The organism is Johannesbaptistia floridana (genome assembly GCF_057440575.1).
On record NZ_JALKVM010000411.1, the window covers coordinates 1 to 41,664 of the forward strand.

The following is a 41,664-nucleotide window of genomic DNA, read 5'->3' on the forward strand; positions in this document are numbered from 1 at the left end:
CTACTATTCTAATTCCTCAACCCAATCTACAAGGAGTGCGATCGCCTGGTTCCCCCCTTGGTAAGGGGGGTTAGGGGGGATCTAATTCCTCAACCCAATCTACCGGGAGTGCGATCGCCTGGTTCCCCCCTTGGTAAGCTATCCCTTATAAGCAACTCACCAAACCCTTGTATAGCAGGGAGCACCGGAGCACCGGAGCACGGGAGCAGGGAGAGGGGTTTTAAGTAAAATTACTTAAGTTTTGGATAAAATGTATATTACTATACATTATTTTCTTAAACAGAATCTAACAAAGCACTTACCCACAAGTTGGTGTTTTTGTCAAGTTTTATGTTAAGAAAGATGTTTATAAAGCATAGCTTGGTAAGGGGGGTTAGGGGGGATCTAATTCCTCAACTCATATCTTCCACCAGAACTTATGTACTAATTTTTAAGGAAAAATGTTCTTTATGGTTAATTCTCTATAATCTTTGTATCCTAGAGGTTTAACATCAATTCTCTTACTCATTACTCATTACTTCAAAACTCATTACTCAACCACAACCAGTAACTTTTGATAAAGATGCAAGATCTGAGTCAACCCAATCTACCGGGAGTGCGATCGCCTGGTTCCCCCCTTGGTAAGGGGGGTTAGGGGGGATCTAATCCCTCAACCCAACCTACAGGCTACTACCTTCTTACTTCAAAACTCATTACTCATTACTTCAAAACTCATTACTCATCTAGGTGCGTTACGGGCGAAGCCCTAACACACCCTACTCATACTGGCAATTTTGAGCAGGTTTTCTCTCGGGGGCTTTTGATGATAACTGTAAACATCTATTTGCGAGCTTGCTATACTTTCTGGCGACGAAGTTTTCTCATAGCACCCATTGAAGCTAAAGCAAACCCTTTTCCCAGGATAGTTAAAGGTTCTGGAACTGCCTGTAGTTGTCCCCGTATAGCTCCCGCCGGATCTCCTACTGTATGCAAGTTAAAATATAAATCTACATCTTCTCCAGGATTTGCTGCCAACAAGCTAGGAATAAAGTTATCTAAATCGCCAGTGGTAGGATTACCATCTCCAGGTGCTCCATCATCTGGTCCCCAACTTCCTGTGATTGTAGCCGAACCATCCTGATTAACTACAATATTTACATCATTATCAAAGTCATGGTCAGGATTATAAATCCCAAAAACTACTGGACCATTGACACCGCGTGCCCCATTGTGTATGTGAAAAAGAGTGACTAAATTGTCACTACTATCGGGGGGAATCTGGTCAGCAGGAGTTCCTGCTTCAAAGGCGCTAAAATCAAAGCCTGGACCAATATTAACCACAAATTCTAAAAAAGAACCATTTTACTCTAATTGAGCGCTTCCGGTTATAGGAGAATTAGTTACTCCTGCGGGGGATACTTCTTGAGCACTATTTAGTACAGAAGTAAACATTGTAGCACTGTGAGCTGGTAGAGAGTTAACTACAGGTACAGAGGCTAATACTAAGGTGGCTAGAGTTGATTTGACTAGCATTTTTTGGGAATTCATAAATAATCTCTAATTTAATTTATCGGTATAGATAATTTTCAATGCTAATAATTAGCTATTATCTATTTTTATCTAGACGTTAACACATATTTATCGAAATTCCCTGAGACTTGAGAATTTCTCAAACCATAAGAGTATTCCATCAGCTAAACTCTCACTTAATTCCTGTTGAGATTGAGGATCTACAATCCACTCAAATTCAGTAGGATTAATCATAAATCCTAACTCTAGTAAAACTGTAGGGGCATAGTGAGGGCGAGTTAAAGCTAAATTATTCCAGTAGACCCCATAACTAGGACGATTTAAATCTTCAACTAAATGGTTATGAAGAAATACAGCTAAATCATGGGCTTGAGGATGATACCAAAAAGTACTAATACCAGAAGTATTAATGGCATCGCCAGCATCAGGTAAAGCATTATAGTGAATAGAAAGAGCGATCGCCGGTTGAACTTCAGCAATCATTTCTACTCTCTCCTCTAGAGACATATAAACATCAGTTTCTCTAGTTAAAACCACCTTAGCGCCGAGTTGTTCTAATTCTTTAGCTAATAATTGGGAAATAATCAGGTTAATATCTTTTTCGGGATAACCTGTAGGACCTCTAGCGCCTAATTCACTACCGCCATGACCGGGATCTAAGAGAATAGTAATATCCTGTAGGGGGAAAAGACTTCTAGGGCTAATGGCGGGAGGGTGTTGGATAGTTAGAATTAAATTACGATGATCATAGCCCAAGTCATAACCCCATTGTTGTGGAGATTTAAAATGAATAGTATATTCTACTTGAGTGGGGGTAACTTGTTGCCAATCGAGACGTTTTAGCCAGGGATGATCATCAAAGCGAATCGTGTCAGTTTGGGCGATGGCGTTGTAGAGAGTGAGAGTTAAAGTAGTATCGGTTTGTCTAATTTTAACTGGTACGGGTACCTGTAGAGGAAAAATAACTTCAGTTTGATGATAACCTGCCCTAGTATTGACAAAACTAATAAAGGTTTGGGGGGGGATTTGACCAGGAATGAGTTGAGTCTCCTCCGCCTTAATCCAGGCGCCATAATCTAGGCGTAACCATTCTCCCTGCTTACCAGTTACTGCGGCCCTCGTGCCTTCAGGTAAGGGGGTAAGACGAGAATAGGTGGTACTAGGTCCAGTACGAGCTACACCCTGATTACTAGTAACTGCTACCACATCTAAATTATCAGGAGGGATAATAGTCACAGTAGCATCACTTTCAGTAACTACAGGTCGGCGATCGCCTAAATCTAGTTTAAATCGAGGATTACCAAGAAAACCCGTTTGAGTGAAACTAGTACAACCTTGATAATAATTAATTGTTGCTTGAGAAGTTGTGGCGTTGGGGGTATAAATAGCGGTATTGGGAGGAAGTTGTTGCCAATTCTCCTGAGGAAACAGAGAAATAGTTTGATTTGCTATTTTCACAGTTACTTGAGCTTCACTAGGTGCTACAGCCCCAAAACAGACCAATTCTTGCTGTAGCCTAGTAATATCTTCTCTTGGGGTGAAAGAATCGGGAGCAAAATCATCATCTGAGGTTAATTCTGGTTGAGTAGATACCCGTGTAATAACTCTTTCGATAACTTGGTCTTGATAACGGAGTGTGAACTTATTTTCTCCCATCTTCAGGGGTAAACTAGGGGCAAAATGTCCCGCTTCGCTTCTCTCAATTACCTGGTCATTGATTAATACTTCTCCTGGTATGGGGGCAGTGCCGATAAAGAATATAGAAGCAGCAGTAGTAGTATGTTTAGCTGGGGGATAAGCTAAATAAAGAGAAGTAGAAGCATAACTAATAGTAGAATAGCCAGTAGTTAAAATTAAAGTTGCTAAAAAGAATTTATAGCCTTGCACCCTCCAATACTGCGTAGGTTTGGATTTTGACCGCGTCAGGCGGTCATCCGCAAGCCCCGGATTTAAAATCCGGGGCACGGATGACTTTTCTTTGAGGCAAGCAGAGGAGCAGGGAGACCGGAGCTGGGAGAGGGATTTTCGGCTTTCTCCCCTGCCCCCTGCTCCCCGCTCCCTTGCAGTCTCAACAGGGGATTTAGGCTTAACCGAGCAGTATTGTTGCACCCTCGGCAAAAGACAAGAGGCAAAAGGCAACAATGATTGAAAGGTTTTGTTAATAAAATGTCTTTTCATTTGTGCCAAAAATAAAAGTTATATCATGTGCGTTTAATTAGTTATGATCAAGTTCTACCTTCATACCTTCTTCTTTTCTTTCTGCCTCGGTGCCTCTCTTGCCTCCTGTCTCACCTCATTTTTATCGTAAGTATTCACCCGAACTTGATATTAGTTATTGATAAATCGTATCTTCAAAAGCGCGGTCAAAAATAAAACCTCTCTCTTTAACCACATCATCTCCTAGGGTTTTACGTACAACATTCATAGTTCTTGCCAGAAGGTAGTTAGATTGTCTACTCGTTGCTACAGGTATAGTATTAAAACCCATATTTAAGACTCTATCTAGCAAACCAATAACTCCTTGAACTAATGATTTATTTTCTGCAAAAAACCTGACTGTCCAATCAACAAATATAGGTTGCCAAACAATTTCATGCTCAACAGAAGAATCAGCGTACAATTTAATTAAAGTTGCTAAATGTGCTCGATGTTTTTCTATCGCCTCAATCGCTGTTTCTGGATTTTCAAGAGCAAAATATCTATTTAATACAGTTTCCGTAAACACAGACGCTTGATCTCTTCTAGAAAAGGTGGAAAAATAAATAAATGAGTTATCTAATTTAGCAGCATAACCAGAACCAAGAACTAGGGTAGCAGCACCTCCAATATTACTATCTACCCAACCTCCTGCAACTCCTAGATAAGCACTATAAAAATCATCACCTCTTTGAATCATTCTCGTGGGTCTCATTAGTTCAAATTGTGGTTCAGCTTGCCAGTTTTGTTCAGCGATTGGTTGATAAAATCGATTAACACCAGTGTTAAAATTACCAGAAATTTCCGGCACAAACGGAGACAATTTCTCAACTAATACTGGACTTAAATCCGGTTCCCGCAGGCCATAATTTAACATAGTTAAATAATTATCAACTACGGCAATCACGTATTTATCCATATAAGGATCTTTTCCCTTAACTAACTGTTGATAAAAAGAGGAATTAATAATTATTTCTGCTGTTTCTTGGTTAACAAACACAAAAGGCACTAAATCAGTATATTGAGGAGGTTGTTGACGTTGATTTCGATAATCAACTATGGATTTAGCATCGGCTAATTCTCCATAAGTTAAAGATATAATTCCCGTAGGTGGTTTTTTAGCTAAGGCTTGACGTACAGGATGTTCTGGGTTGGTGCGAAAATCCTCTAAATCAGCCCCTCTTTGATTGCGAGAAAAGTTAGCATTTTGATATAATTCTCTGAGGATTGCTTGAGATTGTTCCCAAATATCAAAAGTAACTTGACGATATTGATTACGAATTTCTCGATTATTGGCTACTTCTCTCAATTCTTCTAGAGAGTGATAATTCATAAATTGATTTAACCGCTTAACTTCTGCTACATCATCAAGGGTAATATTTTGAGCTAACATTACTCTTGTGCCAAAATCTAGCATAATTCTTTCATGGCTAAATTGGGAGCTCCACCAGGGAGGATTGGGATTTGAATCACCATCCAATGTTATATAAAATCTTGTTTCTTCTCGGTTGAAATCCGTAGCTAGAGCCATATATAGTAATGAGTCAGCGAGAATTAATACTTCTGCTTGGGTGGCAGATTGGGGGCTAAAATCAGTTCTGGGAAAAAGTTGTTTATTTTGTAATAATGAACCATAAGCAGCAACAAAAGCGCTACCTGAACTAGCTCCTGAAACACAAGCCACATTAAAATATGCAGATGTGGGTGATTCTAAAGCAGCATTTCTGAGTATTTCTGATGCCCAGGTAAAGATACTTGACCAATTATAACCATTTCCAGAAGTGGAAAGACAAACAATAGGATTATCAATATTTTTTAACTCATTAGTTTGATTGGAATCATCAAGATTGTTAGCCCATACTAATTGGTAATTGGTGATTAAAATAACTAAACTAAATCCTAAAATGAACTTTTGAAAAGTTTTACTAATTAAATTAATTTTTTTGCTCATAGATAATTAAATTATTACTTATTATTAACTACTTATTACTGATTATCAAGGAAATAGAACTTTAATCAGTTTATACCATAAACTCAGCTCTTTTACTAGAACTTATGTACTAAAACACCTGAGGTCACCTGAATTCGGAATTCAGGTGACCATTGTAAGTACGTCTATAGTAAAAAATAAAGTTTTCGCTTCCCTTAACCTCTATAACGTAAACCCTCTCTTGCCTCCTGCCTCGGTGCCTCCTGCCTCACCTCATTTTTATGGTAAGTATTCACCCGAACTTGATATGATAAGTATTTTTTATAGAATGCTTTGGATAATCTGAGACAATCTTTCTCAACAGAAGGTAGTGGATTTGCCACTCTTTAGCATAAACTAAAGTATATGGTTAAAGATAAAACCATAGATTCTTGTCTTGAATTGTCAAACCAGAAAACTTTAGGAGGTAACCCAAATGACCCAGCAAGCCAACAAGCTAGTTATCGTCACAGAAAATTTGCTATTAAAAAAGATCGCCAAAATTATCGACAAAGCCGGGGCTACCGGTTATACGGTGGTAGCCGCCGGGGGTAAAGGCAGTCGCAATTTGCGATCGTCAGGACAACCCACAGTTTCCGACACCTACTCAAATGTCAAGATTGAGGTGCTCACTCCCAATCGGGATATAGCTCTGAAGATTGCGGATGAGGTGGCATCGCAGTTTTTCGACGATTATTCAGGCATCGCCTATATTTGTCAGGCAGAAGTACTACACGCCCACATATTCTGACCGCGAGAGAAAACCTGCTCAAAATTGCCAGCCTTTACCAGTTAATGGTTTGGGGTCACAAATAACTTATGAAGTGGCGGAGAGCGCCTCCCAATAACTCAAGATTATTGACCAAAAAACAGCCTCTAAGGCGCTCTCCGCTTTCGCTGGCAATTTTGAGTAAGTTTATTGCACCCGCGCTTATGGGGTTATCCCCGAGCTCCTGATTGAGATAAAGGACATGGAGGAGGGAATCGTCAAACAAACATAAGATAAACTTATGATTTGAATTTGAGATTGCGTTTCAAATTCCTATTAAGGAACTAGAAAATCTGTCCATTTTAGTATAGACTTAAATATATGAAGATTTTGGTTTTGATAGGTAAAGCTCTATGGAAAGTGGTGCAGTATAACTATCCCCTTTTCACCGAGTTCTAAGAGCGACCAGAACTGAAAACCATTTCGACAGGTTCTCATGGAACAAATATCTTGTAAGGGTGAAGCCCTTCACCCTTAACTTTAAAAGCTCATTTATCAAAATAATCACTCCTAATAAGAGGAGACACAAGGAGGTATTTTATTTATGGAATTCTTATCAGATTTTTTTACGCGCTTCCTAGCGCAGTTGCAGTCACCGACACTCGGCTTTCTAATTGGTGGTGGAATAGCTGCCGCAGTTAATAGCCGACTGCAAGTTCCAGATTCGATATATAAGTTCATCGTCTTTATGTTGCTCATCAAAGTTGGCCTCAAGGGGGGCATTGCAATCCGCGAGTCTAATCTGACAGAGATGCTATTGCCCGCAGTTTTCGCCGTCTTAATCGGAATAATTGTTGTATTTCTAGGGCAATACACGTTGGGCAAGCTGCCGAAGGTTAAAACTGTAGATGCCCTAGCGACAGCAGGCTTATTCGGTGCCGTAAGTGGCTCTACCCTCGCCGCCGGTATAACGGTACTGGAAGAAGCAAATATGCCATACGAAGCCTGGTCCGCAGCACTCTATCCCTTCATGGACATTCCCGCCCTGGTGACGGCGATTGTTTTAGCCAGTGTTTATACCAGCAAGCAGAAGTTGGCCGCAGGCTTGTATACCAGCGAGGAGCCCGTTACCGCAGGGGGGTATCCTAGCAAGAAGGAGGTTACCGCAGGTGGGCATTCCAGTAAACAACGCATTATCGCCAGTGGTTATCCCAAAGATGAGCAAGTTACTCCAAGCCAGAAGGTTAAGATCTGGCCCATCGTTAAGGAAAGCCTCCAAGGCTCTGCCCTATCAGCACTACTCCTCGGCCTTGCTCTAGGTCTGTTAACCCGGCCAGAAAGTGTTTATGAAGGCTTCTATGAGCCCCCCTTCCGCGGCCTACTTTCGATACTGATGTTAGTAATGGGTATGGAGGCCACAGCAAGAATTAACGAGCTGCGCAAGGTAGCCCAGTGGTACGCCATATACGGCCTAGTTGCGCCCCTGGTTCATGGGTTTATAGCCTTCGGTTTCGGCATGATTGCCCACTATCTCACCGGATTCAGCCTTGGCGGAGTCGTTCTCCTCGCCGTCATCGCCAGCTCCAGCTCCGACATCTCAGGCCCCCCCACTTTACGCGCTGGTATCCCTTCAGCCAATCCCTCCGCCTACATCGGCTCCTCCACCGCAGTTGGTACCCCAGTGGCGATCGCCTTGGGAATACCTCTCTACCTCGGGCTTGCTCAGGCGCTTATGGGCAACTGATTCCATACTGGTCGAAGTCTGCCGGAGCTTCCCATGCCCGGCGCCTTCACCTCTCTGTAACTCAGACCGCTTCTAAAAATCTACTCAAATTTACTCAAACAGCAAAATAAGACAGAAAGATGAATTTTTTGAGCTGCATTACTTGCCCTGTCTCAGTCGTATCTATTTAAACCTTGTTTTTAGCATAATTGAGTCTGTAGAACCGGCATATAAATCAGCTATTGAGTTATATAACTGTGATTCATTCATCTTTATCAATGATAAAAATCTTTAATATGAGTAAACCATTCTTTTCTACTACTATCCCAAGTGTAGAACATGTGACCGCCTTTGTAATTATTCAGAGTCAAATTATCCCGAATTTCTGGGGCTAACTTCATTAAACCCACTAAATGCTGAGAAGCAAAATAAGTGGTTACTAAATCAAAAACACCGTGGTCAATTCTTACCCGTAAATGGGGATTGAGATTCATGCCTATACGTAAATCATCCACAGCCCCTAAATAACCCTGTTTAAACTCACTCTCTAGTTTAAATTGCCATTGTTTAAACACATCAAAATTAAGTAAATAGTAACTTAAATCCGTATCAACCTGGAGGTCTACCCGGAGATGATGATTAATTCCTGCGGTAAATATTCTTTCAAAGCCACTGAGGGTAGGATCGCTCCCTTCGTAGTTACTGCGGTCTGGAAAAGGGTCAAAGGCTGTGATGGAACCGTCATAGAGACCTAGAATTTTACCCTTGTCTTCCAGTAATTTTCTGGCAAACACTTCCCTGTCAATCCTGCCACCATATTTACTAATTACTTCAAATGGTAAACCAATTAAATCACTAAGGGTTTGATATACTTTCGCTGCTTCTGCGGCAGAATTATCTTCTCCCTTAGCTAAAAAGGGAATGAGAGTCTCTCGACTAAAAATTTCTGCTTGTTTAATACGGCTATAGACATCTCCCGCTTCTCCCATCCATTTAGATAAGCCATGATGAACAGCGACACCAGCAAAACAAGGTACCAAACTAGCCCAATAACTCAAATTATAGTCTGTACCTTCAAGTAAACTAAACTCTAAGGCAGGAGAAATTAAAATCGCCCCAGATAAACCTACTCCAAAACTTTCTTGTAATAAACGAGCTAATTTCGCCACCCGAAAACCGCCATAACTTTCCCCCGCTATATATACTGGCGATAGCCATCTGTGTTTTTTTGAGAGAAATCTTTGAATAAATTCGCCTATGGCTTTTAAATCTTGTTTGACTTCCCAAAATTGCGCCGAAGGAGAGGGCTTATTGCCTTCTGGGGTTTGCTCTTTTGGTTTTTCGCTCTTTTCTTCCTCTTCTGGTAAAGCGCGGCTAAAACCAGTACCAATGGGGTCTATAAATACTAAATCAGTAAATTCTAACCAGCTTTCTTGATTATCTACTAGTTTAACTGGTGGTTTAGGCAGATTACCATCAGTGTCAAAAGCCACTCTCCTAGGACCAATCGCCCCCAAATGTAAATAAGCAGATGACGCTCCTGGACCACCATTAAATACAAATGTAATCGGTCTAGAGGTCACCGAGTCAATGTCAGCTATATAAGCCACAAAAAACAGTTCGGCGATCGCCTTTTCTTCCTTGTAGAGAAGTTGCCATTCAGCCGTGGCAGTGTAGTTAATTACTTTATTTGAGTAAACTAATTTATGATTAGTGGTAAAACCGGGACGAGGTTGTTTAGGAGAATGAGAATTTGTAGCTTTATCGTTCATATTATCTTAAACAGTTAAAAATTCTTGAATATAGTTATTTACTAGTTGTGGTTGTTCGTTTTGTACCCAATGACTGCAATTAGGGATATATTTAATCGTAAAATCATTTACATACTCTTGAGTACCATAGGTAAGTTCTTTGCCTAAAGCTTGGTCATTTTCTCCCCAAATCATTAAAGTAGGTACAGTCAACACAGATGAGTAGGTATTGGGACTAAATAGATTTGACTGAGCAAAGTGACGATAATAATTAAGCATAGCAGTTAAAGCACCAGGTTGGGAGATCGCTTGAACATAAGCTTCTATATCAGTGTCGCTGAAGCAGCCTTGACTTCTAAACAAATCAGCCACTAATTTATAGTTATCCCAAGCAATCATAGTTTCTGGTAACCAAGGAAGTTGAAAAAAGAAGATATACCAACTTTTCATCAATTGTTCTGGATTAGTTATACCCGTTTTAAACTTAGCGGGATGGGGTATATTAAGCACAATTAGTTTATGCAGCATCTCTGGATAGGTATATGCGAAACTCCAAGCAATTGCGCCTCCCCAATCATGTCCAACTAAAATACATTTTTCAAAGCCTAAAGCTAAAATTAGTTCTCTTACATCTTTTACTAATTCTTTGATACTATAGGCATCTAATTCCTCTGGCTTATCAGTGAGATTGTAACCTCTTAAATCTGGAGCAACTACCTGATAATTTTGAGCTAATTCTGCAATTTGATGGCGCCAAGAATAGCAAAACTCAGGAAATCCGTGCAACATTAAAATTAACTCTCCTTCCCCTTGGGTAATATAATGGAATCTAAGACCATTAGCTTGGATAAAATTACTAGAATACAAACCAACACTGTTCATTATGAATACCTATGTTTAAAATCTACCGTTATTGCCTAATTTTTGCCATTATTGTGATGGTAACAGTTAACCTCTTTAGTTTACCAGCTCAAGCTGTTGATTATAATAAACAGACTCTCATCGGAGCTGATTTTTCTGGTCAAGATTTAACTGATGCTAGTTTTGATTTAGCTAGTTTGAGAGAAAGCAACTTTAGTAATGCAGATTTGAGGGGGGTACGTTTTTTTTCCGCTAACTTAGAAGCAGTTAATTTTGAAGGTGCGAACTTAAGCTATGCTACCCTAGACTCAGCTCGCTTAAACAATGCCAATCTCAAAAACGCTATTTTAGAGGGTGCTTTTTTAAGCAATGTTAAAATCAAAGGCATTAAAATTGAAGGAGCGGATTTCACCGATGCTTTACTTTTGCCCTACGAACAGAAACAACTCTGTGAGATAGCTACAGGTACTAATCCAGTCACAGGCAGAGATACTAGAGATACTCTTTTGTGCTATTAATTAATATATAGCATTTCAAAGGACTCATGAGGTTGTACCTAACTCTCGGAGCCTCAAAAGGATAACCTTTGTACCTCACCAGCCTTAAAAAGGCTATAAAAAAACCCAACTAGTATAAGTTGGGCTTAATTTTAACTAAGAAGATATTTTAGGAAGCGTCGGCTAAATTTTTAGCAACAAAATCCCAGTTAACTAACTTAGAGATGTAAGTATCAATATAATCAGGGCGCTTGTTTTGATAATCAAGATAGTAAGCGTGTTCCCATACATCCATAGTTAATAAAGGTACTTGTCCTTTGGTTAGAGGGTTATCAGCATTAAGAGATTTAGTAACTTTTAGAGTACCGTTGTCTAATACTAACCAAGCCCAACCACTACCAAATTGAGTAGCACCTGCTTGTTTAAACTCTTCTACGAATTTATCAAAGCTACCAAAATCAGCATTAATTTTATCGGCTAAAGCACCAGTAGGAGTACCACCACCATTGGGGGACATACAATTCCAATAAAAAGTGTGGTTCCAAGCTTGAGCCGCATTGTTAAATACACCAGTTTTAGAATCATCACCAGCGATCGCTTTAATTACCTCTTCAATGGGCTTATTGTCCCATTCTGTGCCTTCTACAGCAGCATTGTACTTATTTACATAAGCTGCATGATGTTTATCGTGGTGAAACTCTAAAGTTTCTTTAGAAACGTGGGGAGCTAAAGCCGTATATTCGTATGGTAGTTCTGGAAGTTTGTATGGCATAGTGTTTTTTCCTACTTAAGTCTTACAAAGATAATTTTAACTCAATCTAACTAATTAGTTTGAGTTTTTAATTTAAGTGTTATCCTAATTATTTGGTTGTGATTATGATTTTTTCTGAGAATTTATTCAGGATATCTGAAGAAAAATCAACCATAGAGCTAACACTGTTAATATTTTTTAACATTTACATCTTAGCTTAAAAAGGTACTTTCTGCATCCATCTTTTTATGTAATAGTAAATTTCCCATATATTACTTAGCGAAGCTTGAAAAGCTCCATGTTGATGACAATTTCCCAATGTCCAATCTTAAAGCCTAAATATGAGTTTGACAAGTTTGTAAACTGTTAAGTAAAAGAATAATCTCATCAATCGCCTCTTGTAAAACTTTACCCGATGCGGGAGACTGATTGACAATAATGCTAAAAACCAAAGGGGAATAATCGGGAGGCTGTAAATATCCTGATAAAGAGGCTACTCCTGTGAGATAGCCTGTTTTCCCTTGTAAATCTACTGATTCTAATCTTCCTGTAAGGGTTGTTTGACTAGCATCAGGAGTAGCTAAAGATTGTCGATAAGTTTCTCCTAGAGAGGATTTAGCCATCAAAGTTAGAGTTTCTACTAAAGCCTGGGGAGAAACTAGATTGTGACGGGATAAACCAGAAGCATCAGCTAGTTGATAACTATCTTTAGTCACTCCTAATTCTGTTAAAATTTCACTTATACTTAGACCAGATTCTTCCCTGAGAATTTTACCTAAAGCTTCAGCGTAGAGGTTATTACTTTCTTGATTAATCTTAGTTATGATTTCTACCAGAGGTGGTGAAGTTAAGTTAGTTAACTCTATGGCAAATTCTCCATTAGTAACTGAATCATAGACAATTGCTGTTGTTTCTATTTCTATACCCTCTAAGATAAGAAAACGATGGAGAGATTTTAAAAAATAATCTGTGGGATTAGGAATCGCTAACCCAAAAACTTCTTCATCTTCCTGTGTGGCTAATTCTCCCTGTATATTTAAGTAAGAAGTAGCAAATCTTCCCCTAAAGTTAATACCTCCATTTTCTCTATTTTCCACAGTTATAACTCGATTATCAATCTGCCATTGTCCTAAGGCTAAATAGTCTGACCAATCAATCCTGATTAATTCTAGTGGTTTTTGGGGGTGAACTGTCAACAGTACCGCATTTTCATTTAAAATTAAGCTATTAGCAGCAGCGCCATAGTAAAAATAAAGATCTGACCATTCCCAAGTAGGATTAACTCCCAAATCATCAAAGTAACTATCCTCCACCACTAGTTTTTCTATAGACTCTATTCCTTGGTTGCGTAAATTTCTCGCTAATTGTCTGAGTAGATTGCTGGTGATTGTGGGATCTCCTCTTCCTTCTATTCTTAATTCTTTTAAATGAGGAGCTGTCCCTATGGTATATATAGGGGTGTTAATCTCAAATTCTGGACCTAATTCTTCTAAGGCTGCCGCTGTTGTTAATAATTTTAAACTAGAAGCGGGCAAAAAGTAATTTTCTCCATCTAATTCGTAGATAATCTCTTCACTATCTTCAGTTTTTACCAGAATACCCCAACGCGATCGCCTAAATTCTGGTCGCGTCACTATTTGATTTATTTTCTCTTCTAACTGCTGTACACAGATGCTTTCTGATTCTGCTTTTGCTATACTAGTTGATACTAAGCTAATCAGTACGCTTCCTAACACTATCGCTCTTTTCATCTATTTCTATCAGTAGTTTGGCAAACTTCTCTAGTTTTTCTAAACCTTCTTCAATTATTTTTCTCCTCGAATCTTGGGTCGCTGCATTTTTTGCTGCTTTGAGAAAGATTAAATCGTTTTTGAGTAATCTTAACATTCGATGAGATTCTGTAACTAATGATTGCCACTGAGATACTAAACTTTTGGGTATTTTTTCGGGACTTATCTTCAGTAATTGTACGTATACTGCTTCGATTTCTCCTAGGGAATCTTGAGTATTCTCTTGTTTTTTCCTTAAATCTTTCTTTAATTTGGTTACAAGTTCGTACAATTTCTGATATACTATTTTATATGACTGAGCAGACATTTCTCTCTAGTTACGTTACAATTGTTTTAATATAGACTGTTTATTAGCAATTTTTTATCATCAAGATCAAAAAGAGGTAGCTGAAGTAGCTGCTAAATTTGGGATATGATTTAATAAAAAGTCTCATCCCCAAGTTTAAAGATTGAGAAGAAGATCACTAAACTTTAATAAATATAACTTTATTTTTGCATAATAGCTAAATCGATTAGTAAACTTATGAATATACCTACAATAAATAAATCCAACAATAATGACTTTGTCCCTCCTAAATGGTTACAAGAATGCCTAATAGTTAACCAATCAGAGAAAGACCAAGACAAGAATAATGGCCAAGATAATCAGGGCCAATACAATCAGGGCCAAGATAATCAGGGCCAAGATAATCAGGGCCAAGATAATCAGGGCCAATATAATAATGACGAAAATAAACTGATTTGTCAAGCTTTTGAGTTTGCCTACAAGCTACACGAAAATCAAAAACGTAAGTCAGGAGAACCATATATAATTCATCCAGTGGCAGTAGCAGGATTACTGAAAGACTTAGGGGGGGATAGTGCGATGATCGCCGCTGGGTTTTTACATGACGTGGTAGAAGACACAGATGTAACCTTAGAAGAAATAGAAGGGCGCTTTGGAGAAGAAGTAAGACGGTTAGTAGAAGGAGTAACCAAACTATCAAAACTAGAGTTTTCTAGCAAAACGGAAAGACAAGCAGAAAACTTTAGACGGATGTTTCTAGCGATGGCCAAAGATATTAGGGTGATAGTAGTAAAATTGGCAGATCGTTTACACAATATGCGAACTCTACAACATTTAAGTAGCAGCAAACAAAAAGCGATCTCCCTAGAAACAAGAGAAATTTTTGCTCCCCTAGCGAATCGTTTGGGGATAGGGAGATTTAAATGGGAACTAGAAGATATATCATTTAAATATTTAGAACCAGAAGCCTATAAACTGATACAAAATCACATATCAGAAAAAAGAGGAGATCGCGAAGCGAGAATCGAAAAAGTAAGTGAGATACTCAAAGAGAAACTAGAAAAAATCGGCATCAATATCAAAGAAATCAAAGGAAGACCGAAACATCTCTACGGTATTTATCAAAAAATGGAACGGCAGCAAAAAGAATTTCACGAAATCTACGATATTGCCGGATTAAGAATGATCGTTGAAAATAAAGATGAATGCTATCGTGCTCTAGCGGTAGTTCACGATACTTTTAGACCAATACCAGGGCGCTTTAAAGACTATATAGGGTTGCCTAAACCCAACCGATATCAATCCCTACACACAGCAGTAGTAGGATTAAATGGAAAACCTCTAGAAGTGCAAATCAGAACGATGGAAATGCACCAAATTGCTGAATACGGAATAGCAGCCCACTGGAAATACAAAGAAAGTGGCAGCAGTCAAGCTCAAATGAGTTCAGAGGACGAAAAATTTACCTGGCTGCGACAACTATTAGAATGGCAACAGGATCTCAAAGACGCTCAAGAATACATAGATAGTCTCAAAGATAATCTATTTGAAGATGACGTATACGTATTCACACCCCAAGGAGATGTGGTTGTACTAGCGAAAGATGCTACGCCTGTAGACTTCGCCTATAGGATTCATACAGAAATAGGTAACCATATCAAAGGAGTTAAAGTAAATGGTAGATGGTCAGTATTAGAGTGTTGTCTCGAAAATGGGGATATAGTAGAAATAATCACCAGCAAAAATAGCCATCCTAGTCTCGATTGGCTAAACTTTGTGGTGACACCAACAGCGCGTCATCGCATTAGACAGTGGTATAAACGCTCCCACAGAGAAGAAAACATAGCACGTGGTAGAGAATTACTAGATAAAGAATTAGGAAAAGCAGGGTTAGATGCTTTGTTGAAATCTGAATCTATGCAAAATGTAGCTCAAAAGTGCAATTACCAAAAAGTAGATGACTTACTCGCCGCCTTAGGTTACGGTGAAGTTACCCTGAATCAAGTAGTAAATCGTCTTCAAGAAATAATTAAAGATAGAGAAACAACTAACCAAGAGGGAGAGATAAAAACACTGGAAGAATCAGTGTGTAACTACGAAATCAAGCAAAAAGTTTCACCGAACAAAATAACCGATAAATCTCCAATTATCGGTATAGAAGGAATGCTTCATTATCTAGCAGGATGCTGTAAACCAGTACCAGGAGAAGCAATTAGCGGTATAGTAACCAGAAACGCTAGGGGAATAGCTATCCATCGCCAAGGTTGTCCTAATTTAGAAGGGATAGACGGCGATCGCCTAATTTCTGTAAGCTGGAACCCCCTCAATGATAATAGTAGGGGTGCTACTTATACAGTGGATATTTCTATAGAAGTACTAGATCGCGTAGGAGTGTTAAAAGATATCTTACTACGTCTTAGCGATCAAAATATCAATGTTTGTAATGCGGGAGTGAAAACCTACACTGGTAAACCTGCCCTAATTAAATTAAGTATTGATGTTTTCAATCATCAACAATTAGAAAATATTATCAAGCAGATCCAAAATATGAGCGACGTCTTAAATATTCGTAGAATAAGCGAAATAGAAGGGTAACATTTCTCTCATAGATTCTAGTAAGAAGGGGTACTTTTTATTTTTATGTTAATATTAGGAACTAACAAAATCGTGAGATAAAACTAAGATGAGTAAGTTTTATGTAGAAAATCCATATTTTTTAAATGGTGCGCCTAGATCTGGTACAAGCCTTCTCAGGCTAATACTTGCTTCACATCCTCAAATAGCTTGGTGTTCTGAATTTACCTATGTGGTTAGATTTGTTCAAGATGATGGAACTTTACCAGATATTCAAGAATATAGAGACTGGTTAGAAAGCAACTGGATGTTTCTGCGACAAAATCACACTCTTGATTACTCTCTAGATTATCTAGATTTAGTTAATAGTTTTCTAGAACAAGAAAGAGGTGATAAGCAGATAGTTGGTGGTACAGTACACGAATTTTTTAACCGATTAGTTTTATTATGGCCCAATGCCCGCTTTATTCACATAATTCGCGATCCTAGAGATGTTGCCCCTTCTTCTATTCAAATGGGATGGGGTGGTAATGTTTGGACAGCTTTAGATAAATGGATAGAAGCTGAAGTTTTATGGGATAAATTTAAAACTACCATCACCCCAGAAAAATACATAGAAGTTAAATATGAAGATTTAATTGAAAATTCAGTAGCAACTCTTACGGAAATATGCAATTTTCTAGGAGTTGAATTTACTGACAAAATGTTTGACTATACAAAACACTCTACCTACACTCGACCTGATCCCAAATTAATTAATCAATGGCGTAAGAAACTTTCTGAACGTGAAATTCAGCTTATTGAATCTCGCCTCGGAAATTATTTAACAGAGAAAAACTACGAACCTTCAGGATTACCTTTGATTGAATTATCTCCTCTAGAAAAAATCCAACTAAAAACTCAAGATTGGTTCTATAAGAAAAATCGTAATATCAAAATGTATGGATTTTGGTTACTGCTTTCTTCCTCAATTACTAAAAGGCTTAATAACAAAACTTGGCAAAAAAAAGTTAGTTTAAAAATGAAGGAAATCAACGATGAATACATAAAAAAATAAAATAAAGTAAAATTCTATTTTTTAAAAAACCTCATCTTCTATACCAAGCCACCATTCTCCCAAATTCATTAAATCTTGATGCAATGCTGTAAGATTGGCCATATATTCACTATCAGATAGTTGATGCCGTCTCTCTTGCAGTTTTTTTATTCTTAATTGAATTAATAACCAAGGTTTACTAATGCCATCAGTAGCTTCAATATATTTAGCTAATTCTTCACTATTCATCGGTAATTTCTCCTATTATTTCTCTTCAATACTAAAAGTTTACTGTTTTTTTAACTATTTATCATCACTCCAATACATAATATATTTTTATAAAAATATAGAATACTAATAAATTAATTTAGAAAAAGATATAATACTAAATAAATATTTTTTAGGAGAATTTTTTGAGTGGATTCCTATATTCCCCATGGACATTGTTACCTTTGGCAAACTAAATTAGTATTTCTTCATGTATTTTCTGATGCTTTAATAGCTATAGCTTATTATTCCATACCTATAATTTTAGTTTATTTTATCAGCCATAGGGATGATATTCCTTTTAAAAAAATTTTTATACTTTTTTGTCTGTTTATCATCTCCTGCGGGACTACTCATTTATTAGCAATTTGGACACTTTGGCATCCTGATTACTGGATAGAGGGTACTATTAAAGCTATCACAGGTTTAATATCTGTGTATACAGCTTTTCAACTAATTCCAGTTATTCCCAAAGCTTTAAATCTTCCTTCTCAAGGGCAACTTGAAACCTTAAATCAAAATTTAATTCAACAAATTACCGAAAAAGAAACAGCACAAGCAGCTATTTATAAACTTAATCAAGAATTAGAAAACATAATAAAACAGAGAACAGAAGAACTAGAAAAAAGTAATTATTTTGTAGAAAAAGTTATTAATTTAATACCAAATTTAGTTTATATATATGATTTAACTAGTCATCAAATTATTTATTGCAATAAATTTTTTCAAAATATCTTGGGTTGGTCAAAACAAGATAATAACAATTTAAGTTTAGATTTTATGCGCAGTATTTGCCATCAAGATGATTTAACTATCTTCAATGAATATTGGTTAAAATTGAGCGAAAAAGTTTGGATAAACAATTATGAATTTGATTATAGAGTTGGTGATGTTTTAGGTAAATGGCATTGGTTAGATAGTAAAAGCTATGTTTTTTCTCAAGATAAAAACAATGAAGTACAACAAATAATCACTATTGCTTCTGATATTACTAAAAGAAAAACCATTGAATCTTTGCAAATAGAACTTAATCACAAGATGCAAAAACAGATAAATCAATTAAAAATAAGAAATCAAGAAATGATTCAATTGGGAAACATTAATGATTTTTTGCAAGTTTGTAAGGATTTTTTAGAAGTTAAACAGGCATTAAATAGTTTGTTACAACCTTTGTTTGATAAAAAGCAAGGTGCTATATTTATTCTAAATGATAAAACCCAAAAAATGGAGATGGTTTCTAGCTGGGGAGAAAACTTAAACACGTCATGTAGCTTTCCTGTGGAGCAATGCTGGGCTTTGCGTCGAGGTAATTATTATTATCTTGCTGATTATCTCTACCCCAATTTAGCCTGTAAACATATTCAATTTGATAACGATATTAGTAGCAGTTTATGTTCTCCGATGATCGCCCAAGGAAAAATAATCGGCCTATTGTATTTAAGTAGCAAAAACGATGATAATTTAACAGAAACTGATGTTAGCTTAGCACAAACTGTGGCTAAGCAAATTGCTCTAACTATTGCTAATTTGAAATTACAAGAAACTCTCAAAGAGCAGAGTTATCGAGATGCGTTGACTGGTTTATATAATCGTCGTTATTTGCGAATTGCTCTCCCGAAATTACTTGATGATTTACATAAACAAAATCAAGAATTAGGGATTATTATCTTAGATATTGATCATTTTAAAAAGTTTAACGATAATTATGGACATCAAGCTGGAGATTTAGTTTTAGAACAAATATCTAATTATCTCAGATATAACTTACGTTCAGAAGATCTTATTTGTCGCTATGGCGGTGAAGAATTATTAATTGCCATTCCTAATATTTCCCTGAGGAAATTAGTGTTACGGGCTAGAGAGTTGCGATTAGGAATCAGTAATTTAGTGTTAATCTACCAAGAACAACATCTACCAACTGTTACAGCATCTTTTGGTCTAGCGATTTTCCCTCACCATACTCAAGATATCAATCAATTATTAAGTTTAGCCGATAGTGCCCTTTATAAAGCTAAAGCTAAAGGACGTAATCGAGTGATTTGTGCCAAAACTCCCCCTACTCAAATCTTCCACCTTTAGCAAAAGCTACTGGTGGATGAATAATGAGTTTTGAAGTTTTGAAGTTTTGAAGTAATGAGTTAAAGAATTAATGCTAAACGCTTAAAAATTGGTTGACCAAAAAGGCGTATTCAGTATTTTAGCAATAGGGATAGAAAAGCAAGAGAATTGCCAAAGCATTGCATCTGTAAAATCAACTCAGCTCAAAAAATAAATGAGATAGAGCAATAGATTGGGCTTGGGGCATTTGCCCATAGGAAAATACCCAAGGGATATCTAAGGGGAGTTGAGGCTGAAACCATTCTAAAATGTAGGGACTTCCATAAATCACTACCCCTCGAATTGAATGGTTTTTTAATAATTGTTGGAAAATGTTTTGGGTTAAAGAAGAAAATCCCGCACTCCCTCGAAAAGGATTACCACGGACAAAAATCTGCAACAAATAACTTTTATTTTGATGGATAATCAAAGGGAGAGTGTTTTCATCTACTACCTGGAGTTGATAGCCTTGGTTTTTAGGTATGGTAACTGCTGGATTATGAAAACTAACTATATTGTTATTGAGAACATTATCTAGAATAATGAGATTAGTATCTCTAGACATTGAACCATGATTTAGAGGTAATTTTCCACCAGAAACTAGAGATTTGTGCAGTATTTGTTCAATAGTTTTTTTACCTTCAGCAGTAGATAGTTGAGAAGGAAAATTAATAGGTTGTGAATCAATCATCCTGATTTTTGCTTTTGCTTCCCAGATACGAGCATTAGCTTCTTCAATTCTGGTGCGGTTTAATTCACCTCTATCTATGGCTTTGAGAATAGCATTGATTACTATATATGGATCTTCTGGCATTAATAAAATATCTGCGCCTGCGGCGATCGCCTTCACTGCGATAGTTTCTAAGGGAGCATAGTTAGTAATTCCCCCCATAATTAAAGAGTCGGTAACTATTAACCCAGAAAAGCCTAAATTGTTTCTTAGTTGGTCTGTAATAATAGTTCGAGATAGGGTAGCGGGATATTTTGGATCCCAATCGGGGATTAATAGATGAGCAATCATCACACTATCTACACCTGCGGCGATCGCCTCTTGAAATGGTGGCAATTCCACGCTTTTGAGTCTTTGATTGGTATGTTTTAATACTGGTAATTCTAGATGAGAATCCGTGGCAGTATCTCCATGTCCGGGAAAATGTTTAGCTGTAGTTAATACTGAATATTTTTGCGCTCCTTTAATAAAAGATGTAGCTAGTTTACCTACTAAGTTTGGTGTTTCGGCAAATGCCCTGACGTTGATTACTGGATTTAGGGGATTATTGTTAACATCTACTACTGGGGCTAGTAACCAATTAATTCCGATACTCAAGGCTTCTTTTGCGGTAATTTCTCCCATCGCTTCTGCATATTTTTCTGCCTTTTCTGGAGATTCCTGGGCAATTTTTCCCAATGCTAAAGGTGGGGGAAACCAACTAGCGCCCGAGAAACGTTGTCCTACTCCTTCTTCGATATCTGCGGCTATGAATAGAGGAGTTTTAGCCCAATTTTGCAATATCTCAGTTTTTTTAGCTATTTCTGCCGCTGAGCCTCCTAATAAGATTACCCCACCTAAGTTTAACTTTGATAACCAAGTCAATAATTGTTGGTTAGAAGCTTCCCAGATAGGGTAAGGTCTTTGGTGATTAAATAAGTAGCCAGATGTCCGCACAACTAACATCTGGGCGATTTGCTCAGCTAGGGGCAGATTAGTCCAACTTGGTAATTGCTGCATCAACTATTTACTTGATTTTTGTCTTCGCGATCGCGACTTAGTTGATCTAAGAGGTTAATCATGCGATCTCCTCTTTCTAAAGAATCATCTTCTTTAAAGATAACCTCAGGGACTCTTCTGAGTCGCATTCTTTGGCCTAGTTTTTGTCTCACAAAAGCAGTAGATGCTGCTAAGCCTTCCATAGTTTCTGCCTTGGCTTCTGGTGTTCCATAGACACTCACAAATATTTTAGCGTGTTGTAAGTCGTTTGATACTTTTACATCAGTTATACTTACCATTCCTGCGCCTACACGATCATCTTTAATCTCGTTTAGTAGCAGTTGACTTACTTCCCGTCGGATTTGTGCCGATACTCTAGAAACACGACGATTATCAGCCATAATTATGTTCTTCCTCCTAGTTAACTTGCTTGTTTTCTGCTTCCCTCTCAGGCTTTATCCAAATTGGTTTTTTTACCTTTCTCCTCTACTTTTTTACTCTCTCCTGAGGAGCTTTTCGTATGTGCAGTATTTTATAATCGAATCTGGTATCATAGAATGATAGCGCTGAAGAAAGGGAAAAACCTTTGAATACTTTAATTAGTGAAGAAGTTTAAGACAAATCCTCACCATCTTCAAGCGCAATGCTTGATCCACTGCTTTATTTTATCAAAATAATTATATTTCTGCTAAAACTAATTATATAATCCTTCTTCTGCTTATTTTCTCAATTTTTTTCTCTGGCAGTCGCAATTACTATTAAGATAAATTGTTTAACTTTTACCCTTTTCCTTCTCTTGTGTTTTGCCTACAACAATAACTGATATGTCTTAAGAAATCTGTCTATGGCTATAGTTTCAATAGTCAGCTAAAGAAATAGTGAAGCAACTACTGTGAAACAATTGTGATAACTTAGAAATAATAGTGCAAAATAATTTAGTATTATATGAAATTATTAAAAATATTGCCTCTTGCCTTATTAGTGATGAGTGTCTTGCTGATTTTACAACAAAATCAACAAACTGTTTCATTAAAGTTATTTGGATTTTATCGTACTCCTGATTTAACTTTAGGACTTTGGATTATCTGGTTTAGTTTTCTAGGAATAGTTACAGGTTTATTTTGGCAGTTTGTGATATATCTGCAAACTAGTAAAACTAAAGATAAAGATAAAACTAAAAAATTTAATAGTGATTCAAAAGCACAAGGTAATAGTAAAAAGCCAAAATTTCCAGAAGTAGAGGCTAAAAATCAAGGTTGGGAAAATCAACAACCGCCTCAAGAAGATTGGTATACACCTCCTCCCCAACCAGAGATTAATCCCAAAAAAGTTTCATCAGAAGAGACTCCTAAAAATCAAGATTGGGAAACCAAACAAACACATCAAGAAGATTGGGGTGTCACTTCGCCACCAGAGATTAATCAAAAAATCAATGAAAAAGTTACAGATAAAAGAGATTCAGTATCTGAGGCATCACCAGAAGAATCACAATCACAGCAAAAAAATACAACCTATTCTTACAGTTATCGTCAAGCTACGCCAAAACAAAGAAAAAATAAAACCGATCAAGTTTATGATGCCAATTACCGGGTAATTACTCCTCCCTATCGCCAATCACAAGACTCACCACCACCATCACTTGATGATGATGATGATGATGAGTGGATATAAGGGCATTAACCAGCTATCTTACGAGATTGTTGAGTAACTTGACCTCTAATTACGGCTTGTTGTAACCTCATAAACGCTTCTAAATCTTCTCGACTGTGTTCTCCCTTCAGTTGTAGTCTTAATTCTTTTTCATTATTTACTGTTAATTTACCTGTTGCTATTGCTTTTTGAGCAATTTCTTGAATTAAAGCCATTTTTAACTCTTTCACTCCTCACTGAAAAATTTCGTTAAACTCAAGCATTCTACTAATCTTAATTTTTATATTAAGATAACAAATTATATGCTGTTTTCATAGCTATATTGAGGAAAGTTAATGCTTGAGTAAAATATTTGATAAATTTTATACAAAAAAACTATGGGTGACTAGAACTGTTAAAAGGCGATCGCTATTTCGACACAAACCAATAAATACTAAAGTAGTATAGTATATTTATATACCATCTCAATCACTAATATCATTTCCCTAAAAAAATGCGATAAATGCAAGGACAGGGAACAGCGGTGGTATCCCGCGCTTCCGGCGCACTTAGAACGCCCACCAAGACAGGGAACAGTAGACATAGCAATACTTTTGATATTTATATTATACTTAAATTATTTTAAAGCTATTTTTAGCATTTATTTTTCTATTTCATATAAGATATATTAAAAAAAGACGGTTGAACTTCGTGTTTTTGTCTGCCTCATAAATTTTGATTACAATAATACTTAATGACAACTAGTAAAGAAATTATTTTCCTGAAGAGATGAAGTATTATGTTGATAACTCTAGACAATCTCCAAGACTGGTTAAATACGCCTGTTGAAATAGAGAAGTTGGAATTCAAAGAAGCTAAAAATCAATATGATACTACGAAACTGCTTAAATATTGTGCCGCGATCTCTAACGAAGGAGGAGGACATTTTATTTTAGGAGTTACCAATAAACGGCCACGTCAAGTAGTAGGCACTAAAGCTTTTTTGACCATAGAAGCTCTTAATAAAATAAAATCTCAAATTCTAGAAAAGCTCAAATTAAGAGTTGAAGTAATTGAATTAATACATCCTAATGGAAGAGTACTGGTTTTTGAAATTCCCACTCGTCCTACAGGGCAACCCATAGCATTTGACGGAGCTTATTTAATGAGAGTTGGAGAAGAACTAGTTGCTATGACTCCAGATCGACTCAAGAGTATTTTTGCTGAAGATCAAGAAGATTGGTTTTGTTTACCAGCTGCATCTGATATCAGTTCTGAAGAAGTAATTAATCTTCTTGATACACAAACCTATTTTAAATTACTTAAACTTCCTTATCCTAGCAATCCTGATGCTGTATTGGAAAAGCTGCAAAGTAACCAATTGTTAAATAGAACCTCAAAAGGTTGGACAGTAACAAACTTATCAGCTATTCTTCTTGCTAAAAGATTAGATAGCTTTTCACCTAAACTAGCTCGTAAAGCACCTAGAGTTATTATTTATGACGGTATAAATAAACTTAAAACTCGTACAGAAAAAATAGGACAAAAAGGTTATGCTGTAGGTTTTCGTGGTTTGGTCAATTTTATTTATTCATCGGCTCCTCAAAATCAGTATATAGAAGAAGTAATACGAGAAGAGGTTGGAATGTTTCCTAAACAAGCTTTAAGAGAACTCACAGCTAATGCATTAATTCATCAAGATTTTTCAGCTACAGGCACATCTGTAACAATAGAAATGTATAGTGATCGTATCGAGTTTTCTAATCCAGGCATTCCTCCAATTAAAGTAGAACGTTTTATTGATGAATATCGCTCTCGTAACGAACAACTAGCTGATTTAATGCGTCGCTTTGGTATTTGCGAAGAGAAGGGTAGCGGTATTGATAAAGTGGTACACGCCGCGGAAGTTTATCAGCTTCCAGCACCAGATTTTAGAGCGGGAGATACTCGTACAACAACAGTATTATTGTGTTATCAAAATTTTGATGATATGAGTCAATCAGATCGAATGAGAGCTTGTTATCAACATTGTTGTCTTCTATATATTAGTAATCAGCTTATGTCTAATCAAAGTTTACGTGAGAGATTTAAATTACCTGATTCCAAAAATGGTACTGTGTCTAATATAATTAAAGCTACAAAAGAAGAAGGGCTAATTAAACAAGATAGATCTCAATCAAATTCCCTACGCTATGCTCGTTATTTGCCCTTCTGGGCATAATATCAATATAGTGCTTCAGAGCAAATCTCTTTTTTCTAGCATAAATGGCTGAAACCTATAGATTTGAATAAAAAAAGTGCTTTAGTGCAAATTTTTAACTATACAAGTAATAATGTGTATTGAATAGAGCAGATTTAATATCGATAACAAAAGTAATAATCAACTAAGACGATCAATAGTACGATATTGAATCGCTTCAGCGACGTGATGAGATTGAATTTTAGCATCGCCAGCTAAATCAGCAATAGTACGAGAGACTTTGATAATGCGATCAGTTGCCCTTGCTGATAATCCTAAGCGATTAATTGCTGTTTCGAGTAAGTTACGAATATTCTCATCTAGGGTACAAAAACGACGTAAATGAGCAGAACTCATCTCAGCATTACAGCTAATTTTATCTTGGTCTTGGAAACGCTCTCTAGCTATTTGTCGTGCTCTAATTACTCGCTGACGCACGGTACTTGATTCTTCTCCAGTAGTTTGGGAGGTGATTTCACTGGGTTTTAAACGACTAACTATCACTTGTAAGTCAATACGATCCATCAAAGGACCAGATAATTTAGCCCAATACTGTTCTCTTTGACGAGGAGAACAGGTACAGGATTGAAGGGGATCGCCAAAGTAACCACAGGGACAAGGATTAGTACTAGCAATTAGGGTAAATTGTGCAGGAAATACAACTGATTGACGAGTTCGAGAGATAGTAACATAGCCATCTTCTAGGGGTTGACGTAAAAACTCCAACACATTGCGCTTAAATTCAGTTAACTCATCGAGAAAAAGTACGCCTCTATGTGCCAATGATATTTCTCCAGGACGAGGAAAACTCCCTCCACCTACTAAAGAAGGACCAGAAGCGGAATGGTGAGGATTGCGAAAAGGTCTTTTAGTAATTAGTTGACCTCGATTTTTGAGAAAACCTGCCACAGAATGTATCTGGGACACCTCCAAAGCTTCATTAAAATTTAGAGGAGGTAAGATACCGGGTAAACGTTTAGCCAGCATAGTTTTACCAGATCCTGGGGGACCAATGAATAAACAGTTATGTCCTCCTGAAGCGGCTATTTCTAAAGCGCGACGGGCGTGTATTTGTCCCTTAACATCTTTTAAATCACTGCCAAAAGAGCTGGTTTCTTGAAAAGTTTCTTCTATATTAGAAACAATTGGTTGATATTTTTCTGGTTGGTTGAGAAAGTCAGCAACTTCGGTAAGAGTGGCAAAGGCATAAACATCTATATCTTGGGCGATCGCTGCTTCTTGGGCATTATCCATGGGTACAATTATAGCTTTGATGCCTAATTCTGCCGCAGCAGCCGCGATGGGTAAAACTCCAGCGATACCTCTTAAACTCCCGTCTAGAGAAACTTCTCCTAGAAACAGGTAATCTCCCAACATAGTCGCATCCACTTGTTCTGAAGCGGCTAAAATCCCGATACTAATAGGTAAATCAAAAATAGGTCCTTCTTTGCGTAAATCGGCTGGAGTGAGATTAATTACAATTTTGCGTACAGGAAAAGCAAAGCCAGCATTTTTTAAAGCAGCTTTCACTCTTTCTCGTGATTCTTGTACAGCTAAATCCGGTAAGCCAACTATTACAACCTTCGGTAGTCCTCCGGCCACATCTACTTCTACTCCTACTTTGACGGCGTTAATACCAATAATCGCCGCACTCCATACCCTTGCTAACATAATCTTGTTTTTTGCTGTTTCTAACTACTTAGTGTAGCAGTTGATCTTGAGATTTAGGGAGAATATACAATCATCAATTTCGATAATTGGCGATTTAGAACCACATACTACCAAGTTTACAGATAAAATAACAATGGAAGAAGCTTTATAGAGTCTACAATTTTGTAATTAGAAGCACCAAATTTAAAACCAGTACTTAGATTAATGACTAGGAAATCATTTCCTAAATATTTACACACTTTAGCTAGAAAACATAATATCTGTGACGCTTTTGGTAATCTGTGGCGTTTTCAAACGCATCAATTTAGACACACTGTAGGTACTCGAATGATTAACAATGGAGTGCATCAACCTATAGTTCAAAAGTATTTATGTAAAAGTTCTAATTCTGAAAAAGTAGTTTCATTTACAAAGTGTGAACAAAAATCTGATAGTATTAGTAAAAATGTTAAAATAGCGTTAGAACAAGCTGGAATTATACTAAATTCCACTTTAACCAAAACAATTAAATCGGCTCCCGATGAAATAATACTAAAGGCCATTGAAGCCTATAGAGAAGCCATTCTAACCGGAAATATAGAACGTCCTGGAGGATGGCTAAAAAAAGCTATATGAGGAAAAATGGACGCCCAATTAATGTGTTCAAGTTAAATCTGAACAAGAGTTATTTCAAGAGTGGTTTTCCTTAGCCAAAAAGCGAGGGTTAGTACAAGCTAGTCAAAATAGAGAAAATGGGATTGAAGTACTTACATCTGAAGGAGAATGGATATTGTTTACTGGAATAAAAATACTAATTGACCATAACAAAAAATATGAGGATGAAAAAATGGTAGGCTTAAAAAATAATATTAACACTAAACAAAAAACAGATTTAGTAAAAATTGAGCTTAAAGATGGAAGCCTATCTAATTTAGAAATAAATGATGCTGTTGATTATATTATAAAAAACATAGAACTCAACAATTTTAGTTCTAAAAAATTTAAACCAAAGAAAAAATTAAATACTAAAAATAAATAACAACAGATACATTTTCTATTTTTCCATCATAATAACCATTTTCTAATTCTTTAAAACTTTTAGCTACATAAACAGTTGAGGAACAAAAAAACAGATATTTAGTATGTTTATCACATCTGTAAGTTTCTTTATATGGTTTTTCTGTGCCTAAATCTGCGTATGTAGGTGCTTTCATACCACCACTTCCAAGTATATAGCCATATAAGCATTTATCTACACTAGCTTGTTCAAATTGTTCTTGATTATAAGCTTTAATTCTAACTATATCTTTTGACATATTTAATTCTTAAATTTATTCAACTAATAAAATAAAAATATAATCTTTAGTTAAGTTAATAGTAATAATTTAAAAACAGTTTATTACTATTAACCAAATTAGAAGATTAGGTCAAGGCTTTTTTAACTTTACTCCCAGATTTATCACAACTATCTAAACAGTCTTGATATCCATAGAGATTGTTTTGCTCAATATCTTCTTCTGCTAAAGCTTCAGCTAGACCTAATGCTGCTAAATTAACTTTAGATAAGTTATCTCTTAAATTTTGGGATTTTTTAATACCTAAATTTTCTCTAATTTCTTTTGCTGTTCCTCCTAAAACTTGTTTATTGATAGCGTCAGTACAGCCAGCATATTGAAAACTCTTAGATACCCCGTGTTTAGCTAACGTACTGGTGAATTGGTGGCGAGTTTGTTTTGTGTCTAATCTCGTTTGTATCCACGACTCAGTTTTACCTTGACGTTTCCAGTTTTCGATAGCCCGATTAACGCCTTTTTCTGGGTCTACTTCTTCTTCAACAAAACGTCTTGCCCATTCATTAACTTGAATATGAAGGTGAGGGTCTAGGTATTTAGCATAAGCTAGTGCAATTTGCCAATGTGCCCAGATTCCACCACCTCTGCCTCTTCTAGTTTTTAAAATACCGTTTAAATCGGTATTTAATTTTTGCTCTAATGCGTAAATAAAATGCGCTGATTGATCCAGTTTCAACCATCTGCTTGGTTCTTTGCCTTGAGGACTACCAATAGCTTTCCAAAGTAAATTAAGCTTAATCATATTGTTGGCATAATCCAAAACAATAGAGACTTCATTGTATTTCAGGGATTGGCGTTTTTTGTTGCTCATAACTTATAATTCAAATGAAATTATATTTTTACGGGGCAAACGGTTTGTTAACTCCAAATTTGCCCTTTAATAGATATACCACACTAATTTTTGAACAAAGATGCACAAAAAAATGGCAACTTTTAATAGTCGCGCACTTAGTTAAATAAAAAATTTTCAATAAAAAAGATAAGTACGTACTGATGGGGTGGAAGTACGTACTTATCTTTTTTATATCTGTTTATCGCAGCGCAAAAACTGCATTGTAGCAATATAGTGCTTAAGTTTTGAAACTTAAGCTTAAAATTTTGTCGTCTACCTTTAATCGGATACACTTTAAGGTAGCCCTATTCTAAATTAACGCAATTTAAATTTAATTGTCAAGATAATTAAATTAATTTCAAGTGTATTTTACATGCAGAATAAACTATATATTTAATTAGTTATAAAGCATTTATTGCATTAAAATAGATAAAACCGCTTATTTATGAGAAAATCAGCAACTTCGTTAAGAGTGGCAAAGGCATAAACATCTATATCTTGGGCGATCGCCACTTCTTGGGCATTATTCATCGATACAATTATACCTTTAATGCCTAATTCTGCGGCAGCAGCGGCGATAGGTAAAACTCCCGCGATACCTCTTCAAGTATCACTATATAGCTATTAAGTTTATTTAAAATAATAGACCTTGAGGAAAAATAATAAAATTATTGAGAATCAAAATTTGAATCCTGAGTTCTGACACTTTCATCCTAATGCCCAACATTTAGAAGAAGCGATCGCAGAATACAAAGCGGGGAAGACGCAAGAACATAAGTTAATCTATGCGTAAATTAGCTTGGGGGGATCATGTATTTAATTTGGGAACACTACAACGTTCCCTGCTATATCTTCTGTCACTTGGGGGAAATGGCGATCGCGCATTATCACTGTTTTAAAAGTCAATTAAAGCAGAATCAAATGGACTAAAGTCCAACTACGAACCTCAGTTTATCTTGAGATTTAGTAAGAATATAAACTCCGCCATCTCCACCTCTACCGATGCGCATAAATTCATCTAAGTAGGTAATTTCAAAAGTCGGCATTCTACCCCGAGGGTTACGCGCTTCTACCTCTTTAAAGGGAGTTAATTGAGGAGTTTTGATATTTCCTAATTTAGAAATAGCTAAATAGCGTTTTTGAAATTGGATATTGAGAGTTTTATCTGGTATGGGTAAATCTTGTTTGGCTGGTTCAAAAACTGCGGTAACTAGCACAAAACCGGAAACTAAACCAAGTTTATGACTAACTAATGCCTGATTAAAAAATGATTTACTATCTAAATCAATAACTTGATAGATTTTACCCACTTGAAAACCCAATTTTAACTTAGTTAAACTTCTAATTTCTCTGGAGGTTGAGTAATGCAGTAGCCAAACTCCATCGAGTAATTCGGGTTTATGTAGTAATGGGTAGCGATAGGGGTTTTTAGTTTCTATGGTTGTGACTAGGGAGTTAATTTCTTGTTGATGGCCTTCATTTAGTTGTAAATCAGTTAAAGGTGAACCTAGTTTTGCTTGAGTAGGGGTTTTGAGTTGTTCTAATTTTTTTAGGAGAGTTTCACATTCAGTTGATTGCATAGTTATCAAGTATCAAATATTTTTTTATAAATTTAACGTTATTAGCTAGAGAATTCTAGTTAAAATCCCTGGTTTTTGGCTTATATTCAGAGCTTGCCCTTTAATATTTTATTTATAAAGAGTTAATTTTGGAAGATTATAATTTTGTCTATCATAAGAACAATAGTACTATTAAATAAAATTATGGTCACTCAACCCAGAAGAGAAACCGCTTTTCTTATTCCTCCTATCTCTAAAATTTTACCAGATCATAGCCAATTACCCGATTCTGATGATAACTTTGTGAAAGCATCGGGTTTATATACCCCAGTTAAAAACGAGGTTCGTAGTTGGACTTTAGTCCAAAAGATCTCATCAACCCAACCTACAAAATCTTGAAAATGTTATGGTAGGATAATAAAGTTACGGTGCGTTACACGCAGGTTAACGCACCCTACTAACTTTTAAGTGGGGATGAACGCGCTGAACAAGAAAAACAACGTGCTGATAAATTAGCAGCTAAATTAAAAGAATTGGGAATTGATGTTGAGGAAATATAAATTTTTGCTCATTAAGTGTGACACAAAAGTAGCCAGTAAATTGTTGGGTTTCGTCCCTCAACCCAACCTACAATATCTTGAAAGGGCTATGGTAGGATAATGCAGTTATGGTGCGTTACACGCAGGTTAACGCACCCTACTAAAAGCATCGGGTTTATATACCCCAGTTAAAAACGAGGTTCGTAGTTGGACTTTAGTCCAAAAGATGTTACGGTATAACCCACCCAGGTTAACGCACCCTACTACTTAAGGGCTACTTAAGGGCGATCGCCTGACTTAAAAGTGCTAAATTGCACCTAATTCTAGGTCAATGCAGGCTGTTGTTCTTTACTAACTGGTGTTGCTGATTGCTCACGTATTGCTTCAATAGCCATGAGAGTAGCTTCAGGAGTAACAGGAGAAACAAGAGGTATATAATTATTCTCCCCAAAGGCACAGATGGCTTCTCGAATCGCTTCCCGTACAGATACACCCAGTATAAAAGGAGGTTCTCCAACAGCTTTAGATCCGTAAATTACCCCAGGTTGAGCGGCATCCTCTAGTAATTGGACGTTAAATTTCTCAGGTACTTCAGTAATTGTGGGTATTTTATAAGTACTTGGGGCAAAAGTCATCAGTTTTCCTTGTTTATTCCACACTAACTCTTCCATAGTCAGCCATCCCATACCTTGAACAAAACCGCCTTCGATTTGACCTATGTCTACGTGAGGATTAAGAGATTCTCCAGCATCATAAACAATATCTACCTGTTTGAGTTTAAAAGTACCTGTGAAGCCATCTACTTCCACTTCACTGATAGCAGTAGCAAAGACATAGTAGTTAAAAGGACTACCCTTTTTAGTAGAAAAGTCAAAAGTCAGATTAGGGGTACGATAAAATCCCGTGGCACTAAGACTAACTCTATCTGTATACGCTTGTTGAATCACCTCATCAAAACTAAGACGATGTTGGGGAGACTCAGAGGAATAAATGGTATCATCGGCAAAAACAATATTTTCTGAATTGTCGATTTCAAGCATTTTAGCTGCAACGGCAGCAAGTCTATCTTTAATGATGTCACAAGCATTTTTTACCGCTTGTCCATTTAAATCGGAACTACTAGAAGCTGCTGTAGCAGAAGTATTAGGTACTTTGTCTGTACTTGTGGGCATGAGACGAAAGCGCTCAAATTTTACCCCCAAGGTTCGAGCGGCCACTTGTTGCATTTTGGTATGTAAACCTTGACCCATTTCTGTGCCACCGTGACTGAGTTGAATACTGCCATCAAAATAAATCAGAATCAAAGCTCCAGCTTGGTTACATTCTTTTTTAGTAAAAGCAATACCAAATTTTAAAGGCGTAATCCCTATGCCTCGTTTCCGGGATTTATGTTGCTGGTTAAAGGTTTCAATTGCTTCTTTTCTTACTGTCAAGTTAGAATCTTTGATCGCTTTTTCCCAAACTCTAGCAAGACTGCTATATTTAATTTCCTGTCCGTAATGGGTGGTGTTGGTTTCTCCGCTACCATGATAAAAGTTAAGTTCACGAACTGTTTCAGGAGGTAAATGCAGATGTCGTGCTACGCGATCAATAATTTCTTCAATTATAGCTATGCCTTGGGCACCGCCAAAACCTCTAAAAGCAGTATTAGAAACAGTATTAGTTTTAGCAATATGACCACGGGCTTCTAAATTAGGAATATAGTAAACATTATCAATGTTAAAAATGGCACGAGTCATTACTGGAGTAGATAAATCTAAACTCCATCCGCCACGGGAGTAGATATCTATATCTAGAGCGTTAATTTTACCAGTATTGCTAAAACCAATGCTATAGTCTGCCAAGAAGTCATGACGTTTACCTGTCATAAGCATATCTTCATGTCTTTTGAGTCTCACCCGCACTGATTTACCAGTTTTTTGGGCAGCTAAAGCAGCGGCGCAGGCGCTGGGATTAGCTTGAGTTTCTTTGCCACCAAAACCCCCTCCCATGCGGAGACAGGTAACCACTACTTGATTACTGGGAATTCCTAAAACATGGGCTACCATGGCTTGGGTTTCTGTAGGATGTTGGGTAGAAGCGTATACTTGGTAATGTCCTTCACCATCAGGAATTACCCAACTAGTTTGAGTTTCTAAGTAAAAGTGGTCTTGTCCACCCAATTCTAGTTCACCTTTGATGAGGTTTTCGGAGTTTTCTAAAGCTAGTGTCGGGTTGCCACGTTTAGCTATTTGAGTTTCTCCTTGGAAACTTTGGTGTTTGATGGCGTCTTTAATAGTTAAAATTGGTTCTAATGGTTCGTATTCAATTTTTACCTGTTTGGCAGCTTCTCTGGCAATTTCTTCAGTTTCAGCCACTACCCAAACCACTGCTTGACCGTAGTAACTTACTGTGTCAATAGGTAATAAAACTTCGTCATCAATAATTGTGCCTGTATTGTTTTTACCAGTGATATCATCTACAGTTATGACTGTAACGACTCCTTCGATTTCATAGATTGCGCTAACATCTATGTTTTTGATTTTGGCATGGGCATAGGTAGATAATACAGGACAAATGGACAGCATACTTTTAGGCATTTCTTGATCGTCTGTGTATACTGCTGTTCCTGATACATGATATACGGCGCTTTCGTGATTTTTTGATTTACTCATGATGCTTTTTGGAAATAATTCTATCTAGAGGATTTAACAAGGAATAGCCAACTTTTTAAAAATCGAGCATCTCCTTATTTAGTGATTACCTATTCAGTGTGAGAGGTTCTATGTTTTCTAGTAAATGCAAACAGAATTACTGATACTTTCTTTAATTAAGAACTCACTCTATTTCTTCTGTTTACGTATCACACCAACTAATCCTAAAACTGCCAATGAACTTAACAATGTAGTAGGCTCTGGAATTGTCTGGGATGGTTGTAAATTAGAAAAGAGTTCTTGACTACTATAGGGTAAATTATCAAAGCTTTGATCAAAAGAAACTAGAGCGTTAGCAGGTAAACCATCAATAGGTTCTGTTCTTCCCTGAGTACCACCTGGATCTGCTGATACATCAATTTGAATATGTAATGGTACTTCATTGGAAAAATCTGGCTCAGCTAAATTAATAAATGCTTGCAAATCCCAGAAAGACGTAGGATTAACATCATTAGAAACCACACTAATAGTAAAGTCTAAAAAATTAGCAGCATTAATACTTGCAGGAGTACCTGTATCTCGCCATGCCTGTTCGTCATTGCGATCAAATTCTAGCTGGTCTGTACCGTCTAAAGGTGCTAGTTGAATAGGAATACCAGAGCGAAAAACCTCATCTGCTGCGATAGGATCAGACCAAATATTGAATTCTGCTACTGTATTGGTAGAATAGGGAGGAAAGTCAGTTATACCTAAGTTGCCTTCTACAAAAACTGCACCACCCATAATTTGGATCACAGAAATATTATCAGCAATAGAAGGATCATCTCTTAAAGCTTGAGCAATATTAGTGAAGGCTCCCGTTGCCAATATAGCTACAGGTTCAGGAGAATTATTAATTGTTTCAATCAGTAGCGGTACAGCATCTTGAAAAGTAATATCTGGAACTTCATCTGAGGGAAAACTTACAAAAGGAGCAAAAAAGTTATCCGCATCGTTACGCACAAAATCAGGAAAAGCATTTACTCCACCGTCAAGAGGTACAGGACTACCAATACCCACAGGAAGATCCGTCGCCTCTAAGTACCCTAACATTTTTTTAAGTCCTTCCTGAAAACCTTCATTTTCAGGACGAGCAACACCATGAGTTACAGTGAAAGCTTTTAGATCAAAATCAGGATTGTCCAGTAAATATCCCAAACCTCCTAAAGCGTCTTGGCTACCATCATCATCTAATATTAGAGGTATAGGATTAGATAATGCAGAACTTGCCCAAAAAGGAAGAGTTATAATTCCGGTACTTAATAGAGATATATTGAAAAGTCTTGAAAATAGATTACGCATTTTTTATTTACCAATCAAATCTGTCATTTTTTCGATTTATTACAGCCAAACATATTGACAATTTAAAACACTTTTTTGTAAATTGTTGGATCTACGCGACAATTTACATATTTTCTTTTCATCAGTCATCGGTTAATGCCTGCTGTTAAGAAAGTCTAGAAATATAATTTTTCTCCTAAAATTTACAAGCAATACTGAGATGATATTGTATTTTTAAATACATTTTTTTGAGTAAATCATCAAAATTAATTGTTAAATTTTAAGTAAATTGTAAATTTAAATACTTTATTCTTGAATTTGTCTACTTAGAGACTGTTTGTAAAGTTTTCTTAAGTATATATTTATCTTGTTTAATTTTTCCACTCCGTGCTTTTGCTATTTTTAAGCTAAATTTCTATGCCATATTTTTAGTTGCCCGTCTGTACTCCCTGTTACTAAATCTCTTTTTCCAGGGTTATAAATTGTGATTATTTGGGATTTATGTTCTGTAATGATTTGATTTTCTCTTTTAGTATAAATATTCCAGACTCTAATACTATGATCCCAACTCCCACTAATTAATTCACTATTATCATAGTCAAAATATAGACAAGAAATAATATTTGAATGTCCCGTGAAAGTACCTTGATTATCCCCTGTTGCTACCTCCCAAAGTCGAATTTTACCATCAATACCTCCTGTGGCTAATAGTTTACCATCTTGACTAAAAGCAAGGGCTGAAATCTGGGAAGGATGCTGAATTGAATTTAATAATTTACCTGTTTCTAAACTGTGAAATCTTAATTTATTTTCTAATCCCCCAGAAACAAAAATATCTCCTTGAGGATTAATAGCTAAAGCTAAAATTGTTCCCTCATAACCAGAAAGGGTGTATGGTTCATAGGAAGAACATAGATTCCATATTTTGATGGTTTTATCGGCACTTCCACTAATTAATATATTTTGTTCTGCATTGAAAGCTAATGCAGATATAGAATCAGTATGTCTATCTTTCCAAGTTCCTATAATTTTACTATTTTTATTTTCTAAATCCCATAAGATAATTGTTCTATCATCACTTGCACTTACTAGTAATTTGCCATCACTACTTAAAAGCATACTGCTAATTGGCCTGGTATGTCCTGATAAAGTGGTTACCAAGGTATCTTGGTCAAAACTCCATAGTTTCATTAGAGGGGAATTACTACTAATAAAAATTCGCTTTTTCAAATTAACAACTAATTGATTAGTTTTAGTTTCATAGCTAATTGTTTTAGTTAATTTCCAGGTCCTCTCTTGAGTAAAATCATGGTTATATTCCACAGAAGAATAAGAGCGAGAAGATGGTTTTGAACTAATCACTTGTTTTAATTGATCTGCTTTTTGAAAGTCTGCATTAGCTCGATGTTCGTAGCCTAATTTAGCTAAAATAAAACCTCTATATTGATAAGCTTTGAGAAAATTAGGATCTAAATTAATAGCTAGGGTAAATTCACTAATAGCCAATTCATAGTCTTCTTTTTCAGCATAATCAACACCATTTTGGTAATGAAGGGAGGGATGATCAGATTCTACTTTAATTTTGGTAACAGATATATCTATATCTGGTGAAGGGGGATGAGATTTAGGAATATTTTCTGGACTGATATCTTTGAGAAATTCATAGGCAGCTACAATTTCTTTGAATTTTTGCTCAGCTTCTCTTAATTTTTCTGGATTATTGCAAAAGCGGTCAGGATGCCAGAATTTAACTAGTTTTCGGTAAGCTTGTTTAACCTCTTCTTTTGATGCTTCAGTGGTTAATCCCAAAATTTCATAATAATGTTTCGCAGAAGACATGAGATTGATCAAGATAATGGGTTCTCTATATCTACTATAATGCACTATATATAGCCTTTTTATATAGGCGTGAGTACAGAAGTTATTCCTGATTTTAGATGTACCTCATTAGCAAAAGAAAACTCTATAGCTTTTATATTTGATTTAATTCAATGACACAAAACTGGATTCCCCAAGGAAAAGAAAGAGAAATAAAAAAACTCTCAGGCGCTAGTATAGATGGAACACCAACAGCATATATAGTGGTACTAGCAGCAGTAGTAACAACTTTATCCTTTATACCCTTCTCGATTGTTCTCTCTACAGGGGGAAGTATGCCTCTGTCTCAAGCAGTTTTTCCCCTACTAGGGTGGTTATTAGGTGCAGCGGGAGGCGCAGTAGGTGCAGGAATTGGAGCAATGATTGGGGTGTTTTTAGCACCCTATACAGCAGGAATACCTCTACTATCTATAGGGGGAGGGATGAGTGCCAGTTTTATAGCAGGATTAACCGGGAATAATCCAGACAAATTATTATGGAGACTAGTGGCGATCGCCATTGCTATTGCTAGTTTGATTCTCTATACTCGTCATGCAATAGTTACCAATGGGGTATCCACAAAAATAGTTATTTTGGGGACCTTTATCAATTGGTCAGCATTATTAATATTTATACTCCCAACTCGTAATCTGATTGCCCGTTGGATTAATTCTAAAAATACAGGATTACTAGCCTTAGGTTTATTTTGTGGAACTTGGATGGCCTCTGGTATTTCCCATTTGTACAATGCTACAATAGCTTACTATATATTTAACAGGCCTGAAGAAGTATGGATTGCTCTGATTCCGATTATGCCGATTGAAAATTTACTGCGCTGTGGGGGGGGAACGGTAATTGGTGTAGGAGTAATTTCAGGATTGCGGGCAATTAGAATTGTAAAACCTCAAGAAGCTATTTACTAACTAAAGAAATATTATGGATGCGATCGCACTTTTAGACAAAGTCTCTTACTGTTATCCCAATACTCAAAATTTTGCTCTCAAAGATATCTCCCTAGAGATTCATCGTGGTGAATTTTTGGGAATTATCGGCGCAACGGGTGCGGGAAAAACCACTCTCTCTCTACTCCTCAATGGTATTGTCCCTCAATTTTACGGTGGTCGTTTCTTCGGATATGCCACAGTTGCTGGTATGGATACCCTAGAGACTCCCGTTAATCAACTAGCTAGTAAAGTAGGCATAGTATTTGAAGACCCCACAGTACAATTAACCGCCACATCAGTAGAAAATGAGATTGCCTTTGCTTTAGAAAATCTCTGTACACCTCCACAAGAAATTAAAAAGAGAATACCGAGGGTACTAGAAGCTGTACGTTTACAAGGATACGAAAAAAAATCTCCAGAAGAACTATCAGGAGGACAAAAACAAAGATTGGCTATAGCTTCAGCTTTAGCCTTACAACCAGAGTTATTAATCCTCGACGAACCAACCTCCCAATTAGACCCAGTTGGTACTCAAGAAGTATTTGCCACAGCTAACGAACTCAACAAAAACCTAGGAGTAACAGTAGTGGTTATTTCCCATGCTGCTGAAGAAATGGCTATTTATGCTGATAGAATTGCCGTACTGTCTCAGGGAAACTTAGTTAAACTAGATACCCCAGAAGCAGTTTATAGTGACTTAGATTGTTTACATAGGTATAATCTACGTCCTCCTCAAGTAGCAGAAGCCTTTGGTCAAATTTCTCAAGTAAAGACCATTATTCCTACTTCTCCTCCAGTTACCTTAGATAAGGGTATTGACCTACTTCCCAAACTAGTAAAAGAAAAAACTCCTATATTTCTCCCTGAAATACCATTATTTTCCCCACAGAATTTTTCACCCATACTTTCTGTAAAAAACCTTGACCACACCTATCCTGATGGAACTAAAGCGCTGCAAAATATATCTCTAGATATTTATCAGGGAGAATATATACTGTTACTGGGTCAAAATGGCGCAGGCAAAAGTACCCTAGTCAAACATTTTCTTAACTTACTCCAACCAACTCAAGGTGATGTTTTCTTCCGTCAACGTTCTATTAAGGAATTTTCCGTAGGTAAATTAGCTCAATTTATCGGCTATGTTGCCCAAAATCCCGATAATCAAATATTTAACACAACTGTATTAAAAGAAGTTTCTTTTGCTCTGCGTCACTTCAACCACTCATCAGAAGAAATTAACCAAAAAGTAGAAACAAGTTTAAAAGGCATGAAACTTTGGCAACATCGTGATTCTCACCCTCTATCTCTTCCCAAAGGAGAACGCGCTAGAATCATTATTGCCGCTATTTTAGCAATGGATACTGATGTGGTTATTCTAGACGAACCGACCACAGGTCAAGATTTTGCTGGGTCTCGTGCTATTTTAGACATTAGTAGAGAACTACATCAGATGGGTAAAACAGTAATTGTCATTACTCACCATTTATATTTAATGCCTGATTATGCTGAAAGAGTAATTATCATGGGTAAAGGTAGCATTCTACTAGATGCACCAATTCGACAAGCATATCATGAGATAGAAATATTAGAATCTACCTATTTATCTCCTCCTCAAGTCATCTGGTTATCCGAGTCTCTAAGTAAGTTAACTAGAAAGAATTATCCTCTGTTAACGTCTGCTGAATTTGCTAACTGCTTTAATCCCACTACCAAAAGGAGTTTAAATCTTGACTACTATTAAATTTCAAACTGTAGAGCGCAACTCTATATTAACTAGTCTAGACTTTCGTACCAAATTAGTGATGATGCTAGTAATTACAGCGATCGCTTTTTTATGGGAAAGTCCGATTACTGGCGGGGTTTTAACCCTAGTTGTGGCTACTGCCTGTTTACTAGCGGGAGTAAGATTAGGTTATTTAGCCACTATTTTAAAATTGACTCTACCATTTTACTTATTGTTATTAATAATTATGGGTCTTTTTAATGTAGACCAAGTAAAATTATTAACAAACAAAGAAGAGTTAACACCTTTGATATCAATTCCTGAGTATTGGCCATTTTTAGGAGGTTTAATTCTTTCGGAGGAAGGGACTCTTTACGGAGTTAATATTATCTTAAAAACCTTAACTATGATTTTGGTTTTACCCCTCGGAATATTCACTAGTGATATAAATCAAATTGTTATTGGTTTAGTACGTTTAAGAGTTCCCTATAAAATTGTTTTTATTATTTCTTCTACCCTTAGCTTTTTTCCTCAATTATTTGCTAATGTTCAAGCAATTATTGAAGCCCAACGTTTAAGGGGTTTAGATTTAGAAAAAATGAATTTGTTTTCTCGTTTGCAGGTTTATGCTACTGTAGCTGTACCTTTGATTTTAAATGCTATGAATCAATCTCAAATGTTAGAGGTTGTTTTACAATCTAAGGCTTTTTCTGGAAGTTCAAGACGTACTTATATTCAAGATACAAGATTATCTAATTTAGATAAAATAATAATGATCGCATTTGGTGTGTTATTAGTAGCTGTAATTATTCTTTATTTTCGTTTTGGTATTGGTCGTTTCCCTTGGTTAATTTATGATTAGAATAAATTAAATGGTAACTTTGGAAATTAAACAAATTTATGTTCCTCCAGGTCAAAGGATATTGGTTAATAACATAACTTGGTCTGAATTTGAAAATATTTTAATTGAATTAGGAGAAAATAGATCTTCTCGCTTAATCTATGATAATGGTATTTTAGAAATTATGACCCCTTTACCGGAGCATGAGGATAATAAAGAGATTATTGGAGATTTAATTAAAGTTATTTTAGAAGAACTTGATCTTGAATTTAGAGCTTTAGGGTCAACAACCTTTAAGAGTTTAACCCAGCAAAAAGCGATTGAACCAGATCAATGTTTTTATATTACCCACGAAGCTCAAATTAGAGGAAAAAAAAGAATTGATTTAAGTATAGATCCTCCTCCAGATTTAGCTATTGAAATTGATATTACTTCTCAAACTAATATATCTACCTATGTTGCCATAGCTGTACCCGAGGTGTGGCGTTTTGATGGTAATAATTTACAAATTTATTGCTTAGTAAACAACGACTATATTTTAGTCAATCATAGTAGAATATTAGCAAATTTTCCTAGAGAAGTTTTAGTCGAATATCTTGAAGAAAGTAAAATAAGAGGTAGAAACAAAGCTATCAAAGCTTTTCGCCAGTGGGTAAGCTCAGATCTTGCACCAAAGCCCAAAAGTTGCTGGTGTAAGGGTAATGTAGAATGCGCGAATTAAGAATGTAGAATGATTTTTTTAGTAAGAAGGTAGCCTGTACGTAGCCAGTAGTAGTAGGGTGCGTTAGGCCGAAGATTTCTCTTGGTCAATCACAAGTAAGA

The 41,664-nt window shown here is 36.4% G+C and carries 35 protein-coding genes; 15 read left to right on the forward strand and 20 right to left on the reverse strand.

Going from position 1 to position 41,664, the window contains the following annotated elements:
• Positions 1–834 precede the first annotated feature (834 nt).
• The 4 genes from MW688_RS23365 to MW688_RS23380 all read right to left on the reverse strand — a co-directional run bounded on the left by MW688_RS23365 (position 835) and on the right by MW688_RS23380 (position 5,656).
• The gene (locus MW688_RS23365; protein ID WP_486738415.1) at positions 835–1,320 is read right to left on the reverse strand and encodes a PEP-CTERM sorting domain-containing protein; all 486 of its coding nucleotides are present in this window, start codon (positions 1,318–1,320) and stop codon (positions 835–837) included.
• 21 nt (positions 1,321–1,341) lie between these two features.
• Entirely contained in the window at positions 1,342–1,527 is a 186-nt protein-coding gene (locus tag MW688_RS23370; RefSeq protein ID WP_486738416.1) for a hypothetical protein, read from the reverse strand.
• 90 nt (positions 1,528–1,617) lie between these two features.
• On the reverse strand, positions 1,618–3,396 hold the full coding sequence (locus MW688_RS23375) for an N-acetylmuramoyl-L-alanine amidase (RefSeq protein WP_486738417.1): 1,779 nt from the start codon (positions 3,394–3,396) through the stop codon (positions 1,618–1,620).
• A gap of 445 nt (positions 3,397–3,841) precedes the next feature.
• Positions 3,842–5,656 carry a hypothetical protein gene (locus tag MW688_RS23380; RefSeq protein WP_486738418.1) on the reverse strand — a complete coding sequence of 605 codons (1,815 nt, stop codon included), beginning with the start codon at positions 5,654–5,656 and terminating at the stop codon, positions 3,842–3,844.
• 454 nt (positions 5,657–6,110) lie between these two features.
• Between MW688_RS23380 and MW688_RS23385 the strand changes: the two genes are divergently transcribed.
• Together MW688_RS23385 and MW688_RS23390 are read left to right on the forward strand one after the other, a co-directional pair.
• Positions 6,111–6,425 (forward strand): P-II family nitrogen regulator, encoded by a 315-nt coding sequence (locus MW688_RS23385; RefSeq protein ID WP_486738419.1) that lies wholly within the window; start codon positions 6,111–6,113, stop codon positions 6,423–6,425.
• Between the two features lie 562 nt (positions 6,426–6,987).
• Entirely contained in the window at positions 6,988–8,127 is a 1,140-nt protein-coding gene (locus MW688_RS23390) for a sodium-dependent bicarbonate transport family permease (RefSeq protein ID WP_486738420.1), read from the forward strand.
• Between the two features lie 254 nt (positions 8,128–8,381).
• On the opposite strand, the gene MW688_RS23395 is transcribed toward MW688_RS23390, so the two are convergent.
• Positions 8,382–9,878 carry a S10 family peptidase gene (locus tag MW688_RS23395; RefSeq protein ID WP_486738421.1) on the reverse strand — a complete coding sequence of 499 codons (1,497 nt, stop codon included), beginning with the start codon at positions 9,876–9,878 and terminating at the stop codon, positions 8,382–8,384.
• A 6-nt stretch (positions 9,879–9,884) separates the two neighbouring features.
• Positions 9,885–10,739 carry an alpha/beta fold hydrolase gene (locus MW688_RS23400; RefSeq protein WP_486738422.1) on the reverse strand — a complete coding sequence of 285 codons (855 nt, stop codon included), beginning with the start codon at positions 10,737–10,739 and terminating at the stop codon, positions 9,885–9,887.
• A 56-nt stretch (positions 10,740–10,795) separates the two neighbouring features.
• Between MW688_RS23400 and MW688_RS23405 the strand changes: the two genes are divergently transcribed.
• Entirely contained in the window at positions 10,796–11,236 is a 441-nt protein-coding gene (locus MW688_RS23405; RefSeq protein WP_486738449.1) for a pentapeptide repeat-containing protein, read from the forward strand.
• Positions 11,237–11,384: 148 nt separating this feature from the next.
• Here the strand turns inward: MW688_RS23405 and MW688_RS23410 are convergent, their stop codons facing one another.
• The 3 genes from MW688_RS23410 to patD all read right to left on the reverse strand — a co-directional run bounded on the left by MW688_RS23410 (position 11,385) and on the right by patD (position 14,063).
• On the reverse strand, positions 11,385–11,987 hold the full coding sequence (locus MW688_RS23410; RefSeq protein ID WP_486738423.1) for a superoxide dismutase: 603 nt from the start codon (positions 11,985–11,987) through the stop codon (positions 11,385–11,387).
• Positions 11,988–12,301: 314 nt separating this feature from the next.
• Positions 12,302–13,717: a D-alanyl-D-alanine carboxypeptidase/D-alanyl-D-alanine endopeptidase gene (gene dacB, locus MW688_RS23415; RefSeq protein WP_486738424.1), complete on the reverse strand. Its 1,416-nt coding sequence runs from the start codon at positions 13,715–13,717 to the stop codon at positions 12,302–12,304.
• Entirely contained in the window at positions 13,680–14,063 is a 384-nt protein-coding gene (gene patD, locus MW688_RS23420) for a heterocyst frequency control protein PatD (protein ID WP_486738425.1), read from the reverse strand. Before patD ends, dacB begins: the two co-directional genes overlap by 38 nt.
• A 216-nt stretch (positions 14,064–14,279) precedes the next feature.
• On the opposite strand from patD, the gene MW688_RS23425 reads away from it, so the two are divergent.
• Together MW688_RS23425 and MW688_RS23430 are read left to right on the forward strand one after the other, a co-directional pair.
• Positions 14,280–16,637, forward strand: a complete 2,358-nt coding sequence (locus MW688_RS23425) for a RelA/SpoT family protein (RefSeq protein WP_486738426.1) — start codon at positions 14,280–14,282, stop codon at positions 16,635–16,637.
• An 88-nt stretch (positions 16,638–16,725) separates the two neighbouring features.
• A complete protein-coding gene (locus tag MW688_RS23430; protein WP_486738427.1) occupies positions 16,726–17,673 on the forward strand; it encodes a sulfotransferase family protein in 948 nt (315 codons plus the stop codon).
• A gap of 21 nt (positions 17,674–17,694) precedes the next feature.
• Here MW688_RS23430 and MW688_RS23435 read toward each other — a convergent pair whose 3' ends face one another.
• Entirely contained in the window at positions 17,695–17,901 is a 207-nt protein-coding gene (locus MW688_RS23435; protein ID WP_486738428.1) for a hypothetical protein, read from the reverse strand.
• 168 nt (positions 17,902–18,069) lie between these two features.
• Here MW688_RS23435 and MW688_RS23440 point away from each other — a divergent pair, with 168 nt between their 5' ends.
• A complete protein-coding gene (locus tag MW688_RS23440; protein ID WP_486738429.1) occupies positions 18,070–19,998 on the forward strand; it encodes a sensor domain-containing diguanylate cyclase in 1,929 nt (642 codons plus the stop codon).
• A gap of 172 nt (positions 19,999–20,170) precedes the next feature.
• On the opposite strand, the gene MW688_RS23445 is transcribed toward MW688_RS23440, so the two are convergent.
• Positions 20,171–21,745 (reverse strand): glycoside hydrolase family 3 N-terminal domain-containing protein, encoded by a 1,575-nt coding sequence (locus MW688_RS23445; RefSeq protein WP_486738430.1) that lies wholly within the window; start codon positions 21,743–21,745, stop codon positions 20,171–20,173.
• A complete protein-coding gene (gene rbfA / locus MW688_RS23450; RefSeq protein WP_486738431.1) occupies positions 21,745–22,125 on the reverse strand; it encodes a 30S ribosome-binding factor RbfA in 381 nt (126 codons plus the stop codon). Before rbfA ends, MW688_RS23445 begins: the two co-directional genes overlap by 1 nt.
• 544 nt (positions 22,126–22,669) lie before the next feature.
• Between rbfA and MW688_RS23455 the strand changes: the two genes are divergently transcribed.
• Positions 22,670–23,395, forward strand: coding sequence for a hypothetical protein (locus tag MW688_RS23455; protein WP_486738432.1), 726 nt, complete (start codon positions 22,670–22,672; stop codon positions 23,393–23,395).
• 5 nt (positions 23,396–23,400) lie between these two features.
• Here MW688_RS23455 and MW688_RS23460 read toward each other — a convergent pair whose 3' ends face one another.
• Entirely contained in the window at positions 23,401–23,604 is a 204-nt protein-coding gene (locus MW688_RS23460) for a hypothetical protein (protein ID WP_486738433.1), read from the reverse strand.
• 548 nt (positions 23,605–24,152) lie between these two features.
• Between MW688_RS23460 and MW688_RS23465 the strand changes: the two genes are divergently transcribed.
• Positions 24,153–25,574, forward strand: coding sequence for an ATP-binding protein (locus tag MW688_RS23465; RefSeq protein ID WP_486738434.1), 1,422 nt, complete (start codon positions 24,153–24,155; stop codon positions 25,572–25,574).
• A 159-nt stretch (positions 25,575–25,733) separates the two neighbouring features.
• Here the strand turns inward: MW688_RS23465 and MW688_RS23470 are convergent, their stop codons facing one another.
• Positions 25,734–27,263 carry a YifB family Mg chelatase-like AAA ATPase gene (locus MW688_RS23470; RefSeq protein WP_486738435.1) on the reverse strand — a complete coding sequence of 510 codons (1,530 nt, stop codon included), beginning with the start codon at positions 27,261–27,263 and terminating at the stop codon, positions 25,734–25,736.
• Positions 27,264–27,467: 204 nt separating this feature from the next.
• Between MW688_RS23470 and MW688_RS23475 the strand changes: the two genes are divergently transcribed.
• Both MW688_RS23475 and MW688_RS23480 read left to right on the forward strand, forming a co-directional pair.
• Positions 27,468–27,878, forward strand: a complete 411-nt coding sequence (locus MW688_RS23475) for a tyrosine-type recombinase/integrase (RefSeq protein WP_486738436.1) — start codon at positions 27,468–27,470, stop codon at positions 27,876–27,878.
• Positions 27,879–28,032: 154 nt separating this feature from the next.
• The gene (locus tag MW688_RS23480; RefSeq protein WP_486738437.1) at positions 28,033–28,281 is read left to right on the forward strand and encodes a hypothetical protein; all 249 of its coding nucleotides are present in this window, start codon (positions 28,033–28,035) and stop codon (positions 28,279–28,281) included.
• On the opposite strand, the gene MW688_RS23485 is transcribed toward MW688_RS23480, so the two are convergent.
• The 3 genes from MW688_RS23485 to MW688_RS23495 all read right to left on the reverse strand — a co-directional run bounded on the left by MW688_RS23485 (position 28,268) and on the right by MW688_RS23495 (position 31,006).
• On the reverse strand, positions 28,268–28,558 hold the full coding sequence (locus MW688_RS23485) for a hypothetical protein (RefSeq protein WP_486738438.1): 291 nt from the start codon (positions 28,556–28,558) through the stop codon (positions 28,268–28,270). The genes MW688_RS23480 and MW688_RS23485 overlap by 14 nt on opposite strands.
• A 106-nt stretch (positions 28,559–28,664) precedes the next feature.
• A complete protein-coding gene (locus tag MW688_RS23490; RefSeq protein WP_486738439.1) occupies positions 28,665–29,405 on the reverse strand; it encodes a KilA-N domain-containing protein in 741 nt (246 codons plus the stop codon).
• Positions 29,406–30,352: 947 nt separating this feature from the next.
• Complete coding sequence (locus MW688_RS23495) at positions 30,353–31,006, reverse strand: PAP/fibrillin family protein (RefSeq protein ID WP_486738440.1); 654 nt, start codon at positions 31,004–31,006, stop codon at positions 30,353–30,355.
• Positions 31,007–31,189: 183 nt separating this feature from the next.
• Here MW688_RS23495 and MW688_RS23500 point away from each other — a divergent pair, with 183 nt between their 5' ends.
• Positions 31,190–31,384 (forward strand): hypothetical protein, encoded by a 195-nt coding sequence (locus MW688_RS23500; protein WP_486738441.1) that lies wholly within the window; start codon positions 31,190–31,192, stop codon positions 31,382–31,384.
• Positions 31,385–31,847: 463 nt separating this feature from the next.
• Here MW688_RS23500 and xdhB read toward each other — a convergent pair whose 3' ends face one another.
• The 3 genes from xdhB to MW688_RS23515 form a co-directional block, all read right to left on the reverse strand.
• Positions 31,848–34,178: a xanthine dehydrogenase molybdopterin binding subunit gene (gene xdhB, locus MW688_RS23505; RefSeq protein ID WP_486738442.1), complete on the reverse strand. Its 2,331-nt coding sequence runs from the start codon at positions 34,176–34,178 to the stop codon at positions 31,848–31,850.
• A 168-nt stretch (positions 34,179–34,346) separates the two neighbouring features.
• Positions 34,347–35,498, reverse strand: a complete 1,152-nt coding sequence (locus MW688_RS23510) for a nucleoside hydrolase (protein ID WP_486738443.1) — start codon at positions 35,496–35,498, stop codon at positions 34,347–34,349.
• A gap of 381 nt (positions 35,499–35,879) precedes the next feature.
• Positions 35,880–37,316 carry a DnaJ domain-containing protein gene (locus tag MW688_RS23515; protein WP_486738444.1) on the reverse strand — a complete coding sequence of 479 codons (1,437 nt, stop codon included), beginning with the start codon at positions 37,314–37,316 and terminating at the stop codon, positions 35,880–35,882.
• Between the two features lie 152 nt (positions 37,317–37,468).
• Here MW688_RS23515 and MW688_RS23520 point away from each other — a divergent pair, with 152 nt between their 5' ends.
• Genes MW688_RS23520 through MW688_RS23535 form a run of 4 tightly spaced genes read left to right on the forward strand, consistent with a single transcriptional unit; the run spans position 37,469 to position 41,563 of the window.
• Positions 37,469–38,257: a hypothetical protein gene (locus MW688_RS23520; protein WP_486738445.1), complete on the forward strand. Its 789-nt coding sequence runs from the start codon at positions 37,469–37,471 to the stop codon at positions 38,255–38,257.
• A 13-nt stretch (positions 38,258–38,270) separates the two neighbouring features.
• On the forward strand, positions 38,271–40,019 hold the full coding sequence (locus MW688_RS23525) for an ABC transporter ATP-binding protein (RefSeq protein ID WP_486738446.1): 1,749 nt from the start codon (positions 38,271–38,273) through the stop codon (positions 40,017–40,019).
• Positions 40,006–40,863, forward strand: a complete 858-nt coding sequence (locus tag MW688_RS23530; protein WP_486738447.1) for an energy-coupling factor transporter transmembrane component T family protein — start codon at positions 40,006–40,008, stop codon at positions 40,861–40,863. The genes MW688_RS23525 and MW688_RS23530 overlap by 14 nt, the downstream gene beginning before the upstream one ends.
• Positions 40,864–40,873: 10 nt before the next feature.
• Positions 40,874–41,563 carry a Uma2 family endonuclease gene (locus MW688_RS23535; RefSeq protein WP_486738448.1) on the forward strand — a complete coding sequence of 230 codons (690 nt, stop codon included), beginning with the start codon at positions 40,874–40,876 and terminating at the stop codon, positions 41,561–41,563.
• The last annotated feature ends 101 nt before the right edge of the window (positions 41,564–41,664 follow it).

Bases quoted from the DNA above. Each gene is read 5' to 3' on its own strand.
- MW688_RS23515 (WP_486738444.1), bottom strand. From the start codon at position 37,316: ATGTCTTCTGCGAAACATTATTATGAAATTTTGGGATTAACCACTGAA.
- MW688_RS23435 (WP_486738428.1), bottom strand. From the start codon at position 17,901: ATGAATAGTGAAGAATTAGCTAAATATATTGAAGCTACTGATGGCATT.
- MW688_RS23490 (WP_486738439.1), bottom strand. From the start codon at position 29,405: ATGAGCAACAAAAAACGCCAATCCCTGAAATACAATGAAGTCTCTATT.
- MW688_RS23470 (WP_486738435.1), bottom strand. From the start codon at position 27,263: ATGTTAGCAAGGGTATGGAGTGCGGCGATTATTGGTATTAACGCCGTC.
- MW688_RS23385 (WP_486738419.1), top strand. From the start codon at position 6,111: ATGACCCAGCAAGCCAACAAGCTAGTTATCGTCACAGAAAATTTGCTA.
- MW688_RS23370 (WP_486738416.1), bottom strand. From the start codon at position 1,527: ATGAATTCCCAAAAAATGCTAGTCAAATCAACTCTAGCCACCTTAGTA.
- MW688_RS23395 (WP_486738421.1), bottom strand. From the start codon at position 9,878: ATGAACGATAAAGCTACAAATTCTCATTCTCCTAAACAACCTCGTCCC.
- MW688_RS23475 (WP_486738436.1), top strand. From the start codon at position 27,468: ATGACTAGGAAATCATTTCCTAAATATTTACACACTTTAGCTAGAAAA.
- MW688_RS23430 (WP_486738427.1), top strand. From the start codon at position 16,726: ATGAGTAAGTTTTATGTAGAAAATCCATATTTTTTAAATGGTGCGCCT.
- MW688_RS23455 (WP_486738432.1), top strand. From the start codon at position 22,670: ATGAAATTATTAAAAATATTGCCTCTTGCCTTATTAGTGATGAGTGTC.
- MW688_RS23390 (WP_486738420.1), top strand. From the start codon at position 6,988: ATGGAATTCTTATCAGATTTTTTTACGCGCTTCCTAGCGCAGTTGCAG.
- MW688_RS23510 (WP_486738443.1), bottom strand. From the start codon at position 35,498: ATGCGTAATCTATTTTCAAGACTTTTCAATATATCTCTATTAAGTACC.
- MW688_RS23410 (WP_486738423.1), bottom strand. From the start codon at position 11,987: ATGCCATACAAACTTCCAGAACTACCATACGAATATACGGCTTTAGCT.
- dacB (WP_486738424.1), bottom strand. From the start codon at position 13,717: ATGAAAAGAGCGATAGTGTTAGGAAGCGTACTGATTAGCTTAGTATCA.
- xdhB (WP_486738442.1), bottom strand. From the start codon at position 34,178: ATGAGTAAATCAAAAAATCACGAAAGCGCCGTATATCATGTATCAGGA.
- MW688_RS23485 (WP_486738438.1), bottom strand. From the start codon at position 28,558: ATGTCAAAAGATATAGTTAGAATTAAAGCTTATAATCAAGAACAATTT.
- MW688_RS23445 (WP_486738430.1), bottom strand. From the start codon at position 21,745: ATGCAGCAATTACCAAGTTGGACTAATCTGCCCCTAGCTGAGCAAATC.
- MW688_RS23495 (WP_486738440.1), bottom strand. From the start codon at position 31,006: ATGCAATCAACTGAATGTGAAACTCTCCTAAAAAAATTAGAACAACTC.
- MW688_RS23380 (WP_486738418.1), bottom strand. From the start codon at position 5,656: ATGAGCAAAAAAATTAATTTAATTAGTAAAACTTTTCAAAAGTTCATT.
- rbfA (WP_486738431.1), bottom strand. From the start codon at position 22,125: ATGGCTGATAATCGTCGTGTTTCTAGAGTATCGGCACAAATCCGACGG.
- MW688_RS23525 (WP_486738446.1), top strand. From the start codon at position 38,271: ATGGATGCGATCGCACTTTTAGACAAAGTCTCTTACTGTTATCCCAAT.
- MW688_RS23500 (WP_486738441.1), top strand. From the start codon at position 31,190: ATGGTCACTCAACCCAGAAGAGAAACCGCTTTTCTTATTCCTCCTATC.
- patD (WP_486738425.1), bottom strand. From the start codon at position 14,063: ATGTCTGCTCAGTCATATAAAATAGTATATCAGAAATTGTACGAACTT.
- MW688_RS23405 (WP_486738449.1), top strand. From the start codon at position 10,796: ATGGTAACAGTTAACCTCTTTAGTTTACCAGCTCAAGCTGTTGATTAT.
- MW688_RS23520 (WP_486738445.1), top strand. From the start codon at position 37,469: ATGACACAAAACTGGATTCCCCAAGGAAAAGAAAGAGAAATAAAAAAA.
- MW688_RS23535 (WP_486738448.1), top strand. From the start codon at position 40,874: ATGGTAACTTTGGAAATTAAACAAATTTATGTTCCTCCAGGTCAAAGG.
- MW688_RS23425 (WP_486738426.1), top strand. From the start codon at position 14,280: ATGAATATACCTACAATAAATAAATCCAACAATAATGACTTTGTCCCT.
- MW688_RS23400 (WP_486738422.1), bottom strand. From the start codon at position 10,739: ATGAACAGTGTTGGTTTGTATTCTAGTAATTTTATCCAAGCTAATGGT.
- MW688_RS23465 (WP_486738434.1), top strand. From the start codon at position 24,153: ATGTTGATAACTCTAGACAATCTCCAAGACTGGTTAAATACGCCTGTT.